This is a genomic window from Pseudomonas sp. BJa5, assembly GCF_030272875.2.
Lineage (GTDB): Bacteria > Pseudomonadota > Gammaproteobacteria > Pseudomonadales > Pseudomonadaceae > Aquipseudomonas.
In genome coordinates this window covers 166,305-223,304 of record NZ_JALRNG020000001.1, presented here as the reverse complement: position 1 = coordinate 223,304, position 57,000 = coordinate 166,305, and the positions used below count along the sequence as shown (strand labels likewise).

General features: G+C 63.8%; 49 protein-coding genes (2 of these 49 running past the window's edge). 14 read left to right on the top strand and 35 right to left on the bottom strand.

The annotated features are described in order from the left end of the window. The 4 genes from M2D63_RS01090 to M2D63_RS01075 form a co-directional block, all read left to right on the top strand. Positions 1-132, top strand: partial view of a hypothetical protein gene (locus M2D63_RS01090; RefSeq protein WP_285860871.1) — the final stretch only. It extends 189 nt beyond the left edge of the window; 132 of the gene's 321 nt are visible here — the last part of the coding sequence; its start codon lies off the left edge, out of view; the stop codon is at positions 130-132. A 29-nt stretch (positions 133-161) separates the two neighbouring features. Then, complete coding sequence (locus M2D63_RS01085) at positions 162-1,307, top strand: PQQ-dependent sugar dehydrogenase (RefSeq protein ID WP_285860870.1); 1,146 nt, start codon at positions 162-164, stop codon at positions 1,305-1,307. Between the two features lie 126 nt (positions 1,308-1,433). Then, complete coding sequence (gene zapE / locus M2D63_RS01080; protein WP_285860869.1) at positions 1,434-2,543, top strand: cell division protein ZapE; 1,110 nt, start codon at positions 1,434-1,436, stop codon at positions 2,541-2,543. A gap of 11 nt (positions 2,544-2,554) precedes the next feature. Further along, positions 2,555-3,136, top strand: a complete 582-nt coding sequence (locus M2D63_RS01075) for a DinB family protein (protein ID WP_285860868.1) — start codon at positions 2,555-2,557, stop codon at positions 3,134-3,136. 11 nt (positions 3,137-3,147) lie between these two features. Here M2D63_RS01075 and M2D63_RS01070 read toward each other — a convergent pair whose 3' ends face one another. Next, positions 3,148-3,582, bottom strand: coding sequence for a YqaA family protein (locus M2D63_RS01070; protein ID WP_285860867.1), 435 nt, complete (start codon positions 3,580-3,582; stop codon positions 3,148-3,150). Positions 3,583-3,591: 9 nt separating this feature from the next. Next, complete coding sequence (locus M2D63_RS01065; protein WP_285860866.1) at positions 3,592-4,020, bottom strand: DUF411 domain-containing protein; 429 nt, start codon at positions 4,018-4,020, stop codon at positions 3,592-3,594. Between the two features lie 367 nt (positions 4,021-4,387). Between M2D63_RS01065 and M2D63_RS01060 the strand changes: the two genes are divergently transcribed. After that, a complete protein-coding gene (locus M2D63_RS01060) occupies positions 4,388-5,134 on the top strand; it encodes an SDR family oxidoreductase (RefSeq protein WP_285860865.1) in 747 nt (248 codons plus the stop codon). On the opposite strand, the gene M2D63_RS01055 is transcribed toward M2D63_RS01060, so the two are convergent. From M2D63_RS01055 to ccoG, 3 genes are all read right to left on the bottom strand, one after another. Next, a complete protein-coding gene (locus tag M2D63_RS01055; protein WP_285860864.1) occupies positions 5,131-7,245 on the bottom strand; it encodes a PAS domain-containing sensor histidine kinase in 2,115 nt (704 codons plus the stop codon). The two genes, M2D63_RS01060 and M2D63_RS01055, sit on opposite strands and share 4 nt — an antisense overlap. A gap of 79 nt (positions 7,246-7,324) precedes the next feature. Further along, the gene (gene mapR, locus M2D63_RS01050; RefSeq protein WP_285860889.1) at positions 7,325-8,734 is read right to left on the bottom strand and encodes a GntR family transcriptional regulator MpaR; all 1,410 of its coding nucleotides are present in this window, start codon (positions 8,732-8,734) and stop codon (positions 7,325-7,327) included. 40 nt (positions 8,735-8,774) lie between these two features. Beyond that, positions 8,775-10,187 carry a cytochrome c oxidase accessory protein CcoG gene (gene ccoG, locus M2D63_RS01045; protein ID WP_285860863.1) on the bottom strand — a complete coding sequence of 471 codons (1,413 nt, stop codon included), beginning with the start codon at positions 10,185-10,187 and terminating at the stop codon, positions 8,775-8,777. Positions 10,188-10,445: 258 nt separating this feature from the next. On the opposite strand from ccoG, the gene M2D63_RS01040 reads away from it, so the two are divergent. After that, positions 10,446-10,970 carry an MgtC/SapB family protein gene (locus M2D63_RS01040; protein WP_285860862.1) on the top strand — a complete coding sequence of 175 codons (525 nt, stop codon included), beginning with the start codon at positions 10,446-10,448 and terminating at the stop codon, positions 10,968-10,970. A 537-nt stretch (positions 10,971-11,507) separates the two neighbouring features. Here the strand turns inward: M2D63_RS01040 and M2D63_RS01035 are convergent. The 3 genes from M2D63_RS01035 to M2D63_RS01025 all read right to left on the bottom strand — a co-directional run bounded on the left by M2D63_RS01035 (position 11,508) and on the right by M2D63_RS01025 (position 14,139). After that, the gene (locus M2D63_RS01035) at positions 11,508-12,407 is read right to left on the bottom strand and encodes a hydroxymethylglutaryl-CoA lyase (RefSeq protein ID WP_285860861.1); all 900 of its coding nucleotides are present in this window, start codon (positions 12,405-12,407) and stop codon (positions 11,508-11,510) included. An 18-nt stretch (positions 12,408-12,425) separates the two neighbouring features. Further along, entirely contained in the window at positions 12,426-12,827 is a 402-nt protein-coding gene (locus tag M2D63_RS01030; protein WP_285860859.1) for a MerR family DNA-binding transcriptional regulator, read from the bottom strand. A 379-nt stretch (positions 12,828-13,206) separates the two neighbouring features. Then, entirely contained in the window at positions 13,207-14,139 is a 933-nt protein-coding gene (locus tag M2D63_RS01025) for a LysR family transcriptional regulator (protein WP_285860858.1), read from the bottom strand. Between the two features lie 138 nt (positions 14,140-14,277). Here M2D63_RS01025 and M2D63_RS01020 point away from each other — a divergent pair, with 138 nt between their 5' ends. Beyond that, a complete protein-coding gene (locus M2D63_RS01020; protein ID WP_285860857.1) occupies positions 14,278-15,507 on the top strand; it encodes an acyl-CoA dehydrogenase in 1,230 nt (409 codons plus the stop codon). 43 nt (positions 15,508-15,550) lie between these two features. Here the strand turns inward: M2D63_RS01020 and M2D63_RS01015 are convergent, their stop codons facing one another. The 3 genes from M2D63_RS01015 to xthA all read right to left on the bottom strand — a co-directional run bounded on the left by M2D63_RS01015 (position 15,551) and on the right by xthA (position 19,256). After that, the gene (locus M2D63_RS01015; protein ID WP_285860855.1) at positions 15,551-16,558 is read right to left on the bottom strand and encodes a TerC family protein; all 1,008 of its coding nucleotides are present in this window, start codon (positions 16,556-16,558) and stop codon (positions 15,551-15,553) included. Between the two features lie 156 nt (positions 16,559-16,714). After that, on the bottom strand, positions 16,715-18,031 hold the full coding sequence (locus tag M2D63_RS01010; protein WP_285860854.1) for a phosphate ABC transporter substrate-binding/OmpA family protein: 1,317 nt from the start codon (positions 18,029-18,031) through the stop codon (positions 16,715-16,717). Between the two features lie 412 nt (positions 18,032-18,443). Continuing rightward, entirely contained in the window at positions 18,444-19,256 is an 813-nt protein-coding gene (gene xthA, locus M2D63_RS01005) for an exodeoxyribonuclease III (RefSeq protein WP_285860852.1), read from the bottom strand. A gap of 162 nt (positions 19,257-19,418) precedes the next feature. On the opposite strand from xthA, the gene M2D63_RS01000 reads away from it, so the two are divergent. Genes M2D63_RS01000 through M2D63_RS00990 form a run of 3 tightly spaced genes read left to right on the top strand, consistent with a single transcriptional unit; the run spans position 19,419 to position 25,549 of the window. Beyond that, positions 19,419-20,078, top strand: a complete 660-nt coding sequence (locus M2D63_RS01000; protein ID WP_285860851.1) for an N-acetyltransferase — start codon at positions 19,419-19,421, stop codon at positions 20,076-20,078. A gap of 57 nt (positions 20,079-20,135) precedes the next feature. After that, positions 20,136-21,878, top strand: a complete 1,743-nt coding sequence (locus M2D63_RS00995) for an autotransporter assembly complex family protein (RefSeq protein ID WP_285860850.1) — start codon at positions 20,136-20,138, stop codon at positions 21,876-21,878. Continuing rightward, positions 21,875-25,549 (top strand): translocation/assembly module TamB domain-containing protein, encoded by a 3,675-nt coding sequence (locus tag M2D63_RS00990; protein WP_285860849.1) that lies wholly within the window; start codon positions 21,875-21,877, stop codon positions 25,547-25,549. Before M2D63_RS00995 ends, M2D63_RS00990 begins: the two co-directional genes overlap by 4 nt. A gap of 101 nt (positions 25,550-25,650) precedes the next feature. Here M2D63_RS00990 and M2D63_RS00985 read toward each other — a convergent pair whose 3' ends face one another. Beyond that, a complete protein-coding gene (locus M2D63_RS00985) occupies positions 25,651-25,989 on the bottom strand; it encodes a Mor transcription activator family protein (protein ID WP_405308832.1) in 339 nt (112 codons plus the stop codon). On the opposite strand from M2D63_RS00985, the gene M2D63_RS00980 reads away from it, so the two are divergent. After that, a complete protein-coding gene (locus tag M2D63_RS00980) occupies positions 25,906-26,223 on the top strand; it encodes a hypothetical protein (protein ID WP_405308830.1) in 318 nt (105 codons plus the stop codon). The two genes, M2D63_RS00985 and M2D63_RS00980, sit on opposite strands and share 84 nt — an antisense overlap. 229 nt (positions 26,224-26,452) lie before the next feature. Further along, positions 26,453-26,641: a hypothetical protein gene (locus M2D63_RS00975; protein ID WP_285860846.1), complete on the top strand. Its 189-nt coding sequence runs from the start codon at positions 26,453-26,455 to the stop codon at positions 26,639-26,641. A 36-nt stretch (positions 26,642-26,677) separates the two neighbouring features. On the opposite strand, the gene M2D63_RS00970 is transcribed toward M2D63_RS00975, so the two are convergent. Then, positions 26,678-27,064 (bottom strand): fe2+ zn2+ uptake regulation protein, encoded by a 387-nt coding sequence (locus M2D63_RS00970; protein ID WP_285860845.1) that lies wholly within the window; start codon positions 27,062-27,064, stop codon positions 26,678-26,680. A 208-nt stretch (positions 27,065-27,272) separates the two neighbouring features. Here M2D63_RS00970 and M2D63_RS00965 point away from each other — a divergent pair, with 208 nt between their 5' ends. Continuing rightward, a complete protein-coding gene (locus tag M2D63_RS00965) occupies positions 27,273-29,585 on the top strand; it encodes an acylase (protein WP_285860843.1) in 2,313 nt (770 codons plus the stop codon). A gap of 76 nt (positions 29,586-29,661) precedes the next feature. Here the strand turns inward: M2D63_RS00965 and yegQ are convergent, their stop codons facing one another. Beyond that, positions 29,662-30,981: a tRNA 5-hydroxyuridine modification protein YegQ gene (yegQ, locus tag M2D63_RS00960; protein WP_285860841.1), complete on the bottom strand. Its 1,320-nt coding sequence runs from the start codon at positions 30,979-30,981 to the stop codon at positions 29,662-29,664. A gap of 123 nt (positions 30,982-31,104) precedes the next feature. Between yegQ and M2D63_RS00955 the strand changes: the two genes are divergently transcribed. Next, on the top strand, positions 31,105-32,169 hold the full coding sequence (locus tag M2D63_RS00955; protein ID WP_285860839.1) for an AI-2E family transporter: 1,065 nt from the start codon (positions 31,105-31,107) through the stop codon (positions 32,167-32,169). On the opposite strand, the gene M2D63_RS00950 is transcribed toward M2D63_RS00955, so the two are convergent. The 21 genes from M2D63_RS00950 to hflD form a co-directional block, all read right to left on the bottom strand. Then, entirely contained in the window at positions 32,166-34,244 is a 2,079-nt protein-coding gene (locus M2D63_RS00950) for a TonB-dependent receptor domain-containing protein (RefSeq protein ID WP_285860837.1), read from the bottom strand. The genes M2D63_RS00955 and M2D63_RS00950 overlap by 4 nt on opposite strands. Positions 34,245-34,437: 193 nt before the next feature. Further along, complete coding sequence (gene nuoN, locus M2D63_RS00945) at positions 34,438-35,907, bottom strand: NADH-quinone oxidoreductase subunit NuoN (RefSeq protein WP_285860836.1); 1,470 nt, start codon at positions 35,905-35,907, stop codon at positions 34,438-34,440. 7 nt (positions 35,908-35,914) lie between these two features. Then, complete coding sequence (gene nuoM / locus M2D63_RS00940; RefSeq protein ID WP_285860835.1) at positions 35,915-37,447, bottom strand: NADH-quinone oxidoreductase subunit M; 1,533 nt, start codon at positions 37,445-37,447, stop codon at positions 35,915-35,917. 39 nt (positions 37,448-37,486) lie between these two features. Beyond that, on the bottom strand, positions 37,487-39,340 hold the full coding sequence (gene nuoL, locus M2D63_RS00935) for an NADH-quinone oxidoreductase subunit L (RefSeq protein ID WP_285860833.1): 1,854 nt from the start codon (positions 39,338-39,340) through the stop codon (positions 37,487-37,489). Then, complete coding sequence (gene nuoK / locus M2D63_RS00930; protein ID WP_028944232.1) at positions 39,337-39,645, bottom strand: NADH-quinone oxidoreductase subunit NuoK; 309 nt, start codon at positions 39,643-39,645, stop codon at positions 39,337-39,339. Before nuoK ends, nuoL begins: the two co-directional genes overlap by 4 nt. 4 nt (positions 39,646-39,649) lie before the next feature. Then, a complete protein-coding gene (gene nuoJ, locus M2D63_RS00925) occupies positions 39,650-40,150 on the bottom strand; it encodes an NADH-quinone oxidoreductase subunit J (protein ID WP_285860831.1) in 501 nt (166 codons plus the stop codon). Between the two features lie 9 nt (positions 40,151-40,159). After that, positions 40,160-40,708 carry an NADH-quinone oxidoreductase subunit NuoI gene (nuoI, locus tag M2D63_RS00920; protein ID WP_009400993.1) on the bottom strand — a complete coding sequence of 183 codons (549 nt, stop codon included), beginning with the start codon at positions 40,706-40,708 and terminating at the stop codon, positions 40,160-40,162. Between the two features lie 11 nt (positions 40,709-40,719). Then, a complete protein-coding gene (gene nuoH / locus M2D63_RS00915) occupies positions 40,720-41,727 on the bottom strand; it encodes an NADH-quinone oxidoreductase subunit NuoH (RefSeq protein WP_285860830.1) in 1,008 nt (335 codons plus the stop codon). Next, positions 41,724-44,438, bottom strand: a complete 2,715-nt coding sequence (gene nuoG / locus M2D63_RS00910; protein WP_285860829.1) for an NADH-quinone oxidoreductase subunit NuoG — start codon at positions 44,436-44,438, stop codon at positions 41,724-41,726. Before nuoG ends, nuoH begins: the two co-directional genes overlap by 4 nt. Before the next feature lie 131 nt (positions 44,439-44,569). Continuing rightward, complete coding sequence (gene nuoF / locus M2D63_RS00905) at positions 44,570-45,937, bottom strand: NADH-quinone oxidoreductase subunit NuoF (RefSeq protein ID WP_285860828.1); 1,368 nt, start codon at positions 45,935-45,937, stop codon at positions 44,570-44,572. Continuing rightward, complete coding sequence (gene nuoE / locus M2D63_RS00900) at positions 45,934-46,431, bottom strand: NADH-quinone oxidoreductase subunit NuoE (protein ID WP_285860826.1); 498 nt, start codon at positions 46,429-46,431, stop codon at positions 45,934-45,936. Before nuoE ends, nuoF begins: the two co-directional genes overlap by 4 nt. Positions 46,432-46,433: 2 nt before the next feature. Continuing rightward, positions 46,434-48,215: an NADH-quinone oxidoreductase subunit C/D gene (nuoC, locus tag M2D63_RS00895; protein WP_285860823.1), complete on the bottom strand. Its 1,782-nt coding sequence runs from the start codon at positions 48,213-48,215 to the stop codon at positions 46,434-46,436. Between the two features lie 78 nt (positions 48,216-48,293). Continuing rightward, positions 48,294-48,971 carry an NADH-quinone oxidoreductase subunit B gene (locus M2D63_RS00890; RefSeq protein ID WP_107025573.1) on the bottom strand — a complete coding sequence of 226 codons (678 nt, stop codon included), beginning with the start codon at positions 48,969-48,971 and terminating at the stop codon, positions 48,294-48,296. 10 nt (positions 48,972-48,981) lie between these two features. Next, the gene (locus M2D63_RS00885; protein WP_285860819.1) at positions 48,982-49,395 is read right to left on the bottom strand and encodes an NADH-quinone oxidoreductase subunit A; all 414 of its coding nucleotides are present in this window, start codon (positions 49,393-49,395) and stop codon (positions 48,982-48,984) included. Positions 49,396-49,752: 357 nt separating this feature from the next. Then, on the bottom strand, positions 49,753-50,415 hold the full coding sequence (locus tag M2D63_RS00880; RefSeq protein ID WP_285860817.1) for a lysoplasmalogenase: 663 nt from the start codon (positions 50,413-50,415) through the stop codon (positions 49,753-49,755). Positions 50,416-50,625: 210 nt separating this feature from the next. Further along, positions 50,626-51,951, bottom strand: a complete 1,326-nt coding sequence (gene aceA, locus M2D63_RS00875; RefSeq protein WP_285860814.1) for an isocitrate lyase — start codon at positions 51,949-51,951, stop codon at positions 50,626-50,628. A gap of 486 nt (positions 51,952-52,437) precedes the next feature. Further along, entirely contained in the window at positions 52,438-53,202 is a 765-nt protein-coding gene (locus M2D63_RS00870) for a secretin N-terminal domain-containing protein (RefSeq protein ID WP_405308822.1), read from the bottom strand. A 195-nt stretch (positions 53,203-53,397) separates the two neighbouring features. Continuing rightward, positions 53,398-53,832, bottom strand: coding sequence for a GNAT family N-acetyltransferase (locus tag M2D63_RS00865; RefSeq protein ID WP_285860808.1), 435 nt, complete (start codon positions 53,830-53,832; stop codon positions 53,398-53,400). Continuing rightward, positions 53,825-54,991 carry a cupin domain-containing protein gene (locus M2D63_RS00860; protein ID WP_285860805.1) on the bottom strand — a complete coding sequence of 389 codons (1,167 nt, stop codon included), beginning with the start codon at positions 54,989-54,991 and terminating at the stop codon, positions 53,825-53,827. The genes M2D63_RS00865 and M2D63_RS00860 overlap by 8 nt, the downstream gene beginning before the upstream one ends. An 82-nt stretch (positions 54,992-55,073) precedes the next feature. Then, a complete protein-coding gene (purB, locus tag M2D63_RS00855) occupies positions 55,074-56,444 on the bottom strand; it encodes an adenylosuccinate lyase (RefSeq protein WP_285860802.1) in 1,371 nt (456 codons plus the stop codon). Between the two features lie 166 nt (positions 56,445-56,610). Next, positions 56,611-57,000, bottom strand: partial view of a high frequency lysogenization protein HflD gene (hflD, locus tag M2D63_RS00850; protein WP_285860801.1) — the 3' portion only. 231 nt of this gene lie beyond the right edge of the window; only the last 390 of its 621 coding nucleotides appear in the window; its start codon lies off the right edge, out of view; it ends in the stop codon at positions 56,611-56,613.

The window sequence follows — 57,000 nt, the reverse complement described above, 5'->3', positions numbered from 1 at the left end:
ACCCAGCCCATAGTGCGCCAGCCGAGCCTCGAAAACCGCGGTATCGGCAACGGCGAAAACATGCGCCGCGAGCAATCGGCACCCCGCCTTGAGCCCACCCGGCCACCCCGCGAGTCGACCCGTACGCCTTGATTGCGAATAGTCCCTGGAAGGAGACGCTGATGCCTGCACGCACCTGGATTCCCACATTGCTGGCGGCGGCCCTGCTGCCGTTGTTGGCGCACGCCGCCCCCGAGCAGGACTTCAAGAGCGAGGAGGGCAGCGTCAGGGTCAGCACCCTGGCCGAAGGCCTGCGCAACCCTTGGGCCCTGGCCTTCCTGCCGGGCGGCAAGGATATGCTGGTGACCGAGCGCCCGGGCAACCTGCGCATCATCAGCGCCGAAGGCAAGGTCGGCGCGCCGCTGGGCGGGGTGCCCGAGGTCTGGGCCAAGGGCCAGGGCGGCTTGCTCGACGTGGCGCTGTCGCCGGGCTTCAAGCAGGACCGGCTGGTGTACCTGAGCTTTGCCGAAGAGGGCGAGGACGGCAAGGCGGGCACGGCGGTCGGCCGTGGGCGGCTGTCTACCGACCAGGCAAAGCTTGAAGACTTCCAGGTGATCTTCCGCCAGCAGCCCAAGCTCTCCGACGGCAATCACTTCGGTTCGCGGCTGGTGTTCGACCGTGACGGCTACCTGTTCATCGCCCTGGGCGAGAACAACCAGCGCCCCACCGCCCAGGACCTGGACAAGCTGCAGGGCAAGGTAGTGCGCCTCCTCCCGGATGGTACGGTGCCCAAGGACAACCCCTTCGTCGGACGGCCCAATGTGCGCCCGGAAATCTGGTCGTTCGGTCATCGCAACCAGCAGGGCGCGGCGCTCAACCCCTGGACCGGCGAGCTGTGGACCCACGAGCACGGCCCCCGCGGCGGTGATGAAATAAACATTCCCAAGCCCGGCAAGAACTACGGCTGGCCGATTGCGACCCATGGCATCAACTATTCGTTGTTGCCGATTCCCGAGGCCAGGGGGGAGCACGTGGACGGCATGGTCGATCCGCAGCATGTCTGGGAGAAGTCGCCGGCCATCAGTGGCATGGCCTTCTACGACAACCCACGCTTCAAAGCCTGGGACCATAACCTGTTCATTGGTGCGCTGGCCGGACAGGAACTGATCCGCCTGGAGCTGGACGGCGACAAGGTGGTCCATGAAGAACGCCTGCTGGGCGAGCTCAAGGCACGCATCCGTGATGTGCGTGTTGGGCCGGATGGCTACCTGTACCTGCTCACCGATGAAAGCAATGGGGCATTGTTGAGGGTTGGGCTGGCGTTGTAGGGGCTGGAGGGCGATATCGCGGGGCAAGCCCGCTCCTACAGGGATCGCGTGTTCCTCTGTAGGAGCGGGCTTGCCCCGCGATGCTGTTGAGCGCCAGAATGGATCCCTTTCTGACAGGCGCTCCCCATGACCTGCTTCACCGAGCAGTCCCCATTGCGGCTCTACCAGCAGGCCATCGAACGTGACGGTTTCGTCAGCGACCCGGCCCAACTGCAGGCCGCCACCGCCCTGCAACGCTGCTTCGAATCCCTGCAACGGGGCGAGGTGGCGCAGGGGGTCTACCTCTGGGGACCGGTGGGACGCGGCAAGACCTGGCTGATGGACCAGTTCCACCGCTGCCTGCAGGTGCCCGCCCGGCGTCAGCATTTCCACCACTTCATGCGCTGGGTGCATCAGCGCCTGTTCCAGCTCAATGGCACCGCCGACCCCTTGCAGGCCCTGGCCCTGTCGCTGGCCGAAGAGATCCGGGTGCTGTGTTTCGATGAGCTGTTCGTCAATGACATCGGTGACGCGATCATCCTCGGGCGCCTGTTCCAGGTGCTGTTCGAGGCCGGGGTTGTGGTCGTCGCCACCTCCAACCAGCCGCCCGACCAGCTCTACCTCGATGGCTTCAACCGCGAGCGTTTCCTGCCGGCCATCGCCGCCATTGAGCAGCACATGCAGGTGCTGGCCGTAGCGGGCGAGCAGGATCATCGCTTGCACCCCGGGGTCGCACAGCAGCGTTACTGGGTGCAGGAGGCGAACGCGCTGGCCGGGGTGTTTGCCGAGCTGGGCAGTGGCTTGCCCGCCACCGATGAACCGCTGCTGATCGGCTCGCGCCAACTGGCCGTAGTGCAACGCTGCGACAAGGTGATCTGGTGCCGCTATGCCGATCTGTGCGAGCAACCTTTCGCCGCCATGGACTTCATGAGCCTGTGCGACAACTTCCAGGCCATCCTGCTGGGCGCAGTGCCGGCACTGGGCGCGCGCCAGCGTCCGGCGAAAATTGCCCGGGGCACCGAAGACGCTGCCACCCGGGTGGCGGCCGGGGACCGGGAGCTGCCGCAGCTGTCGGTGTTCGACGACAGCGTGCGGCGCTTCATCGCGTTGGTCGATGAATGCTACGACCGTCGGATCGCCCTGTACCTGGAAGCCGAGGTCGCCCTCGAAGCGCTCTACACTCAAGGGTATCTGGAGTTCCCGTTCCGGCGTACCCTGAGCCGCTTGCGGGAGATGCAACTGCAACGCTTCTGTTGAAGGAGTCGATCATGCAGCCGCTATCGCACCATTTGCTGACCATGGCCTACCACAACGGTTGGGCCAACCACAGGCTCTACAAGGCCTGCCTGCAACTGAGCCAGGATGAATTCGTGGCACCGCGCTGCAGCTTCTTCGGCTCGATCAAGGCGACCCTCAACCATATCCTCACGGTGGACTGGTTCTACCTCAATGCCCTGGAGTCCGAACAGCGTGGTGAGGCGCCGGAGGCCGACGGCGAGCACTTTTTCGAACCCCAGGAGCCCTTTGCCAGCTGTAGCGACCTCAAGGAAGAGCAGGCCCAGGCCGATCATCGGTTGATCGTTTATTGCAGCCAGTTGCACGATGAGCAGTTGCAGCGCTATGTGAGTGTCGTGCGGCCCGATTGGGTACAGCGCGAGCAGCGCCTGCGCCTGCTTTCGCACCTGTTCGAGCATCAGATCCACCATCGCGGGCAGGTGCACGCCATGCTCAGCGACACCTCGGTGCGGCCACCGCAGCTGGACGAGTTCTTCTGTGAGGAGGAAGCGCACCTGCGTGCCCAGGACTTTGCCGAGCTGGGCTGGACCGAGGCGCAGATCTGGGGACGCTAGGCACAGGTGGATCAGCGCTGCAGCCAGCCCAGGGTCACCAGGGCCAGGACCGCATAGCGTCCGGCCTTGGCCAGGGTCACCAGCAGCACGAAGCGCCAGAAGGGTTCGCGCATGATCCCGGCGATCAGGGTCAGTGGGTCGCCGATCACCGGCATCCAGCTCAACAGCAACGACCACTGGCCGTAGCGCTGGTAGCGTTGCTGGGCCTTGTCCAGCTGCGCCGGGGTGAAGGGAAACCAGCGCCGGTCACGCAAGTGTTCGATGCCGCGGCCCAGCAGCCAGTTGACGATCGAGCCCAGCACATTGCCGACGGTGGCGATCAAGAGCAGGCTCCAGACCGCCTCGGGGGTGTGCACCAGCAAGCCGACCAGCACGGCTTCCGATTGCAGCGGCAACAGCGTCGCCGCGCCAAAGGCGCTGAAGAACAGCGCCCATTCACTCAGCATCGGGGCTGATCAGTACGTGGCAACCACTTCGTCGCGCCCGTCGCGGGTCAGGCCGATGACCTCATAGGCATCCTTGTGATCGCCCATTTCCATGCCAGGCGAACCCATGGGCATGCCCGGCACGGCCAGGCCGCGCAGGTCATCGCGCTTGGCCAGCAGCTTGACCTGCTCGGCCGGCACATGGCCCTCGACGAACTTGCCGTCGATCACCCCGGTGTGGCACGACGCCAGGCGTGGGGCCACGCCCAGGCGCTGCTTGACCGCGCTCATGTTCGGCTCGACATGGTCGTTGACGGTGAAACCGTTGTCGCGCAGGTGGCTGATCCACTCCTTGCAGCAACCGCAATTGGGATCGCGGTACACGTCGATGGTCTCTGCGGCCTGGGCCAGGGTGCTCAGGGCCAGCAGGCCGAAGGCGACGATTTTCTTGCTCAGCATGGTGATTCTCCGATTCCAGAAACGCCCAGGGACGGCTCGAGTATCCAGCAGTAGGTCAGCACAATAGCGTAATTGCTCTACGGGCGCAGCGCGGTTTGTTGTCGCTTGCCGACATGTACCGAGCGGCGTACCCATGGATAATCAGGGTGGCGTTGACCGGGTTGCGCAGCCTGTCGTAGCCAGTCCGGTGACGAAGATGGGCTCGACATTAGCAAGCGACGACTGTCAGCAAACTGAGCTGCAGATTACAGATTTGTCAGCTGGCGCGGCCTGAAGCGGTTGAACCGCCGGTGGGCGCTTTTCGCCTGCCCCCTTCCTGCGTTAGCCTTGAGCGATACAGGCCATCGAGGGCGAGCAAGGAGTAACCATGGACAAAGTCATCGTGATCACCGGCGCAAGCCGCGGCATTGGCGCCGCCACCGCACGCCTGGCGGCCCGCGAAGGGTATCGCATCTGCATCAACTACCTGCGCGACGACGAGGCGGCCCAGCGGGTGCTGGCCGAGGTTCGTGAGCTGGGGGCCGAAGCCATTGCGGTCAAGGCCGATGTCAGTGTCGAGGACGAGATCGTGCAGTTGTTCCAGCGGGTCGACGCCGAGTTGGGGCCGGTCACCGCCCTGGTCAACAATGCCGGGACCATCGGCCACAAGAGCCGGGTCGAGGAAATGTCGGAGTTCCGCCTGCTCAAACTGATGAAAACCAACGTGGTCGGCCCGATGCTGTGCACCAAGCATGCGCTGCAGCGCATGTCGACCCGACACGGCGGGCGCGGTGGCAGCATCGTCAACGTGTCATCGGTCGCCGCCCGGCTGGGTTCGCCCAACGAGTATGTCGACTATGCCGCCTCCAAGGGCGCGCTGGACACCTTCACCCTGGGGCTGGCCAAGGAGGTCGCCGCTGAAGGCGTGCGGGTCAATGCCGTGCGGCCGGGTTACATCTTTACCGATTTCCATGCCCTGAGCGGTGATGCCGAGCGCGTCAGTAAACTCGAACCGGGCATCCCCATGGGGCGTGGCGGACAGGCCGAGGAAGTTGCCGAGGCGATCCTCTGGTTGCTGTCCGACAAGGCCTCCTATTCCACCGGCAGCTTCGTCGACCTGGGCGGCGGGCGCTAGAGCTGCAACGGCTCCGATCCTTCGAGCATTTGCGCGACCCGTTCGGTGAGGGCGTCGAAGCCGAAGGGCTTGGTCAGTACCCGGGTAGAGGCGTCGAACTGGACGTTGCCGAATACCGAGTGCTCGGCGTAACCGGTGATAAACAGCACTTTGAGGTCCGGTCGCAGTTTGCGGCCGGCACTGACCAATTGATTGCCGTTCATCCCCCCCGGCATGCCGACATCGCTGATCAGCAGGTCGACCACCCGGTCTTCCTGCAACGCCCGCAAGGCGCTATGGCCATCGCCGAACACCAGGGTGGTGTAGCCCAGGTCGTTGAGGACTTCGCCGACCAGCAGGCGAATGGTCGAATCATCGTCCACCAGCATCACGGTCCTGCCTTGCAGTGCGCGCGGTATGGGAGGGACGGGGGAGGACATCTCCGCCAGCATGGCGGCCAGGTTCATGCGCGGCAGGTACATGTGCACAGCCGTTCCCTGGCCCGGTTCCGACTGGATGCGTACCTGGCCACAGGATTGGCGCACGAAGCCATAGGCCATCGAGAGCCCCAGGCCCGTCCCCTGTCCGGGCGGTTTGGTGGTGAAAAACGGATCGAATGCCCGCGCCTGCACCTCGGCCGACATGCCGGTGCCGTTGTCCGAGACACTCAGGCACAGGTACTGCCCGGGCGCCATGTCCAGTGAGATCGCGGCCTGTTCGTCCACCTCGCGGTTACTGGTCTCGATGGTGATCCGCCCGCCCCGGGGCAGTGCATCACGGGCGTTGATACACAGGTTGAGCAGGGCGCTCTCCAGTTGCGGTGGATCGATGCAGGCACGCCACAGGTCGGCGTCGGTGAGCACCTTGACCTCGATCTGCGGGCCGACACTGCGACGGATCAGGTCGGCCATTGCCCGTACCAGCCGATTGACATCGGTGGGGCGGGGTTCCAGGGTCTGGCGCCGGGAGAAGGCCAGCAGCCGATGAATCAATGACGCGGCGCGGTTGGAGGCCTCTTCGGCGGTGGTGAGCAAGCGGTCCAGATCCCGGTAGCGGCCTTTGGCGATGTGGTTGCGGGCCATTTCCAGGGCGCCGAGGGTGCCGGTGAGCAGGTTGTTGAAGTCATGGGCAATACCGCCGGTCAGTTGGCCCACGGCCTCCATTTTCTGCGACTGGCGCAGTGCCGCTTCGGCCTTGTGCAGGCGCTCCTGTTCATGCACCCGCTCAGTGATGTCGTAGGCGAACAGGTAGGCACCGATCAGGCGGGCCTGGCTGTCGTGCAGGGCACTGAAGCGCATTTCGTAGTGGCGGGTCTGGTTGCCATTGCTGAACGCGGCGACCTCGACGAAGCGCTCCCCGGCCAGTGCGCGCGTCCATAGCGCCAGTATGCGCGCGCAATCCTCGGGGCGGTGGTGGATGCACTCGAGCAGTGCGTCGCCGACACTGGGCGTCACCTCGAGCATGCGCTGGAACTCTTCCCGGGCCGCGCTGTTGATTGCCAGCCAACGCATGTCACGGCCCATGACCTGGATCTGCGCCAGGGTGGCTTCGACGACGTCGGTGAGGATCTTGCGTTCGGCCACGGCCTGGGCAACGCGTTCTTCCAGGTCCTCGTTGAGCTGCTTGAGCGCGAACTCGGCGCGCTTGCGTGCGGTCGCGTCCTGGAACAGCACGGCCACCTGCTTGCGGCTGGCCGGCTCCATGCGAAAGGCGCAGATGTCCAGGTAGCGACCGGTCGCCACCAGTTCCTGCTCGAAGCGCACCGGCTGGCCGGTCAGCAGCACCGGGCCATAGCGGGCGATCCAGTCATCGGCTTCGGCGGGTACCATTTCCCGCAGCTTCTGCCCGACCACATTCTCGATGCCCGCATGCTTGGCGTAGGCGACGTTGGCTTCGATGTGGATGTAGTCACTGAGCGGGCCGTGGGGACCATCGAAGAACTCGATGATGCAAAACCCCTCGTCCATGGTCTCGAACAAAAAGCGATAACGCTGCTGGGTTTCGGCCAGGGCCTGGTCGACGGGCGGCTGCTGCGGGCCCTGTCGCTCGGCCAGTTGCGCCTTGAGCTGCTCATTGTCCTGTTGCAGCGCCCGCAGTTGTCGGCGCAGGGTCTGGAGTTCGCTCGGCGGCATGCTGGTGTTCCGGCCAGGGGGTCTCCAGAAAATGTAGCGTTCCCTGTAGCGATGGACAACTCGGGCGGACACTGAACGCTCAGAACGAACGCACGATCCTGCCCAGGGTTTCCATGGCCTTTTCCGACTGTTCGGTCCAGGGGCTGCCGTAGTTCAGGCGGATGCAGTTGCGAAAGCGCTGGGTCGGCGAAAAGATCGGCCCGGGCGCGATGCTGATGCCCTGGGCCAGGGCCATCTGGAACAGCTTGAGCGAGTCCATCTGCTCCGGCAGTTCCAGCCACAGGAAGTAGCCGCCCGCCGGATGGCTGACCCGGGTCTGCGCCGGAAAGTGGCGGGCGATGGCGGCGAGCATGGCGTTCTGCTGTTCTTCCAGGGCGTAGCGCAGCTTGCGCAGGTGACGGTCGTAGCCGCCGTGCTGCAGGTAGTCGGCGATCGCCGCCTGGGCCGGCATCGAGGCGCAGAGCGAGGTCATCAGTTTCAACCGTTCGATCTTCTGCGCGAAACGTCCCGCCGCCACCCAGCCGATCCGATAGCCGGGGGCCAGGCTCTTGGAGAAGGAGCCGCAGTGCATCACCAGACCGTCGGTGTCGAAGGCCTTGGCCGGCTTGGGCGCCTGTTGGGCGTAGTACAGCTCGGCATAGACGTCGTCTTCGATCAGCGGCACCTGATGCTGGCGCAGCAGTTCCACCAGTTGCTGCTTCTTTTCCTCCGGCATGCTGGCGCCCACCGGGTTCTGGAAGTTGGTCATGCACCACACGGCCTTGACCGGGTGCTTGGCCAGGGTCTGCGCCAGTACCCCCAGGTCGATGCCTTCGCGCGGGTGCACCGGGATTTCCACCGCCTTGAGTTTCAGGCGTTCGAGTACCTGCAGGCAGGCATAGAACGCCGGGGCCTCGATCGCCACCAGGTCACCCGGCTCGGTCACCGCCTGCAGGCACAGGTTCAGGGCCTCCAGCGCACCGTTGGTGATCAGCAGTTCCTCCATCGGCAGCATCAGCCCGCCGACCATGTAGCGCAGGGCAATCTGCCGGCGCAGTTGCGGATTGCCCGGCGACAGGTCGGTGACCACCATGCGCGGGTCCATCTCGCGGCTGGCGCTGGCCATGGAGCGGGCCAGGCGCGGCAGCGGGAACAGATGGGGGCTGGGGAAGGCCGAGCCGAAGGCGACGGTTTGTGGGTCCTTGATCGAGTCGAGGATCGAGAACACCAGCGCACTGACATCCACCTCGGTGGACTCGCTGGCCTGCTCGATGATCTGCGGTTCGTTGAACTGGCGCGGGGCATGGGCGTTGACGAAATAGCCCGAGCGCGGCCGTGCCCGGATCAGCCCGCGCCGTTCCAGCAAGTAGTAGGCCTGGAACACCGTGGACGGGCTGACCCCGTGGGTCTGGCTGGCATAGCGCACCGACGGCACTCGCTGGCCGGGGCCCAGGACCCCGGAGCGAATCAGTTCGGCAATGTCGTCGGCAAATTTTTCGTAGCGTTTCATCATGGCTCGGAACGTTTCGACTGCTGCAAAGTGTATGTGATCAACGGTTCAAAGGGGCGACAAAACGGCTGTGGGCGATCGTCGAGATACCCGGCTGGTCGCTGTCGATCACTTCGAAGGCCAGCTCCCGGGAACTGCTTTGGGCACGCTCGGCGAGCATCGCCACGGAGACCGGCATCTCACCCATTTCGCCGGCGGCCAGGGTGAATTCGGTCTTGCCGTGCAGCTCGAAGCCTTGGGCATCGACCAGGCGCAGGCGGTAATGCTGGGGCTGCTGGGTCTTGTTGATGACCTTGAGGGTGTAGATGTTCTCGATCTGACCCAGGTTGTTCTCGCGGAACAGGCCGCGGTCCTTGATCACATCCATCGACACCATGGGCCGCTGCTGCAGGGCGATGACCAGGGCACCGATCATTACCACCAGTACCGTGACGTAGCCGAGCAGGCGCGGGCGCAGCCAGTTGGTCTTGCCACCTTGCAGGTTATGCTCGGACTTGTAGCCGACCAGGCCACGGGCGTAGCCCATCTTGTCCATGATCGAATCACAGGCGTCGATGCAGGCCGCGCAGCCGATGCACTCCATCTGCAGGCCGTCGCGGATGTCGATGCCGGTGGGGCAGACCTGCACGCACATCTGGCAGTCGATGCAATCGCCCAGGCCCTTGGCCTTGTAGTCGCTGTCTTTCTTGCGCGGGCCGCGGGACTCGCCACGTGCCGGATCGTAGGCAATGGCCAGGGTGTCCTTGTCGAACATCACGCTCTGGAAGCGGGCGTAGGGGCACATGTGCATGCACACCGCTTCACGCAGCCAGCCGGCGTTGAGGTAGGTGGCGCCGGTGAAGAACAGGATCCAGAACAGGCTGATGCCGCCCAGTTGCAGGGTGAAGAGTTCTGCGGCCAACGGCCGGATCGGTGTGAAGTAACCGACGAAGGTCAGGCCGGTCAGCACGCTGATGGCCAGCCACAGGCTGTGCTTGGCCGAGCGCCGGGCCAGCTTGTTGAGGCTCCAGGGCGCGGCCGCGAGTTTGATCCGCTGGTTGCGGTCGCCTTCGGTGACCTTCTCGCACCACATGAAGATCCAGGTCCAGGAACTCTGCGGGCAGGTGTAGCCACACCAGACCCGGCCGGCGAACACGGTGATGGCGAACAGGCCGAAGGCACAGATGATCAGCAGGGCCGACAGCAGGATGAAGTCCTGGGGCCAGAAGGTCGCGCCAAAAATGTGGAACTTGCTGTCGGCCAGGTCCCACAGCACCGCCTGGCGACCGTTCCAGTCCAGCCAGACGGTGCCGAAGAACAGCAGGAACAGGAAACCCGCGCCAACCAGGCGCAGGTTGCGAAAAAAGCCGGTGAAGCTGCGGGTGTGGATCTGTCTGTCGCTGCTGGCGGCCTTCTTCTTGAGGGGGGAAGGCTCGGCTACTTCAACGATCTGGACGGGAATTCTATCGCTCATGGTTCGTCGCTCATCAGGCCTCGATCAGGCCAGAGCACTATGGCGCCCCATCTGTTTGCATAACAGGCTCAGGTATTTCGATAAAAACCGTATCAGATTAACGGTCCAGCCGGTGCAGGCCCCAGATTATCGAGCCTGGCGCGGTGCTTTCGAGAGGCCTGCGACCATCCACCGCACCCGCTACAGCCAGGGCGAGGGTGCACTTTTACCTGTGCCTGGCGGTCCATGCTTTAACAGCCCTGGATCGGGAGCACACCGATGGACGCCTGGTGGCATCAAGTCTGGTTGACCCTGGTGGCCGAGTTCGCCGACATTGAAGATGCCCGGCAACTGACCCAGGTGACGGTGCGGCTGCTGATGGCGGGCCTGCTCGGTGCGCTACTGGGCTTCGAGCGGGAGCTCAAGGGCAAGGCCGCCGGGGTGCGCACCCACATGCTGGTGGCCCTGGGCGCCGCCCTGTTCGTGCTGGTGCCGCGCATGGCCGGGGTCGACGATGCGGCCTTGAGCCGGGTGGTACAAGGCATCGTCGCCGGGATCGGGTTTCTGGGGGCGGGGACGATTCTCAAGGGCCGCAATCAGGAGGACGTCAGTCACGTCAAAGGCCTGACCACCGCTGCCGGGTTGTGGATGACGGCGGCCATTGGTGTAGCGGCAGGCATGGGGCGCGAGGCCACGGCGCTGATCAGCACGGTGCTGGCACTGCTGGTGCTGGGCGTGATGCCCTGGGTGGTGGACAGGCTGGAAAACGACAAGGATGAAAACGGGGAGGGCAGGAAGCACTGAGGGGAGCCGAAGCTCCCCTCAAAGATTGTTGCGTGCTCTTTTTTTGTTATTGGAGGGCGGCCTGTTGTTGTTTTTGGCGACCGTTGCCTCTGTGTCACTGGCGATCCCCATCCGGGATCAAGAGCAAACGTATTTTTTTGAGCGCGGATCTACCTTCATCATTGCTGATCCAACCGTGACAGGCGCTACCTTGGGGTAGTTTTATTGTTCTGTGTCAGGCTGCGGGGCACGCCCCGGGAAAGCACATTCTCTCCAAAAAAATCTGTTAGCTGCGTCTCTGCCGTGTTGTTTTTGTTATGTCAGAGTCGTTACGTCTTATTTTTATTGGGTGTGTCGTTGTTTTTATTGTTGTTGTACCAAAGATATAGCAGGTGCCGTGCCAACTTTTTAAAACTCAATAAAATCAACTGCTTAGCATTTTTGGTCAGACGGAGAGGCGGGAGAATTTGTCGATTTGTTTCCGTGTTACCCGGTTTTTTCCCGCAAAGTGCGGGGGCGGTAACACCCAGGCCGTCCCCTGGCTGTTACCGCCCGGGCTCATTGCGCGTTACGTGCCCGCGCCACCCGCGAGCCGCTGGCACGGTTGAGCACCTGGCTGATACGCAGGCCTGCCGCGATCAGCCGATCCAGGTCGATACCGGTGTCGATACCCAGGCCCTGGAGCATGTACAGCACGTCTTCGCTGGCGACGTTGCCGCTGGCGCCCTTGGCATAGGGGCAGCCGCCCAGGCCTGCGACCGAGCTGTCGAACACGCTGATGCCTTCCAGCAGGCTGGCATAGACGTTGGCCAGGGCCTGGCCGTAGGTGTCATGGAAGTGACCGGCCAGCTGGTTGCGCGGTACCTGGGCGGCCACCACCTCGAACAGGCGGCGGGTGGCGCCAGGGGTGCCGGTGCCGATGGTGTCGCCCAGGGACACTTCATAGCAGCCCATGTCGTACAGCTCGCGTGCTACCGGCGCGACCTGTTCGGCGCTGACCGCACCTTCATAGGGGCAACCCAGCACGCAGGACACGTAACCGCGCACGCGCACGCCATGGGCGCGGGCGGCGTCCATGATCGGCACGAAGCGTTGCAGGCTTTCACTGATCGAGCAGTTGATGTTGCGCTGGGAGAAGGCCTCCGAGGCTGCGGCGAACACCGCCACTTCCTTGACTCCGGCAGCCAGGGCGTCTTCAAAACCGCGCAGGTTCGGTGCCAGGGCGGCATAGGTGACGCCCGCCTTCTGCTGGATACCGGCGAAGACTTCAGCCGAGCCGGCCATCTGCGGCACCCACTTGGGCGAGACGAAACTGCCCACCTCTATATAGGACAGGCCCGCCGCCGTCAGGTCATCGACCAGTCGGACCTTGTCCGCCACGCTGATGGGCTGGGCTTCGTTCTGCAGGCCGTCGCGCGGGCCGACTTCGACCAGGCGAACTTCTTTAGGCAATGACATGGCGCGGTTCCTCAGGGCTCAAAGGCTGTTTTTCTGATTGTTCAAGGTGGCGGCCAGCGCTTGTTCACAGCGCTCTTCGGCGGTGTCGAGCTCCAGTTGCATCTGCTGGATATCGAGCAGTTGCTGTTCGAGCTGGGCGCGGCGTTCGGCAATTTTTGCCAGCATGCTGTGCAACTGCTTGAGGTTGCCGCTGGAAGGGTCGTAGAGTTCGATCAGTTCGCGGCATTCGGCCAGGGAAAAACCGATACGCTTGCCGCGCAGGATCAGCTTCAGGCTGACCTTGTCGCGGGCCGAATAGACACGCTCCAGGCCCCGGCGCTCAGGGCTGAGCAGGCCTTGCTCCTCATAGAAGCGGATGGCCCGGGTGGTGATGTCCAGTTCGCGGGACAGGTCGGAAATGCTGTAGGTCTGGCTGCTCATGGTCAGGCTCGGAAAGAGGGCATGAGCTAACCTAATTGCAGGTTGACGTATACGTCAAGCAGGATTGGCCAGCATTGCCCGCTACGCCGGCTCCCACAAAGGGCTACTGGTGTCTGATCCTGTGGGAGCAACTGTCTTTGTGGGAGCTGGCGCAGCCTGGCGGCAGCTCCCACAGATACCCTGCCGTCCGTGGGAGCTGGCGAAGCCTGCGATCGACTGCGTAGCAGTCGCAATCCGGCCACCTCATTGGGTCAGATGTACCGAGGCGGTCTGGTTTTACGGCCGCTTCACGCCCGATCGCAGCCTGGCGGCAGCTCCCACAGAGCCCGGGTCATGCCGGGAACCTTTGTGGGAGCCTGCGATCGAGTGCGTACCAGGCTTATGCCTCTGCTGCGGTCGCCCGTTCATCCTGCGCCACCACCGCCTGGCACAACTCGATAATCTGCTCGCGCATCCAGCGGTTGGCCGGATCCTGGTCGGTGCTTTCGTGCCAGTACAGATGGGTTTCCAGCGGCGGCACGTGGTTGACCGGCAGGCTCAGGTAATTCAGTTGGTGGCGGCGGGCGAAGCGCTCCGGCACGGTCATGACCATGTCGGTCTGCTGCAGCACTTGCGTGGCCATCAGGTAATGCTGCGAGCGCAGGGCGATCTTGCGCTGCACACCCATCTTGCCCAGCGCCAGGTCGACATAGCCCAGGCCGTTGCGCCGGCTGGAAATATGGATGTGGGTCAGGCCCAGGTAGTCCTCCAGGCTGAGGCTGTCCCTGGCCATCGGATGGCCCGGGCGCATGGCGCAGACGTACTGGTCTTGCATCAGTTTGACATGGCGCACCTGCGGGTCGGTGTTCAGCGGCGCATCGACGGCGAAATCCAGGCGCCCGGCGGCCAGTTCCTTGGTGGTTTCACGGCGCTTGCACAGGAAACTCTCGATGACCACCGCCGGCGCCAGGCGCCGCAGGCGCTGGAACAGCGGCGGCAGGATCACCGCCTCGGTCAGGTCGGTCATGCTGATGCGGAAGGTCTTGTTCGCCTGCAAGGGGTTGAAGATGCGGCTTTCCTGCACCGAGATGCGCAGCAGCGACAGGGCATTGCGCACGGGACCTATGATGTTCTGCGCCATGGGCGTGGGCACCATGCCCTGGGCCGTGCGCACGAACAGCGGGTCGTTGAAGGTTTCCCGCAGCCGCGCCAGGGCGTTGGACACCGCAGGCTGGGTAATGCCGACGATCTGCCCGGCCCGGGTCAGGTTGGCTTCGGTGTAGATCGCATCGAAGACGATGAACAGATTCAGGTCGACCTTGCTCAGGTTCATGGGCGCTGCTCTTGTTGGTGTTATAGGCGGATCATATATTGGTTATGAATGTTTATACACGCCGAGAATAGACTAGGTGGATTTTGCCGGCTGATCTAGGCTCTTCATCAGATCCTCTTTCCACTGAAGGTACTGCCCATGGATTTCGCCTATTCACCCAAGGTCCAGGCGTTGCGCGAACGTGTCACGGCGTTCATGGACGCCTATGTCTATCCCGCCGAGGCCGTGTTCGAGCGTCAGGTCGCCGAGGGTGACCGTTGGCAGCCGACCGCGATCATGGAAGAGCTCAAGGCGCGGGCCAGGGCCGAAGGGCTGTGGAACCTGTTCCTCCCCGAATCGGAGCTGGGCGCGGGCCTGACCAACCTGGAATACGCACCGCTGGCAGAAATCATGGGCCGCTCCTTGCTCGGCCCCGAGCCGTTCAACTGCTCGGCGCCAGACACCGGCAACATGGAAGTGCTGGTGCGCTATGGCAGCGAGGCGCAGAAGCGCCAGTGGCTGGAACCGCTGCTGCGTGGCGAGATCCGCTCGGCCTTTGCCATGACCGAGCCGGATGTGGCGTCCTCCGATGCCACCAACATGGCCGCCCGTGCCGTGCGTGACGGCGACGAGTGGGTGATCAACGGTCGCAAGTGGTGGACCTCCGGTGCCTGCGACCCGCGTTGCAAGATCATGATCTTCATGGGCCTGAGCAATCCGGACGGTCCGCGCCACCAGCAGCATTCGATGATCCTGGTGCCCACCGATACCCCTGGGGTGAAGATCGTTCGCCCGCTGCCGGTATTCGGTTACGACGATGCCCCCCATGGTCACGCCGAAGTGCTGTTCGAGAACGTACGGGTGCCTTACGAGAACGTGCTGCTGGGCGAGGGCCGTGGCTTCGAGATTGCCCAGGGGCGCCTTGGCCCTGGCCGCATCCACCACTGCATGCGCTCGATCGGCATGGCCGAGCGGGCCCTGGAACTGATGTGCAAGCGCTCGGTGGAGCGTACCGCCTTCGGCCGGCCGCTGGCGCGCCTGGGTGGTAACGTCGACAAGATCGCCGACTCGCGCATGGAAATCGACATGGCCCGCCTGCTGACCCTCAAGGCGGCCTACATGATGGACACTGTGGGTAACAAGGTGGCGCGCAGCGAAATCGCCCAGATCAAGGTGGTGGCGCCGAACGTGGCCCTGAAGGTGATCGACCGCGCCATCCAGATCCACGGTGGCGCCGGGGTCAGCGGCGACTTCCCGCTGGCCTACATGTATGCCATGCAGCGCACCCTGCGCCTGGCCGACGGCCCGGACGAAGTGCACCGGGCGGCGATCGGCAAGTATGAAATCGGCAAGTACGTGCCCAAGGAGATGCTGCGCAGCGGGCACTGATCCGTGCCCTGTACCCCTTCAGGCCCGCCCGTGCGGGCCTGATTCATTTGTGGCTGCTGGAACTGGCCGCCTGCTGCGGGCGGTCACGGGTGCGCAGCAGCGACAGCACCACGCCACCGCTCAACAGCCCCAGGGTCACGCCCAGCGACAGCAGCGCCGGTACCGCGCCGACCAGGCCGTGATAGAAGATCTTGGCGCCGATGAAAATCAGCACCAGGGCCAACGCATACTTGAGGTAGACGAAGCGGTGCATCAGCGCCGCGAGGGCGAAATACAGGGCGCGCAGGCCCAGAATCGCGAAGATGTTCGAGGTGTAGACGATGAACGGGTCCTGGGTGATGGCGAAGATCGCCGGCACGCTGTCGACGGCGAACACCAGGTCGGCCAGCTCGATCAGCACCAGCGCCAGGAACAGCGGCGTGGCGTACAGCATGGCCTTGTGCTGGCCGGCCGGTTTGAGCCGGACGAAAAAGTGCGGGCCGTGTATCTGCTCGCTGACCCGCAGGTGACTGCGCACGAAGCGCAGCACCGGGTTGTTGGCAAGGTCGGGGTGGGCTTCTTCCCGGGAAAACAGCATCTTCACCCCGGTGATCAGCAAGAAGGCGCCAAACAGGTAGAGGATCCAGGCGAATTCCCGGACCAGCGCACTGCCCACGCCAATCATGATCGCGCGCAGCACCACCACCCCGAGGATGCCCCAGAACAGTACCCGGTGCTGGTAGAGGCGGGGGATGGCGAAGTAGCTGAAGATCATCGCCATGACGAAGACGTTGTCCATGGACAACGACTGCTCGACCAGAAAACCTGTGTAGAACTCCAGGGCACTTTGCGCGCCCAGCTCGAACCACACCCAGACCCCGAACAGCACCCCGACGCTGAAATAGCCGCCGTACAACAGCAGGCTTTCGCGCATCTCGATGGTGTGGGCCTTGCGGTGCAGCACGCCGAGGTCGAGCACCAGCAGGGTCAGGACAATAGCGATGAAGGCCAGCCAGAACCAGGTGCTGGTGCCGAGAAATTCATTGTTGAGAAATGCCTGTAGAGCCGCCATGCGCCCCTCCTTGATTGTCGTCGTTGCCAACAAGCAACAGTGACTCCGACATGGCGGCTTGGCAGCCGTCAGAGGGGCCCGGCGTCACTAATGAAAGCCTAGACCCGATGACAGCCATCGCCCACACGAGGCTGTAACAAATGGTTGCGCGGGGCTTCAGTACACCCAGACTTCCACCCGCCGGTTGCGGATCCGGCCTTCTACGGCGCTATTGGTCGCCACCGGCAGTTCATCGCCAAGGCCCATGACTTCGCGTAACTCGACCCCGGACCTGGCCAGCTCGCGGCGCACCGCCATGGCCCGCAGGCGCGAGAGCAGGGCGGCGCGCTCGGGATCGTTCTTGGCATCGCCAAAGCCCACCAGCACCGCCCGTTGTTGCAGCTTGCCGTTGTGGCGCAGGAAGTCGGCCACCCGTTGCACGTCGCGCAGTGCCTTGCTGTCCAGGCTGGCATTGCCTTCCTGGAAGCGGAAGTTCACCGACAGGCGCTGGGCGTTGCGAGCCAGCGCCTGGTAACGCGCCGGCATGTCGTGCGCAGGCGCCACCTTGAGGACCTGGACCTGCTGGCCGACAAAACCGCTGCCGGTGACGATGGCCTGGCCTTGGGCGCTCTGGGCAAACTCCAGCAGGGCCCGTGCCCAGGGGTTGTTCTGATCCGGTGGCAGGTAGAAATACAGGCGTCGCGACAGTGGATAGTCTTCGCTGGCCACCCGTGCGGCGCTCGGCAGCATCGGCTTGGAGGCGCCATCGACGATGGCCAGGACCTTGGCCCCATGCACCGCCGCCAGGCTGCTGAAGCCGATGGCCTGGCGATCGTCCTGCACGGCGCGGGTCAGCTGTTCACCGGACTCGAAGCGCCGGGCGGAAGCGGCCAGGTCCTGGTCCGTGGGGTCGAGCACCAGCGCCTTGAAGGTTTCGAAGGTGCCGGAGCGATCGTCCCGGGCGTACAGGTGGATCGGCCCGCGGCCCAGGCCCAGCGCCTGCCAGTCGGTGATCCGGCCGGCAAAGACCTGGGCCAGTTGTTCGGTGCTCAGTTGTGGCAGGGGGTTGTCGGGGTGGACGATCACGGCAACACCGTCCAGGCCGATGACATGCTCGGCGGCAGCGCTGTTGAGGTCACCCAGCGCCTGCAGGTCATCCAGCTCGCTGGCCTTGATCGGCCGCGAGGCGGCTGCAAGGTCGGCCTGGCCTGCCTTGAGCGCGGCAAAGCCGGTGCTGGAACCGTGGGCGGCGATGTCGATGCGCAGCGGCTGGCCGGCGGCGTCCCGGGCCCGTACCTGGGTCTCGTTGCTGCGGTCGGTGGCCACGATCGAAACGTCGCTGGCGCCCCTGGCCTCCAGCAAGCCCTTGACCAGGGCCGGGGCCAGCACCGCGCCGATGGTGTTCGAACCCTGGATGCGCAGTTGTGCCGGGGTGTCGGCCCAGGCAAGGAGGGGACACAGGCTTAGCAGGAGCAGGCTGAGGTGGCGGAACATGCCGGCGGGCACTCGTCAGGCAAAGGATGTGCCGCACAATAAGACGGTTGGATGACCGTTGGATGACAGTGGTGGCTCACCCCTGGCCTGAGGTTTTTTGTGGGAGCAACGGTCTTGATTGCCTGACCGTGTAGCCGCTGCCGTCAGGCGGCGATCGGCCGTGAAACGGCCGTAAAACCTGCCCCCCGTTCCGTCAGAAGCAACGAGATGGCCGGGTTGCGACTGCTGCACAGTCGATCGCAGCCTCGTTCCTCGCCAGCTCCCACAGATCGCAGGCTTCGCCAGCTCCCACAGATCGCAGGCTTCGCCAGCTCCCACAGATCGCAGGCTTCGCCAGCTCCCACAGATTGCAGGCTTCGCCAGCTCCCACAAATCGCAGGTATTGCCAGCTCCTGCAAGGCAAGGCCAGGCGTTACGCCAGCTCCAGCCAGATCGGTGCGTGGTCCGATGGTTTCTCCATGGCCCGCAGGTCATAGTCGACGCCCGCGGCCTTGATCCGGTGCAGCAAGCCCTGGGAGGCCAGGATCAGGTCGATGCGCAGGCCGCGCTTGGGTTCGTCTTCAAAGCCGCGGCTGCGGTAGTCGAACCAGCTGAAACGATCGGCGACCTCCGGATGCAGGTGGCGGAAGCTGTCGACCAGGCCCCAGTTCTTCAGGCGTTCCATCCACTCGCGCTCTTCGGGCAGGAAGCTGCACTTGCCGGTCTTGAGCCAGCGCTTGGCGTTGTCGGCACCGATGCCGATGTCGCAGTCCTGGGGCGAGATGTTCACGTCACCCATCACCAGCAGTGGCTGGTCATTCTTGAACTCGGATTCCAGCAGGGCCTGCAGGTCGCTGTAGAAGCGCTGCTTGGCCGGGAACTTGGTGGGGTGGTCGCGGCTTTCGCCCTGGGGGAAGTAGCCGTTCATGATGGTCACCGGCGTGCCATCGGCGTCGGCGAAGGTGCCCCAGATGAAGCGACGCTGGGCGTCTTCCTCATCGGTGGCAAAACCCTTGTGCAGGGACAGTGGCGCCTGGCGCGAAAGCAGGGCGACACCGTAGTGGCCTTTTTGCCCGTGGAAGTGCACGTGGTAGCCCAGGGCCTGGATCTCGGCCAACGGGAACTGATCGTCGCTGACCTTGGTTTCCTGCAGGCCGATCACGTCCGGTTGGTGCTTTTCGATCAACGCCGCCAACTGATGGGGCCGGGCGCGCAGGCCGTTGATGTTGAACGAGACGATCTTCATGGCAGACACAATCCTGGTAAAACCCAGGATGCTAGCCGACATCGCCGCCTGCCACCAGCGTGGCGCGTCGCCGCGTCGGCTGCTAACGTGTTGTTCGGGGTGAACGTCGGCGCAACGTACACCTCACAGGCAATGAATGCCCATTTGCGGAGGTCCGCCAGCATGCCCGAATCGACTGCCGCCCCGGCCCAGGTCCGCCTGCTTGATGGCGGCTACAGCCGCGAGGCGCGTTCCTTGCTGTACCACGCCTATCGTCACGAGCCGACCTTTTCCTTCCTGTTCGAGGCCCAGCGCCCCGGCTATGACCAGCGCATCCGCGCCACGGTGCGCGAGCTGGTCAAGCAGCACTTTTTCCAGGAGCTGCCGGCACTGGGGTTACTGGTCGATGACCGTCTGATCGGTATCGCCCTGATCGCGCCGCCGCAGCGGCGCCTGGGGATCACCGAAAGCTGGGCCTGGCGCATGCGCATGGTGCTCAGTACCGGCTTTCGCTGCACCCGGCGTTACCTGGACTACCAGGCCGCGTTGATGACCTGCCTGCCGGGCGATGCGGTGCATGTGCTGCCGCTGTTGGGGATTCACCCGCAGTTCCAGGGCCGGCACTACGGTGAGCAATTGCTCCAGGCCGTGCACGACTGGTGTGCCGAAGACGAGCATTCCCAGGGCGTGGTGCTGGACACCGGAAATCCGTACTACCTGGACTTTTATCAACGCCAGGGGTATCAGGAAATTGGCGAAATCGCGGTAGGACCTGTTCGCGAGCACGTGTTTTTTCATCCCAATCCCCAGTCATCGCAACGTGCATCGGCCGTGCCTGCCTAACCGGCGGGAGCGCCTTGGGCTCCATGCTGGCGCCAAGCTCTGGTAGCATCCGCGCCTATGAAGTATTCAGGACGATTCACCTGCGGTTTGATTCTATGGATTGCCAGCATTGCCGCCCATGCGCAGAGCGAGCTGGTTGTACGCGTCAAACCTGCCAACAACGAACTCAAGGCCAACGTCGAAGGGTATATCGGCAGCCTTGGTAAACGCGATGAAGAGGCGCTGCTGCGCTTTAGCCGTGGCGCCGTGGAGCAGGCGCGCAAGGCGGCCCAGGCCCTGGGCTACTACCAGGCGCAGATCGACAGCGAGGTCAAACCGGCGACCAAGGCCGACAAGGGGCCGCAACTGGTCCTCAAGATCGACCCCGGCGAGCCGGTGCGGCTGCGCGATGTCACCATCCGCATCGACGGCCCGGCCAGCGAGATGAAGGCCTTTCGCATTCCCGACAGCAAGGCGCTGCGCCCGGGCGCAGTGCTCAACCACGGTCACTACGAAGACGCCAAGCGACTGATCCAGAACCAGGCCTCGCGCTATGGTTTTTTCAGCGGCCGCTTCGTGCGCCAGCGCCTGGCGGTCGACCCCATGGCCGGTGTGGCCGATATCGAACTCATTTATGACAGCGGCCCGCGCTATCGCCTGGGCAAGGTCAGCTTTGCCGGCGACACCCCGTTCGACGAGACCCTGCTGCAACGCATGGTGCCGTTCAAGCCCGATACTCCCTACGACTCCGAGCTGATCGCCGAGCTCAACAATGCCCTGCAGTCGAGTGGCTACTTCGAAGGCGTGCGTGTCGATGCCGCGCCCACGGCGGCCGTGGCGCAGAACATCCCGGTGGCCGTCCAGCTGCAGACCCGCAAGCCACGGACCATGGGCCTGGGCCTGGGCTTTTCCACCGACGTCGGCCCGCGCGGCAAGGCCAACTGGACCCGCCACTGGGTCAACCCCCAGGGCCACAGTTATGGCTGGGAAACCGAGCTGTCGGCGCCCCGGCAGAACGTCGGCCTGTGGTATGACATTCCCCTCGATCCGCCTTTGACCGACAAGCTACGTTTTGCCGGGGGCTACCAGAACGAGGAAATTGCCGGCACCGACACCTTGAGCAAGCTGCTCACCGTCGGCCCGGAATGGCACAGCAAACTGCCCAGTGGCTGGCAGCGGGTGGTGTCGCTCAAGTACCAGCGCGAAGAGTACAAGCTGGGCGATGATTCGGGCCTGAGCAACCTGTTGATGCCTGGCGTGAGCTATTCCTACCTGCGCAGCGACAACCGCATCGACCCGCACAACGGCTATCGCCTGCAGTTCGATGTGCAGGCGGCCAAGGAGGGGCTGGGCTCCGATACCAACCTGCTACGTGGCAACGTGGTACTCAAGGGCCTGACCACACTGGGTGAAAACCACCGTTTCCTGGGCCGCGTGCAGGTTGGCGGCAGCGCTACCGACGACTACCAGAGCTCGATACCGCCGTCGCTGCGCTTCTTCGCCGGTGGTGACCAAAGCGTGCGTGGCTACGACTACCAGAGCCTGTCGCCGAAAAACTCCGATGGCGACCGTATCGGTGGTCGTTACCTGGTGGCCGGCAGTGTCGAGTACCAGTATGAAGTCGTGGAAAAGTGGCGGGTGGCGACCTTCGTCGACCAGGGCAACTCCTTCAACGACCTGGAGTTTCCAAGCCTCAAGACCGGCGTCGGTATCGGCGTGCGCTGGGTCTCTCCGGTGGGACCGCTGCGTCTGGATCTGGCCCATGCGCTGGATGACGACGGCGGGTTCCGTCTGCACTTTTCCATGGGGCCTGAACTGTGAGTCGCGTTTTCAAGATTATCCTCGGCGGCCTGCTGGCGCTGTTGCTGTTGCTGGTGCTCGGCGTGGGCCTGCTGCTTGGCACCCAGGCGGGAAGCCGTTGGGCGTTGGGACAGGTGCCAGGCTTGCAGCTTGAGGACTTCCAGGGACGTCTGGGCGGCGAATGGCAGGCCGGGCGAGTGTTGTGGGAGCAGGGCGGTGATCGGGTCGAGCTGGTTGCGCCGGTATTCGCCTGGTCGCCTGCCTGCCTGCTGCGCATGACCTTGTGCATCGGACGACTGCAGGCCGATCAGGTCAACCTGGCCTTTGCCCCCGGCGAGCCGGTGGCCGATAGCGGGCCGTTGCAGTTGCCCGCCCTGAAACTGCCGCTGGCGATCGAGCTGGGTGACGTGCGGGTAGGGCATCTGCGCCTGGACGGTGCCGAACAGCTGAGTCAGGTGCAGCTGGCGGCTCACTGGACGGTCGACGGGCTGAAGATCGACAGCCTGCAGGTGCAGCGCGACGATGTGCGCCTGTCCTTGCAAGGGCTGCTCAAGCCTGAAGGCGACTGGCCGCTGCAAGCCCAGGGGCAGGTGCAGCTGCCTCAGGTAGATGGCCAGGCATGGCAGCTGGCGTTGCAGGTCAAGGGCGAGCTGCAGAAGACCCTCAAGCTCAGCGCCGACAGCAGCGGCTACCTCAATGCCCGGCTCAGCGGCGAATTACAGGCCCTGGCCGATGACTTGCCGGCCAAGGTGCAGATTCATGCCGATGCGTTCAAACCCGCTGCCGACCTGCCCGACACCTTGCAACTGAATGCGCTCGACCTGAGTGCCACGGGCAACCTGAAACAGGGTTACCAGTTGCAGGGTTCGGCCAGCCTGCCGGCCGAGCACGAGCCGGTGGCGCTGAACCTGCAAGGTCGGGTCGATGCCAAGGGCGCCCAGTTGAGCGCCCTGGACCTCAGCGCCGCTGCGGACAAGTACCTCAAACTCACCGCCAGCGCCGACTGGCAGCAGGGCCTGGGCGCCGAGGCGAGCGTCGACTGGCTGGACTTCCCCTGGTTGCGTCTGTACCCGCTGGAGCAGGCGCCACAGGTCACCTTGCGTCGTTTCAACGGCCAGGTGAGCTACCGCGACGGCAACTACCAGGGCCAGTTCAAGGGTGACCTGGACGGCCCGGCCGGTGCCTTCAGCCTGGGCAGCCCGTTCAACGGCAACCTTGCGCAGATCACCTTGCCTCAGCTGGTCCTCAACGCCGGCCAGGGCAAGGCTGCCGGCAGTGTCAGTGTGCAGTTCGCCGACGCCATTGCCTGGGACGCCGCCCTGGAGCTGTCGGCGCTCAATCCGGCCTATTGGCTGGCCGAGCTGCCGGGCACCCTGGCAGGCCCGCTGCGCAGCAAGGGGCAGATGAAAAATGGCGAGTTGAGCCTGGAGGCCGACCTCGACCTCAAGGGGCGCCTGCGCGGCCAGACCGCCGTGCTCAAGGCCGTCGCCCAGGGCGCCGGGCAGAACTGGACCCTGGGCACCCTGGACATCCGCCTGGGTGACAACCGCATCAATGGCAGCGGCAGCCTGCAGCAGCGTCTGGCCGGTCAGCTGGACCTCAACCTGCCGCGACTCGGCCAGCTGTGGCCGCACCTGCGCGGTCAGCTCAAGGGCAAGCTTGAGGTGGCCGGTACTCTGGACGCGCCGCAAGGCACACTCACCGTGCAAGGCCAGCAACTGGTCCAGGCTGACAATCACCTGCAACGCCTGACCCTGGATGCGCGGCTGGACGCTGCCCAGCGTGCGCTGATCGAATTGCAGGCAAGCGGTATCGAGCTGGGCGATACCCGCCTGGGCGTACTCACCGCCAAAGGTCAGGGCGATATTCGCCAGCAGCAGCTGGACCTGGCTCTGGACGGGCCACAGTTGAAGCTCGACCTGGGCCTGGACGGGAAACTGGACAAGGGCAACTGGCGTGGGCGCCTGGCCAGCGGCCAGATCCAGGCCGGCGGCCAGGACTGGCGCTTGCAGGCGCCGGCCAAACTGCAGCGCCTGGCCAGCGGGCAGCTGGATTTCGGAGCTCACTGCTGGCGCTCGGGGCAGGCCAGCCTGTGCGGCGAGGACCAGCGCCTGGCGCCCGAGCCCCGCCTGCGCTATCACCTCAAGCAGTTCCCGCTGCAGAGCCTGGCGCAGTGGCTACCCAAGGATTTTGCCTGGCAAGGGCTGCTCAATGCCGACATCAACCTCGATGTACCGGCCAGCGGCCCCAAGGGCACGGTGGTGGTCGATGCCAGCGGTGGCGTGCTGCGCTTGCGCGAGAAGGACCAGTGGCTGGACTTCCCCTACCAGACCCTGCGCCTGGAAAGCACCCTGGCGCCACGCCGGATCGACACCCGCCTGGATTTTCGCGGTGCACGCCTGGGCGAACTGGCACTGGTCACCCGGCTCGATCCGGTGGCGCGCAACAAGCCGCTGTCCGGCGATTTCCGCCTCAGTGGCCTGGACCTGGCCATTGCCCGTCCCTTCGCGCCGATGGTCGAGCGTCTGAACGGTCAACTCAATGGCAGTGGGCAGTTGTCCGGTACCCTGCTGGAACCGCAGGTCAACGGCCGCCTGAACCTGACGGGGGGAGAGGTCAGTGGCGCCGAGCTGCCGATCAGCCTGAAGGACCTGAACCTGCAGGCGCTGATCGCCGGCGAGCAGGTGCAGCTCAGCGGCGCCTGGAAAAGCGGCGAGGCCGGGCAGGGTAGCTTGCACGGCCATATCGGCTGGGGCCAGGCCCTGGCCATGGATCTGCAGTTGCAGGGCCAGCGCCTGCCGGTCATCGTCGAGCCCTATGCAAACCTGGAGATGGCGCCGCACCTGAAAATCAGCCTGGTCGACGACAAACTGGCGGTGACCGGCAAGGTGCTGCTGCCCAAGGGCAAGATCACCGTGCGCGAGCTGCCACCTTCGACCGTCAAGGTCTCCGATGACACGGTGATCGTCGGCCACCAGACCGAGGAGGGCAAGGCACCCATGGCGGTGGCCATGGACATCGATGTCGAGGTGGGCCAGGAAAAACTGTCGTTCAGCGGCTTCGGCCTGACCGCCAACCTGCTGGGGCATGTGCACATTGGCGACAACCTCGATACCCGGGGTGAGCTGAGCCTGGCCGACGGTCGCTACCGCGCCTACGGCCAGCGCCTGACCATTCGCCGTGCCCGCTTGCTGTTTGCCGGGCCCATCGACCAGCCTTACCTGGATATCGAGGCCATCCGCCAGACCGATGACGTGATTGCCGGCATCCGCCTGAGCGGCAGCGCCGAGCAGCCCACCACCCAGGTGTTCTCGGAACCTGCCATGAGCCAGGAGCAGGCGCTGTCCTACCTGGTACTGGGGCGTCCGCTGGGCACTACCGGCGAGGACAACAACATGCTGGCCGAGGCCGCCCTGGGCCTGGGCCTGGCCGGTAGCGCCGGGATTACCGGCAGCCTGGCGTCGAGCCTGGGCATCGATGACTTCCAGCTCGATACCCAGGGCAGTGGCACCACCACCAGTGTGGTGGCCAGCGGCAATCTGACCGAGCGCTTGAGCCTGCGCTATGGCGTGGGAGTGTTCGAACCGGTCAACACGGTTGCCTTGCGCTACAAGTTGAGCAAGAAGGTCTACCTGGAAGCGGCCAGTGGATTGGCAAGCTCGCTGGATATTTTCTACAAGCGGGATTTCTGATCACGTCTGTCGAGGGAGGGGCTGGCTGGATCCGTGGCTGGCCTGGCCCTTGACGTCGAGCTTGAAGCGCCCCCAGCCCAGGGGGCGCCAGGGTGATTGGCTCAAGCCGTGGAACCTGGGTGCGGGTGCGATTCCAGCCGGCGGATGTTGCCGATCTGGCGCAGGCTCAAACCGTACTTGTTGGCCAGCACACTGCGTGAAAGACCTTCAGCGCTTTCCTGTTGGATCTGTTGATTGCGCAACTGGCGAAGAAAGTGATCGGCCTTGGGGATCTCCAGGGCCATGCCGGCAAACCGTTTGATCAGCGCATCGAGGGCCTGGGGCGGCAGCACCTCGGCCAGGCCCGTGCGTTCGCGATGCTTGGGAATGTATTTGGGACGACCGCCGAAGGCGCAGGTCAGGTTGTAGGCGTTTTCGATACCCAGGCATTCGATGAGCATCTGCAGCGAATGGGGCAACTGGTGGATGTCGATTCGTTCGAGGTCGCGCAGTTCCATGGTGACTTCCTTGTAGAGGATGGCTTGACACTGCAATGGTTGAACATCCGGGCGGGTCGCAACAGGCTGCAAGCGCGGCAGGAACGGTGGGTATCGGCCATGTGGTGTGTAGGCAACCTGGACCGGAACCTTGGGAAAACCGTAAAAGATTCGCCCAGGCCCCTTGTATTACCGTGATTGCCAGGATCATCGAGGTGCAAGGTCGGGCAACCCATGCTCAATGACAGGGGCGGGCGCTGACAGGCTCAGGGCAACGGTGGGCAGTCCATCGGGGGAAGTTGAAACGCCATGGTTTCAGCTGCAAGGACGGGGCAGAAGGAGGAAATTGTCCGCGCGCGCCCGGCTGCGTTGTATGATGCGCCCGGGTCGTTCCGGACCTTTATCCCGTTGTCGCAAGGAAATACCAATGACTCAAGGTCAACGTTTGAAATACTCCCTACTGATCGCTTTGGCGGTGCTGGCGATCATGCTCGGCCTGTCCTACTTGCAGAAACAGGGCGTCATCACTGAGCAGGTGTTCCAGTACATCGCCATCGCCATCGCCGTGGTGGTCGTGGTGATCAACGGCATCATGCGCCGCAAGGTCAAGTTCTGAGGCGCACCGCGCGGCCGGCAGGTGCCGGCCTTGCGCCTAGCATGAGCTGGCCTGGGCCAGAATGCTGCGGGCCTCGGGGTTGAGGCTGTAGCACTTGTCGTTGCCCAGGCTGATCACGCCTTCGGCGCACAAACGCTTGAGCACTTCGCGAACGCTGAGGAACGACAGCGGGATATCCAGCTGTTCAAGCTGGCTGTGGATCCCGCGCACACCGATGCTGCGGCCCTCCCGGTCGGCTACGTGCAAGGCGTCGATGACCTTGAGGCGGATCAGGCTGGTACGCAGCCCGTAACACCTGAGCAGTTCGCGAATATGCTCATTACCCGGGCGCTCGCTGTCGCCGCCGTGGGCTTTTGCCGTCAGGGCTTGCCGAGGTTTTCGCTCGAGCCTGCTGGCGATCATCGCCTGTTGCTGGTTGTGCATGTGCATGCTCCCTTCCGTGGCCAGTCCATTTACCATCAAGTTTGATGCCTTCACCCTATAAGACGAATGAGACGGGCAAAACTGCAGTGCCTGGCGAAAAAAAATCTCGGGTCACTCAGGTAAAGACGTTTCGACCCCTTCTTTGGCGTAAATTTATCCCGCGTGCTTCGTTCAATCAGGATCAACCCTGATTGCTGCAGGAGTACCCGTGAGCAAACCCCGTCCCCTGGCCTGCATCTGTCTGGCCGGCCTGCTGTGCGCTTTCAGTCTTCCCGCCCAGGCCCGTGCCGATGCCAGTGAGGCCAGCGCCGAAATCCGTCGCACCAGTTTTGGCGTCCCCCATATCCTGGCCAGGGATGAACAGGGCCTGGGCTACGGTATCGGTTACGCCTATGCCCAGGACAACCTGTGTCTGTTGGCCAATGAAGTGGTCACGGTCAATGCCGAACGTTCACGCTACTTCGGCCCCGACCAGCTGACCGTCGAGCAGCGCAAGAACCTGGTCAGCGACCTGTTCTTCAGCTGGCTGAATACGCCTGCCGCGGTGGCCGGCTTCTGGCAGGCGCAACCGGCCCAGGTACAGGCGCTGCTGGAGGGCTACGCCAAGGGATACAACCGGGCGCTGGCCGAACGCAGGGCCCGGGGGCCGGGCGCCGAGTGCCTGGATGCGCAGTGGTTGCGAGCGATCACCCCCCAGGACCTGGTCAAGCTGACCCGCCGCCTGCTGGTCGAAGGTGGCGTGGGGCAATTCGCCGAGGCGCTGGCAGGTGCAGTGCCGCCCAATGCCGTAGCCAGCCTGGCGCTGGACATGAGCGTCGCCCAGGCGCGCCAGGACAACTTCGCCCTGGAGCGCGGCAGCAACGCGGTGGCTGTCGGCCGCGAGCGATCGGCCAGCGGACGCGGCATGTTGCTGGCCAACCCGCACTTCCCGTGGTTCGGCGGCATGCGCTTTTACCAGATGCAACTGACCGTGCCCGGCAAGCTGGACGTCATGGGCGCCGCGCTGCCCGGGCTGCCGCTGATCAACATCGGCTTCAACCGTCACCTGGCCTGGACTCATACGGTGGATAGCTCCCGACATTTCACCCTGTACCGGCTCGAACTCGATCCCAAGGACCCGACCCGCTACCTGCTCGATGGCAAGTCGTTGCCAATGACCCGCCAGGCCGTGACGGTGACGGTCAAGGGCGAGGACGGCAAGCACTCGACGGTCAGCCGTGATGTCTACAGCTCGGTGTTCGGCCCGGTGGTGCAATGGCCAGGCAAGCTGGACTGGAACACGCAGCACGCCTACAGCCTGCGCGATGCCAACCTGGACAACACCCGGGTCTTGCAGCAGTGGTACCGCATGAACCAGGCCGACAGCCTCAAGGCACTGCAGGATTCGGTGCAGCAGCTACAGGGCATTCCCTGGGTCAACACCCTGGCGGTGGATGCCGGGGGCGACACCTTGTACCTGAACCAGTCGGTGGTGCCCTATGTGGATGCCGCCTTGCTGGCCCAGTGCAGCGATCCGGCCGCCGGGCAGGAGCTGATTGTGCTCGATGGATCGCGTAGCGCCTGCAACTGGAAAGTCGACCCGCGCGCTGCCCAGCCGGGTATTTTCCCAGCACGGATGCAACCCAGCCTGAGTCGTGCCGACTTCATCCAGCATGCCAACGACTCGGCCTGGATGGTCAACCCGGCGCAGCCCCTGCGCGGCTTTTCACCGCTGATCAGCCGTGACGACCAACCCCTGGGGCCACGCAGCCGCTTCGCCCTGCAGCGCCTGGCGCAAGGCGGCAAACTGACCGGTGCCGACCTGCAGCAGATGGTCATGGACAACCAGGTGTACCTGGCCGAGTTGCTGATGCCGGATATACGTCAATGGTGTGGCGTCCAGGCGTCCGATGCCCGGCTGAGCGCGCTGTGCGACAGCCTGAAGGCCTGGAATGGGCGTGCGGACCTGGACAGCGGTATTGGCCTGGTGCATTTCCAGAACATCGTGCAAACCCTGCTCAAGCGCCCGGATATCTGGCGCGTGGCGTTCGATCCGCAGGATCCGCAGCACACGCCCCGTGGGCTGGCGGTCGAACGTGTGGAGGTGGCGGCAGCGCTCAAGGACGCGGCGCTGGCCTCCAAGGCCCAGGTGGAAAAGGCCGGCCTTGGCGCCGATGTGCGCTGGGGGCAGATCCAGCAGGCCGCCGATGGCACGCCGATTCACGGCGGCCCCGCGGCCCTGGGTGTCTACAACGCGATCCAGAGTGTGCCGAGCGCTGGGGGCAAGCGCCTGGTGGTCAGTGGCACCAGTTACCTGCAGTTGGTGACCTTCGATGACAAGGGGCCACAGGCCTTGGGGTTGCTGGCGTTCTCGGCGTCCAGCGAAGCGGGGTCGGCCCATGCCGGGGACCAGACCCGTGCCTTCTCGGCCAAGCAATGGCATGTGATTCCGTTCACCGACGCGCAGATCAAGGCGGATCCGCAGTATCACCTGCAGGTGATTCGTGAGGTGGATAGGCCGGCGGTGGCGACTGCGCCTTGAGCTGCAGGCCTCTTCGCGGGGCAAGCCCGCTCCCACTGGCGATGTAGGCACCTGTAGGAGCGGGCTTGCCCCGCGATCACTGCACCAGTTCGCGCAACAACAAGCCATACCCCAGGTCCACCTGCTCAGGGATCGGCAGGTAGACCGTATGCCCATCCCCCGGCGCCACGTCGATCGCCGCACCCTGGTGATCGCGCAGTTGATGCAGGTCGAAGTGGTAGTTGCCCCGTGGCGTCATCAACTCCAGGTGATCGCCCAGGGCAAAGCGGTTCTTGACCCGCACTTCGGCCAGGCCATCGACCCGTTCACCGGTCAGCTCACCGACGAACTGCTGGCGATCCGAAACGGAGTTGCCGCGCTGGTAGTTCTGGTATTCGTCGTGCACGTGACGGCGCAGGAAACCTTCGGTATAGCCGCGCTGGGCCAGGGATTCGAGGTTGAGCATCAGGCTGCGGTCGAACTCGCGGCCGGCCACGGCATCATCGATTGCCTGGCGATAGGCCTGGGTGGTGCGCGCGCAGTAGAAGTGCGACTTGGTCCGTCCTTCGATCTTCAGCGAGTGCACGCCCATGCGCGTCAGCCGCTCGACATGCTGCACGGCGCGCAGGTCCTTGGCGTTCATGATGTAGGTGCCGTGCTCGTCTTCGAAGGCCGGCATGTCTTCGTCCGGGCGGCTGCTTTCCTGCAGCAGGAACACCTGGTCGGTGGGGGCACCGATGCCCAGGGTCGGCTGCACTTCGCGCACGATGTCGCCGCTGGCATCTTCAGTGGCCGGCGTGGCGCTGTATTTCCAGCGGCAGGCATTGGTGCAGCTGCCCTGGTTGGCGTCGCGACGGTTGAGGTAGCCCGAGAGCAGGCAGCGACCGGAATAGGCCATGCACAGCGCGCCATGGACAAACACCTCCAGCTCCATCTGCGGCACCTGCTGGCGGATCTCCTCGATCTCTTCGAGCGACAGCTCGCGGGACAGGATCACCCGGCTCAAGCCCTGGCTGCGCCAGAACTCGACACTGGCCCAGTTCACCGTGTTGGCCTGCACCGACAAGTGGATGGGCATCTGCGGAAAATGCTGGCGTACCAGCATGATCAGTCCGGGATCGGACATGATCAGCGCATCGGGGGCCATTTCGATCACCGGCGCCAGGTCCTTGAGGAAGGTCTTGAGCTTGGCGTTGTGCGGGGCGATGTTGACCACCACGTAGAAGCGCTTGCCCTGGGCTTGCGCTTCCTTGATGCCCAGGGCCAGGTTGGCATGGTCGAATTCATTGTTGCGCACCCGCAGGCTGTAGCGCGGCTGGCCGGCGTAGACCGCATCGGCGCCATAGGCGAAGGCGTAGCGCATGTTCTTCAGGGTGCCGGCAGGGGCGAGCAGTTCAGGTTTGGCTGGCTGGGTCATGATCGGGTCGCGGCAAAAGGCGCGGATGCTACCGCTGTCGCGGCGCGCTGTTATTGATCTGGGTCAAGGGCACTTTTGCCCGTGCGCCGGGCACTAATGTTGAGAGCCGCCAAGGAGCCGCCCATGAGCGAGACCGTCCAGCAACACAAGGCCCTGCTTCTGTTACTGACCCTGGTGACCCTGGCGTTCATCTGGATCCTGCTGCCGTACTACGGCGCTGTGTTCTGGGCCGTGACCCTCGGCATCCTCTTCGCCCCCCTGCAGCAACGCCTGTTGCTGCGCCTGGGTTGGCGCCGTAACCTGGCGGCCGGAGCGACCCTGCTGGTGTGCCTGGTGATCGCCATCCTGCCGGTGATCGTCATCAGCACCTTGCTGGTGCAGGAAGGCGCGGCCCTGTACAAGAGCATCGAGGGCGGCCAACTGGACATTGCCGGCTACATCGAGCGTTTCAAGGACATGCTGCCGGCCTTTGTCCAGAATGGCCTGGAGCGCATGGGCATCGGCAACCTGGAGGGCCTGCGCGACAAGATCGCCAAAAGCGCAGTGCAGGGCAGCCAGTTCTTCGCAAGCCAGGCCTTCAGCTTCGGCCAGGGCACGTTCGACCTGCTGGTGAGCTTCGGCGCGATGCTGTACCTGCTGTTCTTCTTTCTGCGCGACGGCGCGGAACTTGCCCGCAAAGTCCGCACTGCGCTGCCGCTGGCCGAGCAGCAGAAGCGACGCCTACAGCTGAAGTTCAACCGGGTGGTGCGGGCCACGGTCAAGGGCAATCTGGTGGTGGCGGTGACCCAGGGCGCGCTGGGCGGGGTTATCTTCGGCCTGCTCGGCATTCCCGGCCCGCTGGTCTGGGCGGTGCTGATGGCCTTTTTGTCGCTGCTGCCTGCGGTGGGGGCGGGGATTGTCTGGGCGCCGGTGGCCCTCTACTTCCTGGCCACCGGCGCGATCTGGCAAGGCGTGGTGCTGGCGGCGTTCGGGGTGTTCGTCATCGGCCTGGTGGACAACCTGCTGCGACCGATCCTGGTGGGCAAGGACACGAAAATGCCCGATTACCTGGTGCTGATCTCCACCCTGGGCGGGCTGGCGGTGTTCGGCCTCAACGGCTTCGTGATCGGGCCGTTGATCGCCGCGCTGTTCATCTCCAGCTGGGCGATCTTCGTCTCGACCAAACCGCAGGTGCAGCTGCCCAGCTAGCGGAAGCTGTAGGAGACCCCGGCATAGACGGCAAAGCCTTCGCCCGGGGTCGAACGGGCAATGTCCTGGCCCTTGTCGTTGTAGCCCGGGGTGACGGTGGCGGCGTAGCGCTTGTTGGTCAGGTTGCGCAGGTCGAGCCAGGTCTGCCAGTCCTGTTTCGGCGAGTTGTAGCCCAGCGTGGCGCCGAGCAGCGCGTAGGCGTCGGCCGGGTAGCTGTTGGCATAGTCGACCTGGACCTTGGACGCCATCTGGGTGTTGAGCCCGGCGTACAGGCCGCTGGGCAGGTCGAAGCGCAATTCGGCCTGGTAGTAGTGCATGGGGATGCCGGGCAGGCGGTTGTCGCCGAAGGTATCGTCGTCGCGATAGTGGAAGTCGCTGAAGGTGTAGGCCTGGCGCAACGACAGCCTGCCGACGGTCGAGCGCTCCCAGAGCAAGGTATCGAGGCCGGCTTCGACACCCTGGTGGACGGTGGGGCTGGCGTTGAATTCGGCGGCGGGGAGGCCCGGGACGATTTCGACGGCAAGCAGTTCGTGGCGGACATCGGCGTAGTACCAGGCCAGGTCCCAGCGACCGATTGCCGAGTCGCCCCGGGCGCCCAGCTCCAGGGTGGTGGCGGTCTGGTTTTGCATCTCGATCGGTTGGGTCTGCAGGCCATTGACCGCAGGCGAGCTCCAGATCAACGCCCAGGGATGCGGTGGTTCCACCGAGCGACTGAGGTTGCCATACAGCTGCAGGCTCGGGCTCAGGTCATAGCGCAGGCCCAGGCGTGGCGCGTAGTCCCAGTCATGCTGGCTGACCTTGCCGCCCGTTGCCGGGTAGGTCACTTCACTTTCGCGGCGGGTGTAGATCATTGCCAGGCCGCTGGTCAGCCACAGGTCGGGAATCAGCTCCAGCTCGTTGCCGACATGCACGACGCTGTCCGAGCCCTGGTAGCTGAAGTCGCGGGTCCGGGTGCCCACGGGCATGTCGGGCCGCGACTGCACGCGGACAAACTCCGAGGCGCCACTGTTGGGCAGATGCTTGGTAGTCCGCCAACCGACCGTGGTCTTGCTTTCGTGGCCGAACAGCGTGTCGCGGCGGAAATAGTTCAGGGTGCCGCTGACATCGGTATAGGCAACCTTCAGGCGATTGGCACCCTCGCGCAGGTCCATCGGGTAGTCGTGGTAGACCAGCCCGGCCTCCAGGCTCGAATCGTCGTCCAGGTAGAAGGTGGTCTTGTTGCCCAGCCAGGTACTGCCCGGTTGCGGGCGGCTGGCATCGCGGCTCAGGTACAGCGGGTTGGCTGCGCGCGGGTCATGCTCGATCTGTGCCTTGGTCAGGCGTCCGGCCAGGTCGTTCTCGGTTTCCCGGTAGCGCAGGTAGAAGCGGGTTTCCAGGTTGGGGTTGAAGCGATAGCCGACATTGGCGGCGATGCCCTTGCTGCTGCCGCTGCTGTGCTCCTGGTAGCCGTCGTACTCCGAATCGGTCAGGGCCAGGTAGTAGTCCAGGTCGCCCAGCACCTGGCCCGAGCTGATCTGGCGCTTGGCGTAACCGTGGCTGCCCAGTTCATAGCGCACCTGCAAAGGCGCGGCGTCACGGCCGGTGTGGGTGATGTAGTCGATGGCACCACCCAGGGCCAGGGCGCCCCGGTCAAAGCCGTTGGCGCCGCGCAACACTTCGGCGCGACTCAGCCACAGGGGTTCGAACAGCTCATAGGGGGTGCCACCGGGGCCGGTCAGCGGCAGGCCGTCGAACATGGTGTACACCCCGGAGCCGTGGCTGCCCGGCGCACGGTTGATGCCCGAGCCGCGGATCGACAGCTTGATGCCGTCGTTGCCGGCGGACTGGGCGAACACGCCGGGCTGGTAGGCGAGTACATCCTGGTTGCTGGCGACCCGGCCTTGTTCTACCCGTTGCATGTCGATCAGGTTGCTGGCGCCGGGTATCTGCTGCAAGCGTTCGCGGGCGTCTTGCAGCTCGCTCTGCTCCTGTTCCTGGATCAAGACCTGATCCAGTTCAATACCATCACTGGCCTGGACTGAAGCAGCGCAGGAAATCAACAAGGCAAGGGAAGAGCGGGGCAGGGTGGGGCGCATCGAGGGGGTTCCGGGACTGAGAGCGGGAATCAGACGTCACAACTCTCAGACGAAGCACAGTCATGGATCTGTACTGGGTTTATCGCGGGGCAAGCCCGCTCCTACGGTGGGGCGGGTTTGCGCCGCGATATTGATGTGTCGGCCGAAAACAAAACACCCCGCCGAGGCGGGGTGTCTGTCATTACACGATCGATCAACCGATCAGTTGCAGGCCTGCGTGCTGGACCATGTCCAGCAACGGCTGCGGGTACACACCCAGGACGAAGGCGAGGATGGCGATGGCCAGCAGCATCACGCCACCGGTGCGCTGTTCCCAGTTCAGCGGGGCATCGTGACGACGCAGGTTCGGCTCGATCAGGAACAGGGTGACCATGACGCGCAGGTAGTAGAACACGCCGATGGCACTACCGATCACCAGGGCACCCACCAGCCACCACAGCTGCGACTCGACGCCGGTGGCGATGATGTAGAACTTGCCGATAAAGCCTGCGGTCAGCGGGATACCGGCCAGCGACAGCATCATCACGGTCAGCACTGCGGTCAGGTACGGACGGCGCCAGAACAGGCCGCGGTACTCGTACAGGGCGTCAGCGTCACGGCCGCTGTAAGGCGAGGACATCAGGGTGATGACACCGAAGGCGCCGAGGCTGGTGATCACGTAGGTGACCAGGTACACACCGATGGCTTCCACGGCCAGGCCCTTGCTCGCCACCAGGGCGATCAGCAGGTAGCCGAAGTGGGCGATCGACGAGTAACCGAGCAGACGCTTGAGGTTGCTCTGGGTCAGGGCCAGCAGGTTACCGATGAGGATCGAGGCAACCGCGATCACCGACAGTACAGTGGTCAGCACGCCGCTGCTGGCAGCAGGGGAGAGCATGAACAGGCGCACGACGACGGCGAACACCGCGACCTTGCTGGCGGTGGCCAGGAAGGCGGCGACCGGCGCCGGAGCACCTTCGTACACGTCCGGGGTCCACAGGTGGAACGGCACCAGCGACAGTTTGAAGGCCAGGCCGACCAGCATCATGCCCAGGCCCAGTTGCGCCAGCAGGCTTGGCATGCTGGTGGCCGCCAGGGCCTTGCCGATACCGTCGAAGCTCAGGCTGCCGGCGTCGGCGTACAGCAGGGCCATACCGAACAGCAGGAAGGCGGAACCGGCGGCCGACAGCACCATGTACTTGATGCCGGCTTCCAGCGAACGCTTGTTGAAGAAGGCGTACGCAACCAGGCCGTAGACCGGCACCGAGAGCAGTTCCAGGCCGATGAACAGGCCCGCCAGGTGCTGCGCGCTGACCAGTACCAGGCCACCCAGGGCAGCCATGAGGATCAGCAGGTACAGCTCTTCGCGGTTGCCCGGGTAGCCTTTGCCGCCATCACCCAGGTAGGCGTGGGCGAGGGTGACGCAGGCCAGGGTGGCGACCAGGATCAGCGCCATGTACAGGCAGGCGAACTTGTCGATGGTCAGCAGCGGGGTGACCGCCAGAGGAACGATCTTGAGTACCGGCAGGATCGACAGCAGGGCCAGGTTCAGGCCCACGGTCGAGAGCAGGAAGGTTTGCGAGTGGTTGCGGCGCCAGGCGATCGCCAGCATCACCACGACAACGGTGATGGTGGTGATCAGCAGTGGCGCAAGCGCGATAAAGTGTTGAATCGTCAGGTCCATAGCGCTCTTACCGGGCCGAAGCGAGTTGAGTGAAAGCAGAGCCGAACCACTGCTGCACACCGCTCATGGTGGCAGCAGAAGTGTCCAGGAACGGCTGCGGGTAGACGCCCAGCAGGATCAGCAGGCCAGCCAGGCCCAGCACCATGATCATTTCGCGGGTATCCATGCCGGCCAGGACTTCCTCGGATTTCGCCGGGCCGAAGTAGGCACGGTGAATCATGATCAGCGAATAGACCGAACCGAACACCAGGCCGCTGGTAGCGATCACGGTGACCCATGGCGAGGCGACGAAGGCACCGATCAGGATCAGGAACTCGCCGACGAAGTTGCCGGTGCCCGGCAGGCCCAGGGACGCTGCAGCGAAGAACAGGCTGATGGCCGGCAGGTAGGCGATACGGTGCCACAGGCCACCCATCTGACGCATGTCACGGGTGTGCAGGCGCTCGTACAGCTGGCCGGCGAGGATAAAGAGTGCCGCCGCCGACAGGCCGTGGGCCAGCATCTGGATCACCGCGCCTTGCAGGGCTTGCTGGCTGCCGGAGTAGATGCCGATCAGCACGAAGCCCATGTGCGAAACGCTGGAGAAGGCGACCAGGCGCTTGATGTCGGTCTGGGCGAAAGCCAGGAAGGCACCGTAGAAGATACCGATCAGGCCCAGGGTCATGGCGATGGGCGCGAACTCTGCCGACGCGTTCGGGAACAGCGGCAGGGCGAAACGCAGCAGGCCGTAGGCCGCCGTCTTCAGCAAGATACCGGCCAGGTCCACGGAACCTGCGGTCGGTGCCTGGGCGTGGGCATCCGGCAGCCAGGAGTGGAACGGTACCACCGGCAGCTTGACCGCGAAGGCGATGAAGAAGCCGAGCATCAGCACGTATTCGGTGCCGACTGGCAGTTCAGCCTTGAGCAACTGGGTGTAGTCGAAGGTGATCACACCGGTGTTGCCGTAGTTGACCAGCACCAGACCGAGGATCGCCACCAGCATGATCAGGCCGCTGGCCTGGGTGAAGATGAAGAACTTGGTCGCGGCGTAGATCCGGGTCTTCTTGCCATCCGAGGAGCTGTGACCCCAGAGCGCGATGAGGAAATACATCGGCACCAGCATCATTTCCCAGAAGAAGAAGAACAGGAACAGGTCCAGGGCCAGGAACACACCGACCACGCCGCCCAGGATCCACATCAGGTTGAGGTGGAAGAAGCCGACGTGACGCTGGATCTCTTTCCAGGAGCACAGTACCGAGAGCACACCGAGCAGGCCGGTGAGCAGGATCATCAGCAGCGACAGGCCGTCCAGGGCCAGGTGCAGGCTGATGCCGAAGCGCTCGATCCATTGAACCTTGAATTCGAGCGCCCACTCGGGCGCGGCGCCCGGGGCAGGGGCCAGGGTGTAGTCGCCGTTGGCCCACAGCCAGAGGCCGATACCAAGCAGCAGGGACATGGTCAGCAGCGCAATCCAGCGCGGCAGGGTGGCGCCGAAGCGCTCACCCAGCCAGCACAGCAGGCCGCCGATGAAGGGGATCAGGATCAGCCAAGGCAAAATCATGACGGGCTCAATTCCTTTCGCAAAGTCGCAAGGTTCATATCAGACCGCAGCCATCAACACGGCGCCGAGCACAAGCACGGCACCCACGGCGATCGAGGCGGTATACCAGCGCAGCTGACCGGTTTCGGTTTTGCTCATGGCGGCGTGTCCGCCACGGGCCATACGCGGAATCAGGCCGATGCTGCGGTCAACCGGATCCTTGCGCAGGATGTGGGCGATCAGCAGGTAAGGTTTGACGAACAGCTTGTCGTAGATCCAGTCGAAGCCCCAGGCGGCGAACCACCAGGCCGACAGGACGCGGCCGATGCCGCTGTTGGCGACGGCGGTGACGAAGCGACGCTTGCCCAGGAACAGCACCGCGGCCAGCAGGATACCGGCGATGGCGATGGCGCCCGAGGCGATCTCCAGGCTGTGCTTGGCTTCACCGCCGGCATGGCCGGCACTTTCCGGCAGCACGCCGGCCAGTGGTGGGTGGATCCAGGCGCCGACGAAGGTCGACAGCACGATCAGCACACCCAGCGGCAGCCAGTGGGAAATACCGTGGCCAGCGTGGGCTTCGGTCTTGGCTTCACCGTGGAAGGTGATGAAGATCAGGCGGAAGGTGTACAGCGAGGTCATGAACGCGCCCACCAGGCCTGCGTACAGCAGGTTGGTGTTGCCACTGGCGAAGGCTTCCCAGAGGATCTCGTCCTTGGAGTAGAAGCCGACGGTCAGGATCGGCAGGGCAGCCAGGGCGGCACCACCGACGACGAAGCTGGCGTAGGCCAGTGGCAGTTTCTTCCACAGGCCACCCATCTTGAAGATGTTCTGCTCGTGGTGGCAGGCAACGATCACCGCACCGGAGGCAAGGAACAGCAGGGCCTTGAAGAAGGCGTGGGTCATCAGGTGGAAGATCGCCGCGTCCCAGGCGCCAACGCCCAGGGCCAGGAACATGTAGCCGATCTGGCTCATGGTCGAGTAGGCGAGGATACGCTTGATGTCGGTCTGCACCAGCGCGGCGAAGCCGGCCAGAACAAGGGTGATGCCGCCGACCACGCCTACCAGGTGCAGGATGTCCGGCGCCAGGGTGAACAGGCCGTGGGTACGGGCGATCAGGTAGACACCGGCGGTCACCATGGTTGCGGCGTGGATCAGTGCCGAAACCGGGGTAGGGCCGGCCATCGCGTCCGCAAGCCAGGTCTGCAGTGGCAGCTGGGCCGATTTACCGACCGCACCACCGAGCAGCATCAGGGTCGCCAGTTCCATCCAGAAATCACCGGCCTGGAACTTCTGCGGCGCCAGCACCAGCAGCTCTTGCACATTCAGGGTGCCGAGCTGGGCGAACAGGATGAACAGGCCGATGGCCATGAACACGTCGCCGATACGGGTGACGATGAAGGCTTTGAGTGCGGCGTTACCGTTGTTGCGGTTGCTGTAGTAGAAACCGATCAACAGGTAGGAGCACAGGCCTACGCCTTCCCAACCGAAGTAGATGAACAGCAGGTTGTCGCCCAGCACCAGGAACAGCATGCTGGCGATGAACAGGTTGGTGTAGGCGAAGAAGCGCGAGTAGCCGGCTTCACCACGCATGTACCAGGAGGCGAACAGGTGGATCAGGAAGCCCACACCGGTGACCACACCGAGCATGGTGACCGACAGGCCATCCACGTACAGGGTGAAGTTCGGCGCAAAGCCGTCCACCGACATCCACTGCCACAGCAGCTGGCTGTACGCGCCGCCTTCAGGCGGAGCGACGTTGAACTGCCAGATCACGTAGGCGGCCACGGCGGCCGAGAGGCCCACCGAACCGACGCCGACCAGCGCCGACAGGTTTTCGGACCAGCGGCCGCGCGAGAACGACAGCAGCAGGAAGCCGATCAGGGGGAATAAGAACGTCAGGAAGATAAGGTTCATCCGCGCATCTCACTGGCAGCATCGATGTCGAGAGTATGGAAGCGGCGATACAGCTGCAGCAGGATCGCAAGGCCGATACTGGCCTCGGCGGCTGCCAGGCTGATCACCAGGATGAACATGATCTGTCCATCCGGCTGCGCCCAGCGGCTGCCGGCAACGATGAACGCCAGTGCCGAGGCGTTCATCATGATTTCCAGGCTCATCAACACGAACAGAATGTTGCGGCGCACCATCAGGCCGACCAGACCGAGGCAGAACAGGATGCCGGCGACCGCCAGCCCGTGCTCGAGAGGAATTGCAGGCATGTGATTACTCCTTCGCCTCGTTGCGGCCGAGGTGGAAAGCCGTCACCGCTGCAGCGAGCAGCAGCATCGAGGCCAGTTCCACCACCAGCAGGTAAGGACCATACAGGCTGATGCCGACTGCCTTGGCGTCGACCGTGGTGTGGCCGATGCCGCCACCGCTTTCGCTGCCGAACAGGACGTACAGCAGTTCGAGCAGCAGCAGTGCGGCCAGGACCACCGGTCCCAGCCAGATGCCCGGCTTGAGCCAGCCACGCTCCTGGGCGACCGAGGCCGGCCCCAGGTTGAGCATCATCACCACGAAGACGAACAGCACCATGATGGCGCCAGCGTAGGCGATCACTTCCAGGACACCGGCGAACGGAGCGCCGAGGGCGAAGAAGGTCATCGCCACGGAGATCAGCGAAATGATCAGGTAGAGCAGGGCGTGCACGGGGTTGGTGTTAGTGATCACCCGAAGGGTGGACACCACAGCGACACCGGATGCGAAATAGAAAGCGAATTCCATCTTTCTTCCTTAAGGGAGCAAGCTCTTCACGTTGATCGGCTCGGCTTCGTTCTGCGCGGCGCCTTTCGGCTTGCCGGCAACGGCCATACCTGCAACACGGTAGAAGTTGTAGTCAGGGTTCTTGCCGGGGCCGGAGATCAGCAGATCTTCTTTCTCGTACACCAGATCCTGACGTTTGAACTCGGCCATTTCGAAATCCGGCGTCAGCTGGATCGCGGTGGTCGGGCAGGCTTCCTCGCAGAGGCCGCAGAAAATGCAACGGGAGAAGTTGATGCGGAAGAACTCCGGGTACCAACGACCGTCTTCTGTCTCGGCTTTCTGCAGCGAGATGCAACCGACCGGGCAGGCCACGGCACACAGGTTGCACGCTACGCAGCGCTCTTCGCCATCCGGGTCGCGGGTCAGGACGATGCGGCCACGGTAGCGTGGCGGCAGGTAGACCGGCTCTTCCGGGTACTGCAGGGTGTCACGTTTGCGAAAACCGTGAGAGAACACCATCACCAGGCTGCGCAGCTGGGTGCCGGTGCCCTTAACGATGTCGCCAATATACTTGAACATGGGTCAAATCCTCACTGGGCCGCAACAGCTGGCGCGTTGTAGAGCACGAGCGCAGCGGTCACCAGCAAATTGATCAGGGTCAGCGGCAGGCAGAACTTCCAGCTGAAGTCCATCACCTGGTCATAGCGCGGGCGCGGGATCGAGGCGCGCAGCAGGATGAACAGCATGATGAAGAACGCGGTTTTCAGGGCGAACCAAATGAACGGGATCTGCGGCAGGATGCCGAACGGGCCGTGCCAGCCACCGAAGAACAGGGTCACCAGCAGCGCCGAGACCAGGATGATGCCGATGTACTCACCGACGAAGAACATGCCCCATTTCATGCCGGCGTATTCAATGTGGTAACCGTCGGCCAGTTCCTGTTCCGCTTCCGGCTGGTCGAAGGGGTGACGGTGAGTCACGGCCACGCCAGCAATGAAGAAGGTGCAGAAGCCGAAGAACTGCGGAATGATGAACCACAGGTTCTGCGCCTGGTAGTCGACGATGTCGCGCATGTTGAACGAGCCGACCTGGGCAACGATACCCATCAGCGCCAGGCCCATGAACACTTCGTACGACACGGTCTGGGCCGAGGCCCGCAGGCTGCCGAGCAGGGCGTACTTGTTGTTCGACGACCAGCCGGCGAAGAGCACGGCATAGACCGACAGACCGGCCATGGCGAAGAAGAACAGCAGGCCGATGTTCAGGTCCGCCACGCCCCAGGTCGGGGTGATCGGGATGATCACGAAGGCGATCAGCAAGGCACTCATGGCCACGACCGGCGCCAGGGTGAAGATCATCTTGTCGACGAAGGGCGGGTTCCAGTCTTCCTTGAAGAACATCTTCAGCATGTCGGCAGCGATCTGGAACATGCCGAACGGGCCGACGCGGTTCGGACCGTAACGGTCCTGCCACCAGCCCAGCAGGCGCCGCTCGACGAAGCTGAGCAGCGCGCCGCAGACCACCACCGCCAGCAGGACCACGATGGCCTTGACGACAGCGATGATCACATCGATCACTTCGGGGGTGAACCAGGTCATTGTGCTGCCTCCTGCAGGCCTTCGACGGATGCACCGAAGATGGCTGGCGGGATACCGGCCAGGCCTTTCGGCAGGGCAACCAGGCCTGCGCCCAGTTCTTCATTGATGCGCAGCGGCAGACGCAGGGTCACACCTGCCACGTTCAGGCTGAGCAGTGCACCGTCGTTGACACCCAGGCGGTCGGCTTCGGACTTGGCCAGGCCGACGTAGGCTTGCGGGATGCGTTCCTGCACCGGTGCTGCGCGTGAGGAGTTCTCTTCGCTGCCGAACAGGTGGTAGAACGGCACGGCCTGCCAGGTGCCACGGGCCGGGGCGAAAGCGCCCGGAATGGCGGCGAACCACTTGAGCTTGTCGCCCTCGGATTCGATCAGGCGGGTACCCGGGTCACCGGCGCGCAGGCTGCCACCGACTTCGTCCTGGAACTTGTTCCAGGCCTGCGGCGAGTTCCAGCCCGGCGACCAGGCGAACGGCACCTGCGAGCGCGGTTCGGCGGAGCCCGAGTAACCTTCCATGGAGAAGGCGAACGGGGTGTCCTTGTCTTGCGGGGTACGCGGCTCGTGCACGCTGATGTTGGCGCGCATGGCGGTACGACCGGAGTAGCGCAGCGGCTCGCGGGCCATCTTCATGCCCTTGATGCGGAACGCAGCGCTTGGCGCGGCATTGACGATGCCGGTCAGTTGCGGCGCGGCCGAGGCGCAGGCGCTGGTGACGTGGTCCAGCTGGGTCCAGTCCACCGGCTTGTTGAGCAGGGTGGCACGCAGGGCGTGCATCCAGCGCCAGCCTTCGTGGACCAGGATGCTGCTGTCCAGGTAGGTCGGATCGAACACCTGGAAGAAACGCTGGGCACGGCCTTCCTGGCTGACCAGGGTGCCGTCGCCTTCGGCGAAGCTCGCCGCCGGCAGCACCAGCTGGGCGCGGTCGGTGGTGGCGGTCTTCTGGTGGTCGGCAACGATGACCACCTTGGCAGCGGCCAGGGCAGCGTCGACCTTGGCGGCCGAGACGCGGCTGTACAGGTCGTTTTCGAGGACGACGATGGCGTCGGCCTTGCCGGAGATTACAGCGTCCAGGGCGGCGTCGACCGACTCGCCACCGAGCATGGCCAGGCCCAGGCTGTTGGCCTCAGGCACCACCAGGCTCAGGGAGCCGTTCTTGGCGCGCAGCTTCAGGGCCTTGGCGATGTTGGCGGCGGCTTCGATCAGGGCCTTGGAGCCCAGCGAAGTACCGGCGACCACCAGCGGACGGTTGGCGGCGACCAGGGCATCGGCGATGCGCTTGGCCAGTGCCAGGGCTTCGGCGTCCAGGCCTTCGACGGCCGGGGCGCTCGGATCGATGGCGTGGGCCACGGCAAAACCGATGCGGGCCAGGTCATCCGGCGCTGCGTGTACGCACTCTTCGGCGACGTCGTCGAGCTTGGTCTCGGCCAGGCTGGCGATGAACAGCGGGTACAGGGCGTGCTGGCCGATGTTCTTCACTGCGGCATCCAGCCACGGCTGGACGCGCATGGCGTCGGCCATGGCCTCGGCCTTGCCCTTGACCGACTGGCGCAGGGCCAGGGCGACGCGGGCGGCGGTCTGGGTCAGGTCTTCGCCGAGGACGAACACGGCGTCGTGGTCTTCCATCTCGCGCAGGGTTGGAACCGGCAGCGGGCTGTCGTTCAGCACCTGCAGGGCCAGGCGCACGCGCTCCAGCTCACCGGCTTCCATGCCCGAGTAGAAGTGCTCGGCACCGACCAGCTCGCGCAGGCCGTAGTTGCTTTCCAGGCTCGCGCGTGGCGAACCGATACCGACGATGTTGCGACCGCGCAGCATGTCGGCGGCCTTGTCCAGCGCCGCGTCCAGGCTCAGCTTGGTGCCGTCGGCCAGCAGTGGCTGGCGTGGGCGGTCTGCGCGGTTGACGTAGCCATAGCCGAAACGGCCACGGTCGCACAGGAAGTATTGGTTGACCGAGCCGTTGTAGCGGTTCTCGATGCGGCGCAGTTCGCCGTAACGCTCGCCCGGGCTGATGTTGCAACCGCTGGAGCAGCCATGGCAGATGCTCGGGGCGAACTGCATGTCCCACTTGCGGTTGTAGCGCTCGGAATGGGTCTTGTCGGTGAACACACCGGTCGGGCAGACCTCGGTGAGGTTGCCGGAGAACTCGCTTTCCAGCACGCCGTCTTCGACGCGGCCGAAGTAGACGTTGTCGTGGGCACCGTAGACGCCCAGGTCAGTGCCGCCGGCGTAGTCCTTGTAGTAGCGCACGCAGCGGTAGCAGGCGATGCAGCGGTTCATCTCGTGGGCGATGAACGGGCCGAGTTCCTGGTTCTGGTGGGTACGCTTGGTGAAACGGTAGCGGCGCTCGTTGTGGCCGGTCATTACCGTCATGTCCTGCAGGTGGCAGTGACCGCCTTCCTCGCACACCGGGCAGTCGTGCGGGTGGTTGGTCATCAGCCATTCGACGACGCTGGCGCGGAACGCCTTGGACTCTTCGTCGTCGATGGAAATCCAGGTGCCATCGGAGGCCGGGGTCATGCACGACATGACGATACGACCACGGGTGTCATTCTCGTCGGTGTATTGCTTGACCGCACACTGGCGGCAGGCACCGACGCTACCGAGCGCCGGGTGCCAGCAGAAATAGGGAATGTCGAGGCCGAGCGACAGACACGCCTGTAACAGGTTGTCTGCACCGTTGACTTCGAGCGCTTTGCCGTCTACGTGGATAGTGGCCATGGTTCAAAGTTCTTCGTTGGCCCGCGTCTGCGGGCGTGGCTAATGGAAATCTGTGTGCCTGCGGCCCGCGCAGGGAGTACCTGGCGAGCCGCCTTGGCAGCGGGCGGCACGGACCGCCCGCGTTCTATTTGTTATGCGCCGACGACGATCGGCTTGGCCAGGTTCGGGCGCAGGGCTTCGCTGCCTGGTGCTACAGGTGCGACGCCGGCCTCGAACTCCGGACGGAAATACTTGATGGCACTGCCCAGCGGCTCGACGGCGCCCGGTGCGTGGGCGCAGAAGGTGCGGCCAGGGCCGAGGAAGTTGACCAGGCCCAGCAGGGTCTCGATGTCTTCCGCCTTGCCTTGACCCTTCTCCAGGGCGCGCAGCATCTTCACGCTCCACGGCAGGCCGTCGCGGCATGGGGTGCACCAGCCGCAGGATTCGCGGGCGAAGAACTCTTCCATGTTGCGCAGCAGCGAGACCATGTTGATGCTGTCGTCGACCGCCATGGCCAGGCCGGTACCCATCCGGGTACCGACCTTGGCGATGCCGCCGGCGTACATCTGTGCATCCAGGTGCTCGGGCAGCAGGAAGCCGGTACCGGCGCCGCCAGGCTGCCAGCACTTGAGCTTGTAGCCGTCGCGCATGCCGCCGGCGTAGTCTTCGAACAGCTCGCGGGCGGTAACGCCGAACGGCAGCTCCCACAGGCCCGGGTTCTTGACCTTGCCGGAGAAGCCCATCAGCTTGGTGCCGTGGTCTTCGGAGCCTTCGCGGGCCAGCGACTTGTACCAGTCGATGCCGTTGCCGACGATGGCCGGCACGTTGCACAGGGTCTCGACGTTGTTCACGCAGGTCGGCTTGCCCCAGACGCCAACGGCGGCAGGGAAGGGCGGCTTGGAGCGCGGGTTGGCGCGGCGGCCTTCGAGGGAGTTGATCAGTGCGGTTTCTTCACCGCAGATGTAACGCCCGGCGCCGGTGTGCACGAACAGCTCGAAGTCAAAACCGCTGCCCAGAATGTTTTTGCCCAGCAGGCCCGCGGCCTTGGCTTCATCGATGGCGCGGTTGAGGTTGCGTGCTGCGGTAGTGTATTCGCCACGCAGGAAGATGTAGCCGCGGTAGGCCTTCAGCGCGCGGGCGCTGATCAGCATGCCTTCGACCAGCAGATGGGGCTGTTGCTCCATCAGCATGCGGTCCTTCCAGGTGTTGGGCTCCATTTCGTCCGCGTTGCACAGCAGGTAGCGGATGTTCATGGATTCGTCTTTGGGCATCAGGCCCCATTTGACGCCGGTGGGGAAGCCCGCACCGCCACGGCCCTTGAGGCCGGAATCTTTCACGGTCTGGACGATATCGTCCTGGGACATCTGTGCCAGGGCCTTGCGGGCGGCGGCATAGCCGTCCTTGGCCTGGTACTCGTCGATCCACACCGGCTCGCCGTCGTCACGCAGGCGCCAGGTCAGCGGGTGCGTTTCGGCCGAACGGGCGATGCGGTTGGCCGGGCCGAAGGAAGTGATGGTCATACGTAACCCTCCAGCAGCTTGGAAACGCCAGCAGGCTGGACGTCGCCAAAGGTGTCGTCGTCGATCATCAGCGCCGGGGCCTTGTCGCAGTTGCCCAGGCAGCACACCGGCAGCAGGGTGAAGCGGCCGTCGGCGGTGGTCTGGCCCAGGCCGATGCCCAGCTCGCTCTGGATCTGGCTGACCACGGACTCGTGGCCGCCGATGTAGCAGACCATGCTGTCGCAGACGCGGATGATGTGCCGGCCGACCGGCTGACGGAAGATCTGACTATAGAAGGTAGCCACGCCTTCGACATCGCTGGCAGGAATGCCGAGCACTTCGCCGATGGCATAGATGGCGCCGTCCGGCACCCAGCCACGTTCCTTCTGGACGATCTTCAGGGCTTCGATGGACGCCGCGCGCGGGTCCTCGTAGTGATGCATTTCGTGCTCGATGGCCGAGCGCTCGGTTTCGCTCAGGACGAAACGGTCAGTCTGGATAAGCGTGCTGTTCATGCTTAGCGGTCCACGTCAGCCATAACGAAGTCGATACTGCCCAGGTACGCAATAAGGTCGGCAACCATGCTGCCGCGGATCACCGAAGGGATCTGCTGCAGGTGCGGGTAGCTCGGGGTGCGGATCCGGGTGCGGTAGCTCATGGTGCCGCCATCGCTCGTCAGGTAGTAACTGTTGATGCCCTTGGTCGCCTCGATCATCTGGAAGGATTCGTTGGCCGGCATGACCGGGCCCCACGAAACCTGCAGGAAGTGGGTGATCAGGGTTTCGATGTGCTGCAGGGTGCGCTCTTTCGGCGGCGGCGTGGTCAGCGGGTGATCCGCCTTGTACGGGCCTTCCGGCATGTTGCGCAGGCACTGGTCGATGATGCGGATACTCTGGCGCATCTCCTCGACACGGACCATGCAGCGATCGTAGGCATCGCCGTTGTGGGCCAGCGGTACTTCGAACTCGAAGTTCTCGTAGCCGGAGTAGGGGCGGGCCTTGCGCAGGTCGAAGTCAAGACCGGTGGAACGCAGGCCGGCACCGGTGACGCCCCATTCCAGCGCCTGCTTGGTGTTGTACTGGGCAACGCCGATGGTACGACCCTTGAGGATGCTGTTCTGCAGGGCAGCCTTGGTGTACTCGTCGAGGCGTTTTGGCAGCCATTCGACGAAGTCCTTCACCAGTTTGTCCCAGCCACGCGGCAGGTCGTGGGCGACGCCACCGATGCGGTACCAGGCCGGGTGCAGGCGGAAGCCGGTGATGGCTTCGATTACGGTGTAAGCGCGCTGACGGTCGGTGAAGGTGAAGAACACCGGGGTCATGGCGCCGACGTCCTGGATGTAGGTGCCCAGGAACAGCAGGTGGCTGGTGATGCGGAAGAACTCGGCGAGCATGATGCGGATCACGTCGACCTTCTGCGGCACCTGGATACCGGCCAGCTTCTCGACCGCGAGCACGTACGGCAGGTTGTTCATCACCCCGCCGAGGTAGTCGATACGGTCGGTGTAGGGGATGAAGCTGTGCCAGGACTGGCGCTCGGCCATCTTCTCGGCACCACGGTGGTGGTAACCGATGTCCGGTACGCAGTCGACGATCTCTTCACCGTCCAGCTGCAGCACGATACGGAAGGCACCGTGGGCCGAAGGGTGGTTCGGGCCCAGGTTGAGGAACATGTAGTCCTCGTTGGCGCCATGACGCTTCATGCCCCAGGCTTCAGGGTTGAAGCGCGCGGCTTCTTCCTCGAGCTGTTGCTTGGCCAGGGTCAGGCTGTACGGATCGAACTCGGTGGCGCGGGCAGGGTAGTCCTTGCGCAGCGGGTGACCTTCCCAGGTCGGCGGCATCATGATCCGGGTCAGGTGCGGGTGGCCGGCAAAGTCGATGCCGAACATGTCCCAGACTTCGCGCTCGTACCAGTTGGCGTTCGGCCAGATACCGGTGACGGTCGGCAGGTTCAGGTCGCCTTCGCTCAAGGCCACCTTGATCATCACGTCGCTGTTACGTTCCACCGACAGCAGGTGGTAGAACACGCTGAAGTCGGCAGCCGGCAGGCCGCGGCGCTGGGTGCGCAGGCGCTCGTCGACACCGTGCAGGTCGAACAGCATGCTGTACGGTTTGGCGACATTGCGCAGGAAGCTCAACACTTCCTTGAGTTTGGCGCGGGTAACCCAAAGCACCGGCATGCCGGTGCGGGTTTCCTGGGCGACGAACGCCTCCGGGCCGAATTTGTTGTTCAGTTCGACGACCACATCCTGGTCGTCAGCCTTGTAAGGCGGGATATAAATAGCGGTGTCCGCTGTCATGGTCTCGGTCGCTTTCGGTCAACGTAGAGAATGAAGCCAGGCTGCCTGTCGCGCATGCGCAGGCAGCAGATAGCTGGATCAGACTTCGTCGGGGCTGCGCAGGTTGGTGACCTGGATGCGCTGTTCACGGCGTTGCTCTTTCTGCGACGGCATCTCGGCACGGTAAATGCCTTGATCGCCGACAACCCAGGAAAGAGGACGACGCTCCTGGCCAATCGACTCCTGCAACAGCATCAGGCCTTGCAGGAAGGCTTCAGGGCGAGGCGGGCAGCCAGGCACGTAGACATCCACGGGGAGGAACTTGTCGACCCCCTGAACGACCGAGTAAATGTCGTACATGCCACCGGAGTTGGCGCACGAACCCATGGAGATGACCCACTTGGGCTCGAGCATCTGCTCGTACAGGCGCTGGATGATCGGCGCCATCTTGATGAAGCAGGTGCCGGCGACGACCATGAAGTCGGCCTGACGCGGCGATGCCCGGATGACTTCGGCGCCGAAGCGGGCGATGTCGTGGGGTGCCGTGAAGGCCGTGGTCATTTCCACGTAGCAGCAGGAGAGGCCGAAGTTGTAGGGCCACAGGGAGTTTTTACGCCCCCAGTTGACCGCGCCACTGAGCACATCTTCAAGTTTGCCCATGAAGATGTTCTTGTGGACCTGGTCCTCTAGCAGCGAATCGGAGACGGTTTCCCGTTCTCCGATTGGATACTGCTCGTTAGGCGCATCCGGGTCGATTCTGGTGAGATTGTATTGCATTGCCAAAGCCTCATTGTTTCAGCTTCGCCTGCCGCATACGACGACCCACGGGTGCCCAATCGAGCGCCCCGACCCGCCATAGGTAGACAAGACCTGCCAACAGAATTGCTATGAAAACGAGTGCTTCGACGAATCCGGTCCAGCCGCTTTCGCGTACCGACACAGACCATGCAAAGAGAAAGAGGGCTTCGATATCGAAGATCACGAACAGCATCGCGACCAGATAGAATTTGGCCGACAGGCGCAAGCGGGCGCCGCCGGTGGGCAGCATGCCGGACTCGAAGGGTTCGTTCTTGCTGCGGCCCCAGGCCTTGCTACCGAGCAGGGCGGACAGGCCGAGCATGAAGGCGCACAGGCCTACGACACCCAAAAGGAAAATGGCAAAGCCCCAGTTGTGGGCGATGAGTCCTGTCGAATCGGGCATGCTGAAAATCCTTATACAGAGACGGTCTCTGCGGCTTGAAAAGAAGTAGAGCAGTGACGATATGTCGCAGCGGAATCTATCGCGCTGATTTTATGGGTAAACCCGGTGCAAGTAAAATTTCTGCAGCAAATTTATTCGTAGGATTAAGAACAAAAATCTTTCGTAACTCGCTGAAAGCCCCGTGGAATGGGCATTGCCACGGGTTTTGTTAATTATGTTTCTTGTCGCGCGTAATGAACCTGTAATTTCGTAATGATAATTAATATCATTTAAGGCTGTTTGCTTAATCCTACGGCTCGGGTCAACTACAAAGTTGTGCAACATTGCCATCACCTGCAAGTTTTCACAGGCTGTGTTCTAACCGGTTTTTCTCTCTCGTGCTGCGCTCTGGATCAAGGCTTTTGCAGATTGCCCGGTGTGCGCCGAAGCGGCAATCGCCCACTGGCCCAGCCAGTAGGCGAGGATGATCAGGTAGGGGGCGGCGGTGAACGGGCTGACGAAGCGATCGATGCCGATCAGGCTGTCGGAAAACACGAAAGCGACGGCACCCAGGGCGGCAAGGCCGCCGCAGGCCAGGGCGCGCCAGAGCATGGCGCTGATGGCCAGGGCGTAGACCGTTACCGGCACCAGCAACTCGCCCAGGCCCTGGCTGATCAGCAGCCCCAGCAGTGCGGCACCGACGATGGCCGAGCCCACCAGGGCGCCGGGCGCCAATTGGCGGTTCACACCCAGGTAGCCGCGCAGGTAGGCCAGGTGAGCGCAAAGAAATGCCGCCAGGCCGAACACGAACAGGTCGCCAGGAACCGCCAGGAGAATATCGCCGAGCAGCGAGAAGCCCAGGCCGATCATGATCCAGCGGCGGTAGCGGCCGGGTTCGGCACCATTGAGCCAGGCCAGCAGTGCCAACACCGGGATCGGTTTGACGGCAAGGCCCAGCAGCGCATTGCCGCTGGCCAGTGCATATAAATAGAGGGCGCCGCCGAGCAGGGCCAGGCAGAGCAGGGTGAGGGGGCGGGGCATGGCCGGTCCTTGGTGAAATTGTGCGTCTAGCATAGCCAACGGCGATCAATCCTGTGGGAGCGGGCTTGCCCCGCGATACGCAATAACAGTCTACCAGCGCAATCGCGGGGCAAGCCCGCTCCTACCGGGGGGGGTAAAAAACAAAACCCGGGGCCCCATCACAGGCCCCGGGTCTTGTCTGTTACCCGAATTTCAGTTGCCGATCACCGATCAGTGGAACTGCTCTTCCTCGGTCGAGCCGGTCAGCGCGGTTACCGAAGACTTGCCACCCTGGATCACGGTGGTCATGTCGTCGAAGTAGCCGGTGCCGACTTCCTGCTGGTGCGCCACGAAGGTGTAGCCTTTGGACGCGTCAGCGAATTCCTGCTCTTGCAGTTTCACGTAGGCGGTCATGTCGTTGCGGGCGTAGTCGTGCGCCAGGTTGAACATGCCGTGCCACATGTTGTGGATACCAGCCAGGGTGATGAACTGGTGCTTGTAGCCCATGGCCGACAGTTCGCGCTGGAACTTGGCGATGGTCGCGTCGTCCAGGTTCTTCTTCCAGTTGAAGGAAGGCGAGCAGTTGTACGACAGGATCTGGTCCGGGTATTCCTTCTTGATCGCTTCGGCGAAGCGACGGGCTTCGTCCAGGTCCGGCTTGGCGGTTTCGCACCAGATCAGGTCGGCGTATGGCGCGTAGGCCAGGCCACGGGCGATGGCTTGATCCAGGCCGGCGCGGACCTTGTAGAAGCCTTCCGGGGTACGATCGCCAACCACGAACGGCTGGTCGTACGGGTCGCAGTCGCTGGTCAGCAGGTCAGCGGCGTTGGCGTCGGTACGGGCCAGGATGATGGTCGGTACGCCGGCAACGTCGGCCGCCAGACGGGCAGCGGTCAGCTTCTGTACGGCTTCCTGGGTCGGAACCAGTACCTTGCCGCCCATATGGCCGCATTTTTTCACCGAGGCCAGCTGATCTTCGAAGTGAACGCCGGCGGCGCCTGCTTCGATCATGTTCTTCATCAGCTCGTAGGCGTTCAGGACGCCGCCGAAACCGGCTTCGGCGTCAGCTACGATTGGCGCGAAGTAGTCGACGTAGCCGTCATCGCCCGGGTTCTTGCCGGCTTTCCACTGGATCTGGTCGGCACGACGGAACGAGTTGTTGATGCGCTTGACCACGGTTGGAACCGAATCCACCGGGTACAGCGACTGGTCTGGGTACATGGACTCGGCCGAGTTGTTGTCGGCAGCCACTTGCCAGCCGGACAGGTAGATTGCCTGGATACCGGCCTTGACCTGTTGAACAGCCTGGCCGCCGGTCAGGGCGCCCATGCAGTTGACGAAATCTTTCTCTGGACGGAAGGACGGGTGAGCGCCCTGGGTGACCAGCTTCCACAGCTTCTCGGCACCCATGCGGGCCAGGGTGTGCTCAGGCTGGACCGAGCCACGCAGACGTACGACATCGGCGGCGGTGTAGGTACGGGTCACGCCTTTCCAGCGCGGGTTTTCGGCCCAGTCTTTTTCGAGGGCTGCAATTTGCTGTTCGCGTGTCAGTGCCATGGAAATAAACCTCGTCGCATCGGTCTTGGAAAAATTCTCGCTCTCACGGCGCAGATCAGAAGCCTGGCGTCAGTCATGTTCAGCGAAATGTGCGACGGTCGAACGATGGGGCTCGAAGAGGGGAAGTGAGCAGGTGGGCGAGGTTTTCGCTGCAGGGTGGCTCGTGGTTGCCGAACTGCAGTGAACAGTGCTGCCGGGTACCTTTTGATGCGCTTCCGTCCCTCGGGACAACTTCGTTCCAGTCGCAATCTCGTCAAACTGCCTTGTGGGCTGTACAGACACGAGTCGGCTCAGGTGGGTAGGTTAGAGCGCGGCTCGAAGGCCCTTGCCAGGGCCCCTGATTAGCGGGAGCGGGGCCATCATGCCTCGACGATTTGAGGTCGTCAAATGTTTTGTAGTGCTTTTTTCTTAACACTACATCTTTGGTCTAATACGACTCGTCAGTCAGTTTCGATGCCTTTGGTCGAGGCCTTGATTTGCCTGGCTTCAGTCCAATGCGTCGACTTTTACCCGCAATGCCATGTTTTCACCGCGCTGGGTGCTGTAGGTGAGCGCCGAAGCGCTGCGATCGGACTGGCTCTGCTGGTTGACACCGGCCAGGGTGATCCACTCGCCCAGCTTGCCGCTGACGGTTGTGTCGGTACTTTGTACCTTCACTACATCGGGACGTTCCTGGCTCATCCGGTCATTGTTGGTGCTGATGCTCAGGTGGACGGTGTTGCCGGTGACGCTGGCGGTCACGTAAAAGCCCTGGGTGACGTTACGGTACTGGGTGTCGCTCTGGATCCGCCCGAAACCATCGGTGCTGGTGCTGGTGATCGGAATGCTCTGGCCGAACTGGACCAGCGCCGGCTTGCCCTCGCTGGCCTGGACCTGCTGCAGGCCGCCTTCGCGGTTGGCGGTGCCGTAGTGGATGACCCGGGCGTTGCCGCGGTTGTCCTGGAAGTTGCTGTCGTTGTTGTCGACGCTGATCAGCAGGCGACGCGGGGCGGTGTCCAGCTGTTCGAGCAGGGCGCGCAGGCTGTCGATGCGTTCGGGGTCGGCATTGACGATAAGCTTGTTTTCGAAGGCGCTGACGCTGCCGTTCTTGCCGAGGAAGGACTGGGCGGCGGGGAGGAGTTCGGCACTGGTGCGGTGGTTGAGCGGCAGGACTTCGGTGGCGGCCAGCGCATTCAGGCTGAACGACAGAAGCAGGGAGGCGAGCAGGGGGCGTAGCGGCATGTCCATGATCTCCGCAGGTGGAGTGGACATGATGGCAAATTTGTAGCGGTTGTGGGAGCGATCCCTGTGGGGGCGGCATCGATGCCAGGCCCCACAGGTAATCAGGCAAGCTCACGGGATTCGCGAACCCTGTGGGAGCGGGCTTGCCCCGCGATGCGATGTAACTGGCTGATCGCAGTCGCGGGGCAAGCCCGCTCCCACAAGGACAGTTGCTCCCGCAGCAAATCAGGCCAGTTCGCGCGACTCGCGAACCATGTCCACGTGCGGAATGCCCGCCTCGAGGAACTCCTCGCTGACCACCTTGAAGCCAAGGCGCTCGTAGAACGGCGTGGCATGCACCTGGGCGCTGAGCATCTGCTGCTTGAGGTCGCGGTTCTGGGCTTCGTCGATCACCGCCTGCATCAGCGCATCGCCGACCTTCAGGCCTCGCCAGTCCTTGAGCACCGACACCCGGCCGATCTGGCCGTCGGGCAGCAGGCGGGCGGTGCCGATCGGGTAGTCACCCTCCAGGGCGAGGAAGTGCACGGCGTCGTTGTCGTCGGCATCCCACTCCAGCTCCGGCGGTACGCTTTGTTCGGCGATGAATACCGCTTCGCGAATGCGGCGGATGTCGGCGTTGTCTTTGTGCCAGTCGGCGAGGCGAACCCGAATCTTATTCATTGGCAAATCCCAGGCTTCCTTGTTTGATCAGTTCGCAGATCAAGGTAATGCCTTGGTCGTGTTCAAGCCACTGTTCAAGGTTTTCGATATGCAACGCGTCGGCGGCGCAGATCAGCTTCAGCAGCTCGCGCAGGTCGCCCGGCAGCAGACGGCTCTGGCCGCTGGCGAACAGCAGCAGGTTGTCGTCGACTTCCGACCAGGCCAGGCGCGCGCTCGGGTTGCGGATCAGGATCGCGCCCTCGGCCAGGCTCTCGATCAGGTCGGCTTCGTCCAGTGGTTCGCCGCTGACCAGTTCCGGGTAGCGCGGCTCGGTCATGAACTGGCCGAACCATGTCAGCAGCAGGCGCTCGTCACCCATGTGCTCGGTGAGCAGGTTCTTCAGGCGGCCCAGGGCATCGTGCTGGATCTGGTGCGGATCGCTGACCGGCTGGGCGTCGGCGTCGCTGTAGCGCTCTTCGTCCGGCAGGAACTGGCTGAGGAAGTCGGTGAAGTGGGTCAGCACTTCGGCGGCGCTCGGGGCGCGGAAGCCTACCGAGTAGGTCAGGCAGTTGTCTTCGGCAACGCCGAAGTGGGCCAGGCGCGGCGGCAGGTAGAGCATGTCACCCGGCTCCAGGGTCCACTCGTCGCTCTGCTCGAAGTCGGCCAGGATGCGCAGGTCGGCGTGCTCGATCAGGGCGCTGTCGCTGTCGCACATCTGGCCGATCTTCCAGTTGCGCTTGCCTTCGCCTTGCAGCAGGAACACGTCGTAGTTGTCGAAGTGCGGGCCGACGCTGCCACCGGGGGCGGCGAAGCTGATCATCACGTCGTCGATACGCCAGCTGGGCAGGAAGCGGAAGTGCTCCAGCAGCTCGCCGACTTCCGGTACGAACTGGTCGACCGCCTGCACCAGCAGGGTCCAGTCACGCTCGGGCAGGGTGCTGAAGGTGTCTTCCTCGAACGGGCCGCGACGCAGCTCCCAGGGGCGCTCGCCGTGCTCGATGACCAGACGCGACTCGACTTCTTCTTCCAGGGCCAGGCCGGCCAGTTCGTCGGCGTCGATCGGGCTTTCGAAATCCGGGAAGGCCTGGCGTACCAGCAGGGGCTTCTTCTGCCAGTAGTCGCGCATGAATTCACGGGCAGTAAGGCCGCCCAGCAGCTGCAGTGGAGTATCAGGATTCATGTGTAACCTATTGAAAAAAAGTAATTTTCTTTCGGTAATAAAAACGCCCGGCTGAGCCGGGCGTTCACGCGCAGGGCGCAGATCAGATGCGTTTGGCTTGAGCCGCGGCGTTACCGATGTAGGAGGCCGGGGTCAGCTTCTTCAGCTCTTCGCGGGCGTCGGCCGGCATGTCCAGGCCATCGATGAAGGTCAGCAGCGCTTCAGGGCTGATGCCTTTGCCACGGGTCAGCTCCTTGAGCTTCTCGTAGGGGTTCTCGATGTTGTAGCGGCGCATGACGGTCTGGATCGGCTCGGCCAGGACTTCCCAGCAGGCGTCCAGGTCTTCGGCGATGCGGGCTTCGTTGATTTCCAGCTTGCTGATGCCCTTGAGGCTGGCCTCGTAGGCGATCACGCTGTGGGCGAAACCGACGCCCAGGTTGCGCAGCACGGTGGAGTCGGTCAGGTCGCGCTGCCAGCGCGAGATCGGCAGCTTGCTGGCCAGGTGCTGGAACAGCGCGTTGGCGATACCCAGGTTGCCTTCGGAGTTCTCGAAGTCGATCGGGTTGACCTTGTGCGGCATGGTCGAGGAACCGATTTCGCCGGCGATGGTGCGCTGCTTGAAGTAGCCCAGGGAGATGTAGCCCCAGATATCGCGGTCGAAGTCGATCAGGATGGTGTTGAAGCGGGCGATCGCATCGAACAGCTCGGCAATGTAGTCGTGCGGCTCGATCTGGGTGGTGTAGGGGTTGAACTGCAGGCCCAGCTCGTCTTCGATGAAGGCGCGGGCGTTGGCTTCCCAGTCGATCTGCGGGTAGGCCGACAGGTGGGCGTTGTAGTTGCCTACGGCGCCGTTGATCTTGCCCAGCAGCGGTACGGCGGCTACCTGGGCGATCTGGCGCTCCAGGCGGTAGACGACGTTGGCCAGCTCTTTGCCCAGGGTGGTTGGCGAAGCCGGTTGGCCGTGGGTGCGCGACAGCATCGGCACGTCGGCAAAGCGGTGGGCCAGCTCACGGATCGCCTGGGCGATCTGGCGCATCAGCGGCAGCAGCACGTCGTCACGACCGGCGCGCAGCATCAGGGCGTGGGACAGGTTGTTGATGTCTTCGCTGGTGCAGGCGAAGTGGATGAATTCACTCACCTTGGCCAGTTCCGGCAGCTTGGCAGCCTGCTCCTTGAGCAGGTACTCGATGGCCTTGACGTCGTGGTTGGTGGTGCGCTCGATTTCTTTCACGCGCTCGGCGTGCTCGAGGGCGAACTCATCGGCCAGGCCATTGAGCAGGGCGTTGGCTTGCGCAGAAAACGCTGGAACTTCAGCGATTTGCGGGTGAGCGGCGAGGCGCTGCAACCAGCGCACCTCGACCAGGGCGCGGAAACGGATCAGGCCGTATTCGCTGAAAATTGGGCGCAGGGCCTGGGTTTTGCCGGCGTAGCGGCCGTCAACAGGGGAAACCGCAGTGAGCGAGGAAAGCTGCATGGGGCGTTCTCGGACAGTCAGGCTTTTAAGGGGGCGCATATCATACATGAAAATCGCGCCCGGGTCGGGTGGCTGACAAGTGGTATGCCAGTAAATCGGTGAAATTCTTTTCGCGGGGCAAGCCCGCTCCCACGCTTGTAGGAGCGGGCTTGCCCCGCGATGGCTTTTAGCCGCGCAACATCGGGTACAGCTCTTTGAGCAGTTTGCGCCGGCTGACCACCAGTTGCCAGCGATGACCGCCCAGCTGGCGCCACAGGCGCGCGGCGCGGATACCGGCCAGCAACAGGGCGCGGATCTTCGAGGCATTGCTCGGTTGCTGCAGGTGGCGCATGTCGCCATGCACCTGGATGCGCTGGCGCAGGGTGCTCAGGGTGTCCTGGTAGAGGGCGCCGCTGGAGGCGATGACATTCTCGTGGACCAGGCCGAAATGCTCGGCCTGGGACTGGATCTGTGGCAGGCGGTTGCCGATCGTCTCGAGCATGTCGCTGCGCTTGGCCAGCTGGCGCTCAAGGCCGAGCATCGACAGCGCATAGCGCAGCGGCTCGCGCTGCAGGCT

Bases quoted from the DNA above. Each gene is read 5' to 3' on its own strand.
- M2D63_RS00890 (WP_107025573.1), bottom strand. From the start codon at position 48,971: ATGCAATACAATCTCACCAGAATCGACCCGGATGCGCCTAACGAGCAG.
- nuoH (WP_285860830.1), bottom strand. From the start codon at position 41,727: ATGACCTGGTTCACCCCCGAAGTGATCGATGTGATCATCGCTGTCGTC.
- nuoF (WP_285860828.1), bottom strand. From the start codon at position 45,937: ATGACCATCACTTCCTTCGGCCCGGCCAACCGCATCGCCCGTTCGGCC.
- M2D63_RS00980 (WP_405308830.1), top strand. From the start codon at position 25,906: ATGCTTGGGAATGTATTTGGGACGACCGCCGAAGGCGCAGGTCAGGTT.
- aceA (WP_285860814.1), bottom strand. From the start codon at position 51,951: ATGGCACTGACACGCGAACAGCAAATTGCAGCCCTCGAAAAAGACTGG.
- nuoK (WP_028944232.1), bottom strand. From the start codon at position 39,645: ATGCCTGCAATTCCTCTCGAGCACGGGCTGGCGGTCGCCGGCATCCTG.
- nuoM (WP_285860835.1), bottom strand. From the start codon at position 37,447: ATGATTTTGCCTTGGCTGATCCTGATCCCCTTCATCGGCGGCCTGCTG.
- M2D63_RS01015 (WP_285860855.1), bottom strand. From the start codon at position 16,558: ATGGCGGCTCTACAGGCATTTCTCAACAATGAATTTCTCGGCACCAGC.
- M2D63_RS00870 (WP_405308822.1), bottom strand. From the start codon at position 53,202: ATGTCCACTCCACCTGCGGAGATCATGGACATGCCGCTACGCCCCCTG.
- M2D63_RS01060 (WP_285860865.1), top strand. From the start codon at position 4,388: ATGGACAAAGTCATCGTGATCACCGGCGCAAGCCGCGGCATTGGCGCC.
- M2D63_RS00885 (WP_285860819.1), bottom strand. From the start codon at position 49,395: ATGCCCGATTCGACAGGACTCATCGCCCACAACTGGGGCTTTGCCATT.
- nuoL (WP_285860833.1), bottom strand. From the start codon at position 39,340: ATGAACCTTATCTTCCTGACGTTCTTATTCCCCCTGATCGGCTTCCTG.
- M2D63_RS01035 (WP_285860861.1), bottom strand. From the start codon at position 12,407: ATGTCATTGCCTAAAGAAGTTCGCCTGGTCGAAGTCGGCCCGCGCGAC.
- M2D63_RS01075 (WP_285860868.1), top strand. From the start codon at position 2,555: ATGCAGCCGCTATCGCACCATTTGCTGACCATGGCCTACCACAACGGT.
- nuoJ (WP_285860831.1), bottom strand. From the start codon at position 40,150: ATGGAATTCGCTTTCTATTTCGCATCCGGTGTCGCTGTGGTGTCCACC.
- M2D63_RS00950 (WP_285860837.1), bottom strand. From the start codon at position 34,244: ATGCGCCCCACCCTGCCCCGCTCTTCCCTTGCCTTGTTGATTTCCTGC.
- M2D63_RS01010 (WP_285860854.1), bottom strand. From the start codon at position 18,031: ATGTTCCGCCACCTCAGCCTGCTCCTGCTAAGCCTGTGTCCCCTCCTT.
- M2D63_RS01025 (WP_285860858.1), bottom strand. From the start codon at position 14,139: ATGAACCTGAGCAAGGTCGACCTGAATCTGTTCATCGTCTTCGATGCG.
- M2D63_RS01020 (WP_285860857.1), top strand. From the start codon at position 14,278: ATGGATTTCGCCTATTCACCCAAGGTCCAGGCGTTGCGCGAACGTGTC.
- nuoG (WP_285860829.1), bottom strand. From the start codon at position 44,438: ATGGCCACTATCCACGTAGACGGCAAAGCGCTCGAAGTCAACGGTGCA.
- M2D63_RS01040 (WP_285860862.1), top strand. From the start codon at position 10,446: ATGGACGCCTGGTGGCATCAAGTCTGGTTGACCCTGGTGGCCGAGTTC.
- M2D63_RS00975 (WP_285860846.1), top strand. From the start codon at position 26,453: ATGACTCAAGGTCAACGTTTGAAATACTCCCTACTGATCGCTTTGGCG.
- M2D63_RS00865 (WP_285860808.1), bottom strand. From the start codon at position 53,832: ATGAATAAGATTCGGGTTCGCCTCGCCGACTGGCACAAAGACAACGCC.
- M2D63_RS01085 (WP_285860870.1), top strand. From the start codon at position 162: ATGCCTGCACGCACCTGGATTCCCACATTGCTGGCGGCGGCCCTGCTG.
- M2D63_RS01030 (WP_285860859.1), bottom strand. From the start codon at position 12,827: ATGAGCAGCCAGACCTACAGCATTTCCGACCTGTCCCGCGAACTGGAC.
- M2D63_RS01065 (WP_285860866.1), bottom strand. From the start codon at position 4,020: ATGCTGAGCAAGAAAATCGTCGCCTTCGGCCTGCTGGCCCTGAGCACC.
- M2D63_RS00860 (WP_285860805.1), bottom strand. From the start codon at position 54,991: ATGAATCCTGATACTCCACTGCAGCTGCTGGGCGGCCTTACTGCCCGT.
- M2D63_RS00985 (WP_405308832.1), bottom strand. From the start codon at position 25,989: ATGCTCATCGAATGCCTGGGTATCGAAAACGCCTACAACCTGACCTGC.
- M2D63_RS01070 (WP_285860867.1), bottom strand. From the start codon at position 3,582: ATGCTGAGTGAATGGGCGCTGTTCTTCAGCGCCTTTGGCGCGGCGACG.
- nuoC (WP_285860823.1), bottom strand. From the start codon at position 48,215: ATGACAGCGGACACCGCTATTTATATCCCGCCTTACAAGGCTGACGAC.
- ccoG (WP_285860863.1), bottom strand. From the start codon at position 10,187: ATGAGCGATAGAATTCCCGTCCAGATCGTTGAAGTAGCCGAGCCTTCC.
- M2D63_RS00955 (WP_285860839.1), top strand. From the start codon at position 31,105: ATGAGCGAGACCGTCCAGCAACACAAGGCCCTGCTTCTGTTACTGACC.
- nuoI (WP_009400993.1), bottom strand. From the start codon at position 40,708: ATGTTCAAGTATATTGGCGACATCGTTAAGGGCACCGGCACCCAGCTG.
- zapE (WP_285860869.1), top strand. From the start codon at position 1,434: ATGACCTGCTTCACCGAGCAGTCCCCATTGCGGCTCTACCAGCAGGCC.
- M2D63_RS01055 (WP_285860864.1), bottom strand. From the start codon at position 7,245: ATGCCGCCGAGCGAACTCCAGACCCTGCGCCGACAACTGCGGGCGCTG.
- nuoE (WP_285860826.1), bottom strand. From the start codon at position 46,431: ATGAACAGCACGCTTATCCAGACTGACCGTTTCGTCCTGAGCGAAACC.
- mapR (WP_285860889.1), bottom strand. From the start codon at position 8,734: ATGAAACGCTACGAAAAATTTGCCGACGACATTGCCGAACTGATTCGC.
- yegQ (WP_285860841.1), bottom strand. From the start codon at position 30,981: ATGACCCAGCCAGCCAAACCTGAACTGCTCGCCCCTGCCGGCACCCTG.
- xthA (WP_285860852.1), bottom strand. From the start codon at position 19,256: ATGAAGATCGTCTCGTTCAACATCAACGGCCTGCGCGCCCGGCCCCAT.
- purB (WP_285860802.1), bottom strand. From the start codon at position 56,444: ATGCAGCTTTCCTCGCTCACTGCGGTTTCCCCTGTTGACGGCCGCTAC.
- M2D63_RS01000 (WP_285860851.1), top strand. From the start codon at position 19,419: ATGCCCGAATCGACTGCCGCCCCGGCCCAGGTCCGCCTGCTTGATGGC.
- M2D63_RS00995 (WP_285860850.1), top strand. From the start codon at position 20,136: ATGAAGTATTCAGGACGATTCACCTGCGGTTTGATTCTATGGATTGCC.
- M2D63_RS00880 (WP_285860817.1), bottom strand. From the start codon at position 50,415: ATGCCCCGCCCCCTCACCCTGCTCTGCCTGGCCCTGCTCGGCGGCGCC.
- M2D63_RS00970 (WP_285860845.1), bottom strand. From the start codon at position 27,064: ATGCACAACCAGCAACAGGCGATGATCGCCAGCAGGCTCGAGCGAAAA.
- nuoN (WP_285860836.1), bottom strand. From the start codon at position 35,907: ATGGACCTGACGATTCAACACTTTATCGCGCTTGCGCCACTGCTGATC.